Below are 57,671 nucleotides of genomic sequence, written 5' to 3'. Positions count from 1 at the left end.
GGAGCTTGATTTAGTGTCTGAAAAGATGGTGTGGTCTCAGCAGACAGAGAAAATCCACGAAGTAGATGTCGCCCTTCAGCCTTCGCTTTCAACATTTCTATCATTCTATGATCCGCCAAATAGGAAGCGTCTTGAGTCAGCTATTGATGAAGCGAAAGTCTCCAGAAGTAGCTGGGATCTGGAATTGCCGCTGAGGACCGCAAAGGGAAATGATCTGTGGGTGCGGATTACAGGGGCGCCCTTGATCCGTGAGAACAAAGTGGTGAAGCTGAGTGGGGCTATACAGAATATTACTGGGAAGAAGCGAGACGACATCAAGCTAAAGACCGCTCTTGAGCAGGCGCGCTATGCACTTAGAGCGAAGTCGGCGTTCCTGGCCAACATGAGTCACGAGCTAAGAACACCTCTCAACGCAATCATTGGGTTTTCTTCATTGATGCGCCAGGAGAAAATGGGGCCGATTAACAATGACCGATACAAGGGGTACGTTGCCGATATCGAAGATAGTGGCCTCCATCTCTTGTCATTGATCAATGACATTCTCGATTACTCGCGTATTGAAGCCGGAAAGCGTGACCTGACGATAGTGGATCTCGAGTTGATGGAGTCTTTAGCCGCTGCGTTGAAGTTGATGGAAATCCAGGCTGAGCAGCGGGGTGTAAAATTTATAGTTGGTGGCGGTGACCTGTTGGGCCGGATAAGCGCTGATGCGCGAGCTTTGCATCAAGTGCTTTTGAACATTTTGTCGAATGCGGTGAAATTTTCCCACCATGGCGGCATTGTTACGATTGGCGCCAAAAAGGAGGATGCTGGTGGCGTCGTCTCGATATCAATCGCTGATAGCGGGGTGGGGATATCCCAGGAGCACCTTCGTGAGGTAGGCAACCCCTTCTTTCAGGCATCTAGCGCCTATTCTCGCGGTCATGGAGGAACTGGGCTCGGTGTCGCTATTACGAAGGCGCTAGTTGCGAATATGAACGGGAGCTATTCAATCACTAGTGAGTTGGGTGTGGGAACGACGGTAACTGTGTCGTTGCCGGCCGCCAAGGAGAGTGGCATGCCATTGAGGATCGGTGCCGAGTAGTCTGAACTGACAAGAGATGGCGTTGATAGAGATCGAATAGGTCGGCAAAGAACTGGGAGGTGTTGGTAGCAGGTAGCTTCTAGTGATTGCGGCGCGATTGTGGACGATAGACATCGATGGTCTTGTGGTGGTAGCTGCTCGCCCCATTTGAAGTTCTGGCAATGCGTCAGGCATAGAGAGCGGGGCGCGGTGTTTAAGACCAGAAGTGGCGTGTTCTTGGGTTGTGAATCGTAAACGTTAAATTATTTTTCATGCAGCAGTGGAGTTGTTGGGCTGTTGCTGGATGATCTTTGGCAGATGTTGTTGGGAGTGCAATACATGCATAGTAATTCCCGCGAGGGACAGACGCCGTTCTTTCCGAACAGAAGTGACGATGTAGCTAAGGAAGTATGTGTGCCTTACGCTCGCATCACTACGACCGCATTCCTTGATGAATGCTCGGACACGGTGGCGGCATTCTATGCTTATTGGGACTCAAAACGTAACGGAAGATTGATGCCATCTCGTGTTGACATTGATCCGGTAGAAATGAAGAGATGGTTGCCGAGTGTCACCATTGTTGATGTTCAGAGGCACCCTCAACGACTTGTCTATCGCCTGGTTGGGACACGATCAGTTGAACTCCGTGGTCGCGACGTCACTGGGTTAACGGTTGAGCAGGGATACCATGGGACGACGCTTGAGGATGTTTTGGAGAACTACCGATTGATCATAGACGAGAAGAAGGTTGTCTACGATCTGGAATCAAGTATGTCGAGTACAGAGCTCTGCGAAGACGGCGAAACACTAATGTTGCCATTGTCCTCGGACGGCGAAGTTGTTGACAAGGTGTTGATCTATGTTGAGGTGACGTATTTGAAGCGAAGCGGCGTTCATAGATCGACCGCTAATGGTCTTAAAGAGTTCTGACTATTGTGCAGAAATGCCCGCAATGAGTTGCTCAATTGTCATGCGCGTTCGCAACGGCTTATAATGCCAGTCTGGTCTGGAGGCGGGGCGGCGCCGAGCCGCATCCCAAGGTTGGCTTGACTTTTTCCGGTGCCGGCGAGCGGTAGCTAAGCGATCTATACAGTCTGATCTTGTTGTAGTGTGACCTACCCTGTTCAAAGTGGTCCAAGGTTAGAGTGACCTTTGAGCCTGCCCCCAACATTGGACCAGCTCGGCTGGTAAACTCCGGCTTCATCCGGGGCCTAGAATCCGGGAGGCAGGTTGACCTGCCACTGAAGAATTCCTCCAAAACGGATTAGAGTCTGGCCCAGCAATGGAGACAGACGATGAAGAAGAGGCGGTTTACGGAAGAGCAGATTATCGCGGTGCTGCGGGAACATGAGGCCGGGGCGAAGACGGCGGATCTGGCCCGCAAGCACGGGGGTATCGGAGGCGACGCTCTACAACTGGAAGGCCAAGTTTGGCGGGCTGGATGTTTCTGAGGCCAAGCGGCTGCGGGCCCTGGAGGACGAGAACGGCAAGCTGAAGCGACTGCTGGCCGATAGCATGCTGGACGCGTCGGCGCTGCGGGAGCTTCTGGCAAAAAATGGTAAGGCCCGCCGCCAAGCGTGAGGCTGTCGCTTTTCTGAAGGGTCGGTTTCAGATAAGCGAGCGCCGGGCCTGTTCCGTCATAGCCGCCGATCGCAAGATGATCCGCTATTGCTCCAGGCGACCGCCAGAACCAGCCCTTCGGGCCAGGTTGCGGGATTTGGCCAATGAGCGCCGCCGCTTCGGCTATCGGCGCCTGTTCATCCTGCTGCGCCAGGAGGGCGAAGCATCCGGCATCAACCGGATCTACCGCCTCTATCGCGAGGAGGGTCTGACCGTGCGCAAGCGCCGTGCCCGGCGGCGCGCTGTCGGCATTCGGGCGCCGATCCTGGTCGAGGCCAGAGTCAACGCCCGCTGGTCGCTGGATTTCGTTCATGACCAGATGGCGAACGGCCGCCGCTTCCGCATCCTCAACGTGGTTGATGATGTGACCCGGGAGTGCCTGGCTGCCATCCCCGACACGTCGATCTCGGGACAGCGCGTGGCGCGGGAACTGACAGCGCTCATCACCCGACGTGGCAAGCCCGGCATGATCGTATCGGACAATGGCACCGAGCTGACCTCGAATGCCATCTTCGCCTGGGCCAAGGATCACGCTGTCGAATGGCACTACATCACACCAGGAAAGCCGATGCAGAACGGCTTTGTCGAGAGCTTCAACGGCCGGATGCGCGACGAGCTGCTGAACGAGACCCTGTTCCGCGGCCTCGATCACGCCAGGTCGGTCATTGCCAGGTGGGCTGAAGATTACAACACAGCGCGACCACATTCCGCGCTCAACTACCGAACTCCGGTGGCCTACGCCGCCATCCTGAAAGCCGCAAGGGGCCTGACGCTGCGCGCACTGAAAGCTCCGCGCCAGAGCCCCTTGCTACCACCGCGCCACACGGCGTATCAAACAGCGAGACTCTAAAAGCGACTGGATGACGCTTCAGTGGCAGGTCAATGGACAGAACAGGATCGAAGTGGTGGTGACGCATCCACGCGGCGCCAATTGTCACGTCACTGAGTGGACAGCCTGACCCTCATTGGGATGACAGAATCAGATTCGTGATTTGTTCTCTCTTATTGCCGAGCTGTCCGCACGATTTCGCCGTACTTTTATTAGTCAGTCTCATTCGTGTGGCAGAGTCTCATCCCTAATGAAATCTCGCACAGGGCTCATGGGAGACCCAGAGTCTGCCTGTTTGTGGCTTATCCCGTTGTCCCAGATGCACAAAATGTTGAATCGCCCGAAATCTAAGATCGGTTTGGCCCTCTGATCTAGCATTGATTGTATCCCGTCGGAATCCGATGGGGTCAAAACGGCTTGCAATTTCCGTTAGGGTAATCACGATTACCGTAATCACAATTACGCTAATCGTGATTACTCAAGGGTGTGGAAATGACATTTATCGGTCGAGACCGCGAACTGGCCAGTTTGAAAAAGGAACTCGACGGCAATGGCCCATCGCTTCTCATAGTCTATGGCCGACGCCGCGTTGGCAAATCCAGGCTGCTTCAAGAGGCCGGTGCTGGCCGTCGGTTGATCTATTTCCAGGCTTCGAGGGAAACCTCAACACTCAACCTGGAGGCGTTCAAACGCGCCATCGCAACCGTCATCGGGGAAGATCCCTTGTTGAACGGCATCACTGACTGGCTTGCCATCTTGCACTATCTCGCTAAGGCGGCGGAGAGCTATCCAGGACTGTTCGTCATCATTGACGAGTTCTCGTATCTATCGGACGCAGAGCCGGCGCTACCGTCACTTATGCAGAAGTTTTGGGATTCCGGCGCCCAGAAGCGCGGAAGACTAAAGCTCGCCCTCTGTGGATCGATCATTTTCAGCATGGAAGCTCTGCTCGCTGAGCGCAATCCACTATATGGACGGCAGACGGGGATCTTTGACATTCATCCGTTGTCAGTCAGAGAGACGATGACCTTCTTCCCGAAGTATTCAGCAGCCGAGCAGATCATGGTCTATGCGATCTTCGGCGGAATTCCATATTATCTCGAAGCTTGCGATCCATCTGCTTCACTCCAGCAGAACGTCATCGATCTTCTTTTCTCTCGTAACGGCCGCTTGTTCGAAGAACCAAACAACATTCTCCAGTCCGAACTGAGAGAGGTAAAAGTATACGCCAGCATCGTCCATTCCATAGCTGATGGTTGCCGAGAAGTCGGAGAAATCAAGAATCGCGTCTTTGGTGCGCAGGCCGGTGTCTCGATCAGCCCATACATGGACAAGCTTCAATCCATGCGGATCGTTCAGACGACAAGATCATTGGATGCGGCACCGAAGGCCCGCAACAATCGGTTTGTGATCTCCGATCGTCTTACCGCCTTCTGGCATCGATTTGTCCGCCCGAATGCGGAAAGCATCACGTTCGGATTTGGAGAAGATGTCTGGAAGCTACAAGTTGAGCCGTATCTATCGGAGTTTATGGGGCCTGCATTTGAGGATATATGTCGAGAACATGCGCGTCTTTACGCGCAAGAGATGCTCTCCTCTCCCGCGCAAATAGTTGGTCAGATATGGTCGGGTGATTTCGATATCGACATTGTTGGGCTGCTTCTCGATAGAGGGGCATTCTTTGGTGAGTGCAAATGGACCTCCAGCGCCGTCGGTGAAGCCAATTTAAGCGAACTAATCGCGCGTTCTCAACGAACGGCATTCGGCAGAGATGCGAAAAATCGAACCTATCTTCTATATTCAAAATCTGGTTTTACAGAGTCGCTGAAAATTAAAGCCGACGCAGACCCATCACTGGTTTACCTGCTTACCCCAGAGCGCATTTTAGGCGTATCGGAATCGTCTAAGGGCCGGACTAAGCCAAAGGCGAAAGTGAGCCGTGCGAAGAAAGGTTGAGGGCTGCCAAATCCCTAATCTGCTACTCAGGCCAAATCAACTGCTGTATGTCGATCTTGTCGCGGGCCCAATGCGGTTTTCCGGCGCCGCGGCGATCGACGCTTTGTGGGCTCGCCTTTCCGAGAGTTCTCGCGACCAATGATATCCCAGTAGCTCTGCGGCTCTGAGGACGTGACGATCTTGAACAAGGTGTCGAGAGAGACCTTCCGGTGAGCGCGCCGGTTGAAGCGGAAGACGAACTCCTCGAGATAGGTCGAAACATGCTTCCGCCGGAGGCCGTGATAGGTCCCAAGGCTCCAGCGCTTGAGCAGCGAAAAGACCCGGTGAATCCAGGGTAGCGGAATGTGGCCGGCGATGTTGGTGACGACCCGCCGGTCATGGCGATAATCGGTCAGCCCCAGGTAGGATTTGTGGCCATCGGTGATCAGGGTCGCCTTCGGTTCGACGTTGGCGCGGACAAAACCCTGGATCGCTGCGGCCGAGTTGTTGGGGATGATTGCCAGCCTCACCCGACCAGCCCGTGTATTGTGATACATGGACCCCTTGCGCTTGATCCTGGGTGTATTTCCCGTTTCCTTATCAATGACTTCCACGGCGCCGATGATCAGCAGCTTCTGCGGCTCATCGCTATCGTTGAAGAAGGCGGCCTTGGTCCGAAACGGCATTTCGGTCTGGTCGACCTCAACCAGTCCGCTGAGCTTGGTCCGGTCCGGATCCACCATAGAGCGCCGGACCTTCTGGGTTAGCAGCCAGGCGGTCTTGTAGGTGACCCCGAGCTGAGCCTTGAGCTGGAGAGCTGACATGCCGTTGGAGTGGCTCGACATCAGATGTGCCGCCCAGAACCAGGTCGTCAGCGGGAGCTTGCTTCGGTGCATGACGGTGCCGGCAGTGATCGAGGTCTGGTGACGGCAATCCAGGCACTCATAGGTGAACGCCCTGCTCGAGAGCTTCGACGGCCGCATGCAGCCGCAGGCCGGGCAGAACCAGCCCTCCGGCCAGCGCCGCTTGGCCAGGAAATCGGCGCACGACGTTTCGTCCGGAAACAGTGATTTGAATTCTTCGAGAGAGCGGTGTTTGGCCATCTGATACCTCCTGGCGCTTCTCTACTTAAAAGCGCGGCGATCAAAAATGGCTGGGATACTACATCAAGTATGTACCTGGGACAACGGGATAAGCCACGCCTGTTTGGTCATTACTACACCGGCTGGTCGGTACAGAATTCACTTTGGCACGGGATAACACGCATGGACTAGCCGCCTGCAGCGCGCTCTATCAGGCGCAACCTCTGGGAAGCCAAACAGGCGCAGTGTTTATTTGGTTGGGCGCTGTTGCCACTTAATAAGGGCTTTGATCTGCTCAATCGCGACATGTTGGTTCGTTGGGGTTAATTTTGCCAACAGCCTGGTAGCCGATGTCAGGGCCTTACTGTTTTGCCCGCCACCCGTTCCAAATCCCTCTTCAATCAGATAGTCGTGTCGGTAGCCTAGAGCGATGCTTAGCGCCGACAAGGTCGACACTGTCGGTTCGCCTGTTCCGCGCTCAATCTTGGAGATTGCTTGCTTAGAGAGACCGGCTTCAGAGGCCAGCCGCTCTTGGCTCCAGTCGTTCTCCTCTCGGAGTTCTTTGATGAGCTTACCAACACCTGGAGAGTTGAATCTGGGGCCTGACATCGTCCGCTTTGGATCGTCGACCATAGGCGCCCCAAGAAGATGATTCAGTATTTAGTCCAGATAGATTCTCTAATTCGGCAGAACGACACTTATTCCGCCACGTGACAGAGAACCGGCGCTGGCTCGCTTACTGGGCGGTCTGCGCGACGCTTGATTCAGCCTTCAGCACCAGACAATCGGTCTGCTTTGCCTTCAGCTTCTTGCAGGCGGTCTCGGCATCGGATCTGGTGAGGCCGAAGACACGGGCGCGGTAAATGCTGTTGTTGCCCTGATCGATCACGATGCGGGCATCAGACAACAAGGTCGGCAAGGCCTTGGTGGCGCGCTCGGCAGCTTTCTGGGCCGGATTGAACTTCGAATAGGCACCGACCTGGATGCCAAACTGGTTCTTGTCGCTGCTCCAGACCGTGGCGACCGACTGGTTGTCGGGCGAGGAGACCGCCGGGGCCAGAGAAACACTGGCCATGGTGGCGATCGCCGTGCCGATCGAATCGTCAGGACGCGTGGTCGGCTTAGGCGTCGGCACCAGCGCCGTAGCGATGACGTCGTCCATTGTCGGTTCGGCCACTGCGGGTGCCGCATCATTGGCGGCCACGACCGGCACCAATCGGGCGGGTCCGGCGCTGTCGGGAGCCTTGGCCATCAGGACGTCGCCGGTACCCTTGTTCGTCTTGAAGCCGGTGGTCAGCAGCGCCACCATCTGCTTGTCGCGGATGGGCGCACTGGTGCCGCCGAGGACGACACCGACCAGACGGCGGCCATTACGTTCTGCCGAGGAAACGAGGTTGAAGCCCGAGGCGCGGATATAACCGGTCTTGATGCCGTCGGCGCCGGCAAACTTCTTCATGACGCGGTTATGGCCACCATAGGTGTTGCCGCGATAGACAAAGCTGTTGCGGCTGAAATAGCCGTAATACTTCGGATGATCGCGCAGCAGGGCGATGCCCAGCGTCGCCATGTCGCGGGCGGTCGTCACCTGGCTGGGATTGGGCAGGCCGTTGGCATTGCGGAACACGGTCTTGTTCATGCCGAGAGCCCGCGCCTTGGCGGTCATCATCTTGGCAAAGGCGGCTTCCGTGCCGCCCAGGCGTTCGCCGACCGCGGTCGAGACGTCATTGGCCGACCGCACGACCATGGCCAGGATCGCCGTTTCGACGCTGATCTGGTCGCCGGCCTTGACGTTCATGTTGGTGGCCGGCTCGCCGGCGGCATTGGCGGAGAATTTGATCCGGTCGTTGAGTTTGATCGTACCCTGATCGAGGGCATCAAACAGCATATAGAGGGTCATCATCTTGGTGAGCGAGGCGGGATGGGTAATTGTGTCCGCGTTGGAACGGGACAACACTTCGCCTGTTACAGCATCTACCACGATACTGGCCGCGACCGGCTTCGCGCTTGCCGGCTGGGAGGCTATGCCAAGGGCGGCCGCGCCGACCAGAGTCATGAGCGCAAGGGTGGCGCCGGTTCGGCGCACTAAGGACAGAATCGACCCCCGCGCGGGCAGATGCGGCAACAACATCAGGCTTTTCCCCCTAAGTCGGTGAAAAGATTTAGGCAATTTCGTTTCCGATCCTACGTTAACCGTAGAATCCTGTCTATAGCCTACCCTTCGCTAATTTCTGGTAAACTACCGCAAGACTCAACGGAATCAGGTTTCTAACAGATGATCCTCACACCTCTATGCACGCTTGGAGCCCGTTTCCTGCGTGGCTCCGTCCTTTCGCTGGCGGTTTTGGCCTTGGCAGGCTGCGCCTATCAGTCCAGCGGCAATCTGGGCGGCGGCACGTCGATCGATAACCCGGTGGAGCGCAAATTCACCTGGTTCAGCTACCTCGATGCCGCAGATATTCGCAATTCCTGTGCCGCCGGCGGGCCGGACCAGTACCGGCTGGTCTATAATGGGCAATATTATGACCATGTGCGAACCTATGAGGTGGGGGGCGGCCCGCAGCCACAGCTTGTCGCCCGGGCGCGCGGCCGCAGCGGCGACCTGACCGAGGTGAGTTTCAACAGTTTCGACGAGCTACTGGGGCCGTGGAATTTCCAGCGCTCGCAGACGGCATTGAGCGCCGCGGAATGGTCAAAACTCCGTGATTTGCTGCACCAATCGGGCTTCGCGGCCGGCAACCAGGACGGCTTGCGGCTGCATTCCCAGGACTTCTATTGGCTGGTGGCAGGTTGCGAGGACGGTCAGTTCCACCTCAATGCCTGGGCGGTGAAGCCCGGCGCCCTCAGTCTTTCCCGGACGGCGTTTCTAGACTTCCTGCTGAAACATGACAGCACCGGAATCCCCTATCTGCCGCCGCGCCCGGTGACCTATCTCGACAAGAACGACCAGACGACCGGCAAGGGCCGCGATTATGGCGGCGCATTCACCATCACGGTGCATGCCGACGGCATCGGGCGCCAAGGCATTTGATGCCGGGAGCCGACGCCGGCCATTGGGATCGTGGGGGCATTCGAGTCGCTGTGGCGGGCGCGGAAAATCTGCCCCGGCAATTCTGCAGCCCCCCTATATTAACCGCGCCCCTTTTAACCCGGCCTTAGCATCCAATATGATAGAGCCATGATAGCGATGACCAGATCCCCTATGTTGACGAGACCGGATGAGATGGACCTGACGCGGGCATTTCGCTTTCTTGATCCCCGGCTTGCCCCACGGCTCGCCGGCGGCGAGGAGGGCGACGACGACCAGGGCGGCAATGGCGGCCGGCCCGGGGTCGGCACGGTCGTCAAGGCGAAGCCGAAGACCAAGAAGCCGTCGATGTACCGGGTCCTGCTGCTCAACGACGATTACACGCCGATGGAGTTCGTCGTGCACGTCCTGGAGCGCTTCTTCAACAAGAGCCGCGAGGCGGCGACCGAGATCATGCTGCATGTACACCACCGCGGTGTCGGGGTGTGCGGTGTCTACACCTATGAAATCGCCGAGACCAAGGTCTCACAAGTCATCGACTTTGCACGTCGTCACCAACACCCGCTGCAATGCACGATGGAAAAAGAGTAGGCGGCAGGCGGAGTTCGTTCCGCATGACCGCTCATCGTCAGTCAAGGAAGGATGTCTCGGCCCATGCTGTCGCCCAATCTTGAACAGACCCTGCACCGCGCCCTGGCTCTCGCGAGCGAGCGCCGGCACGATTACGCGACGCTAGAGCATCTGCTGCTGGCATTGACCGACGATCAGGATGCGATCGCCGTGATGCGCGCCTGCAATGTCGATATCGAGCGGCTGAAGCGCGATCTGGTCGACTATGTTGACAACCAGCTCGCCAACATCATCAGCAAGCAGCAGACCGAGGCGAAACCTACGGCCGGCTTCCAGCGCGTCGTGCAGCGCGCCGCGATCCATGTGCAATCCTCCGGCCGCGAGGAAGTAACCGGGGCCAATATCCTGGTTGCTTTGTTCTCGGAGCGCGAAAGCCATGCGGTCTATTTCCTGCAGGAGCAGGAAATGACGCGGCTCGATGCGGTCAACTATATCAGCCACGGCATCGCCAAGGTAGCGGGCCGCGCCGAGCCCAAGCGCGTGCGCGGGGCGGCGGAGAAGGAAGAGGGCGAGCCTGCGGCCAAGACCGGCACGGAGGCGCTCGATGCCTATTGCGTCAACCTCAATCAGAAAGCCCAGAACGGCAAGATCGATCCGCTCATCGGCCGCGACAGCGAAGTTTCGCGCACCATCCAGGTGCTGTGCCGTCGCACCAAGAACAACCCGCTTTATGTGGGCGATCCCGGAGTCGGCAAGACGGCGATCGCCGAAGGCCTCGCGCGCCGCATCGTCAAGGGCGACGTGCCGGACGTGCTGAAGAACTGCACCATCTACTCGCTCGACATGGGGTCGCTGCTGGCCGGCACGCGCTATCGCGGCGACTTCGAAGAGCGCTTGAAGGCCGTGGTCTCGGAATTCGAAAATCTGGAAGGGGCCATCCTCTTCATCGACGAGATCCACACGGTAATCGGCGCCGGCGCCACCTCGGGTGGGTCGATGGATGCTTCCAACCTGCTGAAGCCGGCGCTGCAATCGGGTTCGCTGCGCTGCATCGGCTCGACCACATATAAGGAATACCGCCAGCATTTCGAAAAGGACCGCGCGCTGGTGCGCCGATTCCAGAAGATCGACGTCAATGAACCGTCGCAGGAAGATGCGGTAAAGATTCTGCGCGGCCTCAAGCCCTATTACGAGAAGCACCACAATGTGCGCTACACGGCCGAGGCCATCCGTGCCGCGGTGGAGCTGTCGTCGCGCTATATCGGCGACCGCAAGCTGCCGGACAAGGCGATCGACATTATCGATGAAGTGGGTGCGGCACAGATGCTGCTCCCGGAATCGAAGCGCAGGAAGACGATCACGGTGAAGGATGTCGAAGCGGTCGTGGCGATCATCGCCCGCATCCCGGCGAAGTCTGTCTCCAAGGACGACAAGATCGCGCTGAAATCGCTCGAACGCGATCTCAAGACCATGGTGTTCGGCCAGGACCAGGCGATCGATGCGCTTTGCGCATCGATCAAGCTGGCCCGTGCCGGCTTGCGCGAGCCGGACAAGCCGATCGGCTGCTATCTGTTCTCCGGCCCCACCGGCGTCGGCAAGACCGAAGTCGCCAAGCAATTCGCCAGCGTGCTGGGCGTGAAGCTGCTGCGCTTCGACATGAGCGAATACATGGAGCGGCACACGGTTTCTCGCCTGATCGGCGCGCCTCCGGGCTATGTCGGCTTCGATCAGGGCGGGTTGCTGACCGACGCCATCGACCAGCACCCGCATGCGGTGCTGCTCTTGGATGAAATCGAAAAGGCGCATCCGGACCTCTTCAACATCCTGTTGCAGGTCATGGATCACGGCAAGCTCACCGACCATAACGGCAAGTCGGTCGACTTCCGCAACGTCATCCTGATCATGACGACCAATGCCGGCGCCTCGATGATGGCCAAGGCTGCGATCGGCTTCATGCGCGACAAGCGCGAAGGCGAGGACGCCGCTGAAATCGAGCGCCTGTTCGCACCGGAATTCCGCAACCGGTTGGACGCGGTCATTCCGTTCTCGAACCTGCCGGCGGAGATCGTGGCCCAGGTCGTGGATAAGTTCATCATGCAGCTGGAAGCCCAGCTCGCCGACCGTCACGTCAACATCGAGCTGTCGGATGCGGCGCGTAAGCATCTCGCCGAGATCGGTTTCGACCCGCTCTATGGCGCAAGGCCGCTGGCCCGCACCATCCAGGAGCACATCAAGAAGCCGCTCGCGGAGGAACTTCTGTTCGGCAAGCTGGAGAAGGGCGGTACGGTCCGCGTCGACTTCAACACGGCGACCGGCAAGCTCACCTTCGAGATCGTCGAATCCAAATCCACGCCGCGCGAAGAGACGGTCGAGCCCGTCGACGCGTAAGGCGAACATCGCGGCAGGCTAGCCAGATAGCCAATTCCTGCCTTCCACATCAGCGCCCGGTCCCATAGGATCGGGCGCTGTATTTTGCGAAGGAGACAGGGATGAACGACCAGGCCAGGATCAGTGCGCCGGAAGTGCTGCGTGACCTCTATGGCGAGCCGGTGCCGGCCTCGCTGGTTAAGGAAATGACCTTCCTCACCGACGCCTATGCAACCTTCATCAAGGCCTCGCCCTTCGTCGTTATCTCGACCTCGGGCGCCGAAGGCCTAGATGCGTCCCCACGCGGCGGGCCGCCGGGCTTCGTGCGTGTGGCTGACAAGAAGACCCTTATCCTGCCCGATCGCAGCGGCAACAACCGCGTCGACAGTTTGAGCAATGTCGTCAGCGACCCACGCATCGCCATGCTGTTCCTGGTGCCGGGTGTCAGCGAGACCATGCGCGTCAACGGCACCGCCAGGGTCTCGGTCGAGCCGGAGCTGCTGGCAAGCTTCGCCGACCTCAACGGCAAGATCCCGCGCTCAGCCCTCATCATCAGCATCGACCGCGCTTATGTACATTGCTCGCAATCGCTGGCGCGCTCGAAACTGTGGGACCCGGCAGCCCAGGTCGAACGCAAGGCGCTACCCAGCATCGGCCAGATGCTGCAAGCCTGCCGAGCGGAGTTCGATGGCGCCGCTTATGACAAGCGCAACGCGGAAGAGGGCGACACGCCGGAGGATTGAGCCCCTCACCCTAGCCCTCTCCCCGCAAGCGCGGGACGAGGGAATCACAGCGAGCGTTAGGTTGCTTACTTGGCGGCCTTCTTCGTCGTTTTCTTGACAGCCTTCTTCGCCGTCTTGGGCTTTGCCGCTGTCTTGGTGGCTGCCTTCTTCACTGCAGCCTTCGGCTCGGCGGTCTTGGCCACGGCTTTTTTCGCGACGGCTTTCTTGGCGGCCTTGGGTGCCGACTTTTTCTTGCCTTTGCCGTTCCCGGCCATCTCGGCGCGGGCGGCGATGAGGCTGAGCGCATCGGTCAGCGTCACGTCGGCGGGTTCGATCGCCTTGGGCAGCGTCGCATTGATGGCACCCATTTTCACATAGGGACCGTACTTACCGTCGTGGAGCGTGACGGTCTCACCCGTCTCCGGATGCTTGCCGATTTCCTTGCCGGGGGCCGCCTGGCGGCCGCCGCGGCCTTTGCTCTCCTGGGAGAGCAGCTCGACCGCGCGGTTCATGCCGATCGAGAGGACGTCGTCATCCTTGGGGATCGATTTGAACTTGCCGTCATGGTTGAGGTAGGGGCCAAAGCGGCCGATACCGGCCATGATCGGCTTTTGCGTTTCCGGGTGATGGCCGACCACGCGCGGCAGGCTGAGGAGCTTTTCGGCCAGTTCGAGATTGACGGCGTTGGGGTCGATATCCTTGGTCAATGAGACGCGCTTGGGCTTCGAGCCTTCCTCGGCTTCGCCCAGCTGCACATAGAAGCCATAGGGGCCCTTGCGCAGGGTGATGCTGCGGCCCTGCGCATCCTTGCCGAACTCGACCGGACCGGCCGAACCGGCGGCGATCTCTTCTTCCGTCTGCACCGCAAGCGGCTTGGTGTATTTGCACTCAGGGTAATTGTTGCAACCGATGAAGGCGCCGTTCTTGGCGAGCTTGATGCCGAGTTCGCCATTGCCGCAGGCCGGGCAGGCGCGTGGCGCCTTGCCGTTGCCAAGGTCCGGGAAGAAATGCGGCGCCAGAGCGTCATTGAGCACGTCGATGACGACCGTGCGCGTGCCGATGCCCTTGTCGAGGAAGGCCACGGCTTCCTGCATCGAGGGCAGGGTGCCGCCCGTCGTCTCTTCGGCTTGGTGAAGATGCGAGAAGTCGTTCCAGAATTCGGCCAGCACATCCTTCCAACGGGCGCGGCCGCCGGAGATGTCATCGAGCTTGCCTTCAAGATCCGCCGTGAAGCCGTATTGCACATAGCGGTCGAAGAAATTGGTGAGGAAGGCTGTCACCAGGCGGCCACGATCCTCCGGCACCAGGCGTTTCTTGTCGAGCCGCACATAGGCGCGGTCCTCGAGCGTCTGCAGGATCGAGGTATAGGTCGAGGGCCGGCCAATGCCGAGTTCCTCGAGCCGCTTGATCAGCGAGGCTTCGGAGTAACGCGGCGGTGGCTGGGTGAAATGCTGTTCCGGCTTGATCTCTTTCGGATTGACGCCGTCGCCCTGCTTCAAGTTCGGCAGGCGGCGCTCGCTATCGTCATCCTCGACCGGCTCGTCGCGGTCTTCCGAATAGAGCGTCAGGAAACCGTCGAAGGTCACGACAGAACCGGTTGCCCGCAGGACCTGTTTGCCGTCGGCCGAGGCGATATCGATTGCCACATTGTCCAGCTCGGCACTTTCCATCTGGCTGGCGAGGGTCCGCTTCCAGATGAGGTCGTAGAGCTTGGCTTCCTCGTCGCGGAGATATTTCCGCACATGTTCCGGGCGGCGGAAAAGATCGGTCGGACGAATGGCTTCGTGGGCTTCCTGGGCGTTCTTCGCGGCACTCTTGTAGATGCGCGGGGATGCCGGTAGGTATTTCTGGCCGTATTGCTCGCCAATGAGCTTGCGGCCGGCGACAACGGCTTCCTGGCTGAGGTTCACGCCGTCGGTACGCATATAGGTGATGAGGCCGACGGTCTCGCCATCAAGCTCGATGCCTTCATAAAGGCGCTGGGCGATCTTCATGGTCTGTGCGGCGCCGAAGCCCAGTTTGCGCGAGGCCTCCTGCTGCAGGGTGGAGGTGATGAAGGGTGGGAATGGGTTGCGCCGAGACGATTTGCGCTCGACCTGTGCGACCTTGAAGGGGGCGCCGGCCTGGACAGCGGCCAGCGCAGCTTCCGCCGCGGCCTTTTCGCCGATATCGAACTTGTCGAGTTTCTTGCCGTTGAGATGGGTGAGGCGCGCCGAAAAGGCCTGGCCGTCGGGACCCGCCAGGGTCGCCTCGATGGTCCAGTATTCACGAGCCTTGAAGGCCTCGATCTCGGCTTCGCGTTCGCAGATGATGCGGAGCGCCACCGACTGCACGCGGCCAGCCGAGCGGCTGCCCGGCATCTTGCGCCACAGGATGGGCGAGAGGGTGAAGCCCACCAGATAGTCGAGGGCCCGGCGTGCGAGGTACGCATCGACCAGTTCCTGGTCGATCTCGCGCGGGTTGGCGATGGCGTCGAGCACCGCCTTCTTGGTGATTTCGTTGAAGGCCACGCGCGCCATCGGCAGCTTGGCGAGGCTCTTCTTGGCCCTGAGTTCCTCGCGGAGATGCCAGGATATGGCCTCACCCTCGCGATCCGGATCAGTGGCGAGGAGCAGCATGTCGGCGCCGGCGGCAGCCGCGGCGATCTCCTTGATCTGCTTGGCGCCGCGGCCTTCCGAATCCCAGGTCATGGCGAAATCGGCATCCGGGCGGACCGAACCGTCCTTGGCCGGCAGGTCGCGGACATGGCCGAAACTTGCCAGTACCTTGTACTCAGCGCCCAGATATTTGTTGATGGTTTTGGCCTTGGCGGGAGACTCGACGACGACGACCTTCATGGACCCGCTTTCGGGATGATTTAAAAGGACACGAACAAACCGTCGGGTCCGGGTGCCGGGATATATAGGTGGTCAAGCGACCTTGGCGAGCAGCGAAACCCGGTTGCCGGGGTGACGTTCCAAGCGGCCCGCTAAGTCCAATTCCAGCAGCACCATTCCCATGACGGGAGCGGAGCAATGACACTGCCGAAGCAGTTCGTCAACCTCCACCGGGCTGGGTCCCAGCAAAGTCAGGATCTCGGCACGGACATCCTCTGTTCCATTTTCTATTTCAGAATCAATATCGTGTGAATTGGAATTGAAGTTTTGTGGCGGCTGCGTTTTTAGGCTCATAATCCCATCTATTGCTTCCAGAACTTGGGCCGCATCCTCCACCAGGAGGGCCCCCTCGCGGATCAGGCGGTTTGTCCCTCGGCAGCGCGGGTCGAGCGGCGAGCCCGGGACAGCCATGACATCGCGACCTTGCTCATTAGCAAAACGCGCCGTGATGAGAGAGCCGGATTTCAGCGCCGCCTCGATCACCACGGTACCCAAGGAAAGGCCGGAGATGATCCGGTTGCGACGTGGGAAGAGGCGTGCGCCGGGTTCGGTGCCGGGTGGCATCTCGGCCACGATCAGCCCTTCGACGGCCAGCCTCTCGAACAGAACTTCATGCTCCGGCGGATAGAGAACGTCGACCCCGCCAGCCAGCACGGCGACGGTGCTGCCCGGCCCGGTGAGGGCGCCCAGATGCGCCGCCCCGTCGATTCCGCGGGCCATGCCGGAGACCACGGTCATGCCGGCGGTGGACAGTTCGCGGGCCATGTCATTGGCAAAGCGCCGGCCGTTGGCCGAGGCATTGCGGGCGCCCACCAACGCCACCTGGCGCGGCCGGGTCAGGAGGTCGAACCGGCCACGTGCTGTGAGGATCGGCGGCGAATCCTCTACCGCGCGGAGTGCTGCCGGATAATCCGGCTCGCCCCACGCGATCGCCCTTGCCTTGAGGTCGGCAAGGCGCGCCAATTCCTGTTCGGCGGCTTTCAGCGGGAAGGGGCGATAGACCCGCTGCCCACCGCGCTGCGCCAGATCCGGCAGGCGCTCGAGTGCCTGCTTGGCCGTGCCGAAGCGCTGGATGAGTCGGCGGAACGTGGCCGGTCCGACATTCTCGCTGCGGGCAAGACGCAGCCAGTCGAGGCGTTCGGCATCCGAGAGGGCACGTAGTTTTTGCTCCATGGGCGGGAGCCTAAAAGAGGATTAAGGGAGAATCAACCGTGAACAACAACCGATCCGGGATCGGTCACTCCGGCTTCTTCTTGCCGATCCTGGGCTCGGTGCCCTTGAGCATGCGCGTGATGTTCTCGCGGTGGCGGATCCAGACCAGGGCGGCGGCGAAGGCCGCGAACACGACCTGCGGGCCGGTCCCCAGGACATAGGCATAAAGTGGCGCCAGGGCCACGGAGACCAGGGCCGAGAGCGAGGAGATGCGCATCGCAAAGGCGACGGCGAGCCAAGTGAGGCAGGCCGCGATTCCCACCATCCAGTTGATGGCGATGAGGGTGCCGAGCGTGGTCGCGACACCTTTGCCGCCCTTGAAGCCGAGCCAGACCGGGAAGAGATGGCCGAGCAACGCGGCACCACCGGCTATGACGGCCAGCAGCGGCGAAAATTGCGCAGCGATCAGCGCGGCGACGGCGCCCTTGCCGCCATCCAGCAGCAGGGTGGCGAGCGCCAGTGGCTTGTTGCCGGTGCGCAGCACATTGGTTGCGCCGATATTGCCGGAGCCGATCTGACGGATGTCGCCGAGGCCCGCGGCCTTGGTCAGTACCAGGCCGAAGGGAATTGAGCCCAGCAGATAGCCGAGGATTGCTGCGGCGGCATAGGTCCAGGCGGGGAGGTCGCTTGCGGGTTCCATCAGCCTTGTCCTTCGGCGGCGAAGACCAGGCGGCCATCGACGAAGGTCTGCAGCACCGCGCCCTGCACCGGCCGGCCGTCATAAGGCGAGTTCTTGGACTTGCTCTTGAAGCTCGCCACATCGATGCGGCGCGGCTTGTCGAGATCGATCAGCACCATGTCGGCCGGCGCACCCTTGGCGAGGCGGCCCTGCGGCAGCCCCAGGATTTCCGCCGGACGGCTGGTCAGGCATTTGAGGAGATCGAGCAAAGTGAGCGAGCCCTTGTGATAAAGCTCAAGGCTTACCGGCAGCAGGGTCTCCAGACCGACGATGCCCGCAGCCGCCTGCACGAAGGGCACGCGCTTGCTCTCGACATCATGGGGCGCATGGTCGCTGGCGATGCAATCGATGATGCCTTCCGCGACGGCCGCCGCAACAGCGCGGCGATCGCTCTCGCCCCGGAGCGGCGGGGAGAGCTTTGCAAAGGTGCGATAATCGCCGATCTCGTTCTCATTCAGCGAGAAATAGGGCGGGGCGGTGTCGCAGGTGACGCGCAGGCCTTCCTGCTTGGCGCGGCGGATGGCTTCCACAGCAGCCGCGGTCGAGACATGCGCCACGTGGTAGCGCGCGCCAGACATGCGCACAAGATGGAGATCGCGCTCGATCATCATCACTTCGGCGCAAGCGGGAATGCCCGGCAGGCCGATGCGTGTCGCGAGTTCGCCATTGTTCATGGCGCCGCCGGCGGCCAAGGTCGGTTCTTCCGGGTGCTGTACGATGAGAAGATCGAAAGTGCGCGCGTAATAGAGCGCCCGGCGCATGACCTGGGCGTCGGCCACGGCATGGAGCGCATCGGTGAAACCGAGCGCCCCGAATTCCGACAGCATGCCCATCTCGACAAGATCACGACCGTTGAGGCCTTTGGTCAACGCGCCGTAGCAATAGATCTTGGCACCCTTGGTCTCGCGTGCGCGCCGCGCGATATACTCGACCCCAGACACATCGTCGATGATCGGATGGGTATTTGGGAGGCAGACCATGCTGGTGACGCCGCCCGCAGCCGCGGCGAGGCTGCCGGTGGCGATCGTTTCCTGATGTTCCTCGCCGGGCTCGCGCAGTTGCACACGCATGTCGACGAGGCCCGGGATCAGTACATGGCCGCCACAATCGACGATCTCTGCTTCGGCCGGAGCGTTCTGCCTGGTGACTTGCGCACCCACATCAACGATCAAGCCGTTCTCGACCAGGATGCCGCCGCGCTCGTCTCGCTTGGCAGCCGGGTCGACGATGCGTGCATTGACCAGCAGCAGCGGACGACCAGATTTCTTGCGGTCGTTTTTATCGAGGCTGGTGCTCATCGGTTCTGCCCCACAATGCCGCGGGTGAGCGCGTCGAGGCAGGCCATGCGGACAGCGACACCCATTTCCACCTGCTCGCGGATGACCGAGCGGTTGATGTCGTCGGCCACCTCGGAATCGATTTCGACACCGCGGTTCATGGGGCCAGGATGCATGATGAGTGCATTCGGCTTGGCGACCGACAATTTTTCGTAATCGAGGCCAAAGAAATGGAAATACTCGCGCACCGAAGGGACGTAGGCGCCTTGCATGCGCTCGAGTTGCAGGCGCAGCATCATGACAATGTCGACATCCTTCAAGCCCTTGCGCATGTCGGTAAAGACCTCCACCCCCATGCGGTCGATATTGGACGGTAGCAAGGTGGTCGGTGCGATGACGCGGACCCGGGCGCCCATCTTGGTGAGGAGGTGGATGTTGGAACGCGCCACCCGGCTGTGCAAGATGTCGCCGCAGATAGCGACCAGCAATCCCTGCAGTTTGCCCAACCGGCGCCGGATTGTGAGGGCATCCAACAGCGCCTGGGTCGGGTGCTCGTGGCGGCCGTCGCCGGCATTGATGACGGCGCCGTCGACCTTTTGTGACAGGAGATTGATGGCGCCTGAGTCCGGGTGACGCACGACCATTACATCCGGCCGCATGGCGTTCAAGGTCATCGCCGTGTCGAGCAGGGTCTCGCCCTTCTTGATCGACGAGGTGCCGACCGACATGTTGGTGACGTCGGCACCCAGGCGCTTGGCGGCCAGTTCGAAACTGGTCTGGGTACGGGTCGAATTTTCGAAGAAGACGTTCATCACCGTACGGCCGCGCAACAGCGCGCGGGCGGTGGCATCGTCCCGGGTCATGTCGGCATAGCGATTGGAAAGGTCGAGCAGCCGCTCGATCTCGGCGGCGGAAAGCCCTTCAATGCCCAGCAAATGCCTGTGGGGGAAGAAGGGATTGGGCGTGCGGATTTCGGCGCTCATTGACGCGGCATCATAGTGCCGCCGGGGCTCCCGTCAACGATTCTGGTAGGGCTTATTGCGGCTGTCTTTTCATTCTGTCCGGATGGTTAAATCTTGCTCGGAATTTGACAGAAACAAGTGCTCGGCACAGCCTTGACGTGTCCGCCCACGGTCGAGTTCGAAGCCGAACTTTTCGTTCTTCCTCGCGTATCATCATTTCTCTGGCAGCATTGCAGATCTTGAACTCCGCTGTCGCCACCAACCTCAGCGGGCGCGCAAGCGGGCAATATGTCCGCAACATCTACAAACACTACGTCGCTTACAAATTCTTGGGCGAGCGGCTGGAACTGCGGAAGGTGAGCGTGGCGCAGTGGGCTATTCGGCCTGCCAGTTTTCTACAAGGCGCTTTGCCTCTGCGATCTCGGCGCTGCTCATCAACGCTGTCAGCGTATCAAGTTTCTCGCGCGCCTTCTGGCTATTCGTCTGCTTCAGGACCAGGGCAAACCACTTATATGCCTTAACCAGATCCTGCGTGGTCCCTCTGCCTTCCTTCAGCAAACGACCGAGATTGTATTGGGCGTCTGTATTTCCCCGCTTTGCCGCCGCCTCGTAAAGGCGCCTTGCTTCAGAAAGGTCGCGGGTGACGCCCTGGCCATCCTCATACATCAGGCCGAGATTGTTCTGTGCCTGGGGCTCCTGGGAGCGATCAATTGCCTTGCGATACCATTTGAGCGCTTCTGCATAATCCGTGCTGACGCCGTAGCCGCTCGCGTACAGCCAGCCAATCGCCGTCGGCGCGTCAGTCGAACCATTTTGGTCGGCAAGCCTGAATAGGCGCATCGCCTCGGCGTAGTCCTGTTTGACGCCAATGCCATCGGCGTAGAAGTTGCCAAGATTATACGTGCCCTGGTCGTCGCCCCTCTCGACGGCAATCTTGTACCACTTCAATGCTTCGGACACATCTTTCTCGACGCCATCGCCGACCTCATACATGTAGCCAATGGCGGTGGGTGCGTCGGGATTACCACGATCACTCGACAGCTTGTACCACTTCATAGCCTCGCCGAAGTCGCGCTCCACGCCATAGCCGCTGTCGTAGAGCCAGGCAATATTGTAGAGAGCGAAGTCGTCCTCCCGCGCGGCGCCTTTGCGATACCATTTCATGGCCTCGCCATAATCCTGTGCGACGCCGTTGCCCAAGGCATAGAGGTCACCAATCGCTGTCGGTGCGCCGTCATCACCGAGTTCGTCGCCCTTGCGGTACCACTTCATCGCAGCGGCGTAGTCTCGATCGACGCCGGCACCATCCTTGTAGAGATGGCCGATGAAGGTCGGTGCTTCGTAGTCGCCCTGGGCGTCGGCCTTTAAATACCATTCCATCGCCTTGATCGGGTCTTTCTCGACGCCACGGCCTTCCGCATAGATGTAGCCGAGAAAGGTCTGTGAAGCGGCATCGCCCTTATGTGCCAGATCCGAAAAGATCCGCAGCGCGGTCGCATAATCCCGCTCATGGTAGAAGGCGTTAAAGCCCTTGTCGTATTGCGCCGAAACGTCCTTCGACTCCACGGCGCCGCTGCTGGCGGCGGAACCGTCCTGGGTCACCGTGGTCGATTTCTGAGCGGCGCAACCGGTTGTCCCCAGAGCCATGACGGTAACGACAGTCGCTATGATGGATGCGCGAATGGACTTCATGGTCTTGTCTTTGATCCCCAATGACGGAAAGATACCTCATGTCCATTTATAGACGCATGATTGCATCTCAAGCAACCCTGGGTTAGGAAAACTGTATGATCTTCTTCGCCCGCAGCGTCGCGATCTCGTCGTCGCTCATGGAGAGCAGTTCGCGCAGGACCGTGTCGGTATCCTGGCCGCAGCCCGGCCGCGCGAGGCGGTAAAGCGCGACCTCGACCCCAACCTCTGGTTCGACAAGGTTGAACTTGTCGCTGCCGACCGTATTCGCCGTGAAACCGCGTAATATGTCCGCAACATTTACAAATACGACATCGCCTACAAACTCATTCCTGCGCAGGTCGAAGACGCAAAGCCGCGGCCGCGCCGTGAGGCCTGATTGCCCCAACTCTCCCCACGACTTCGTGATACCACCCTCCCTATGCCGGAATCATTGTTTCTGCTAGCCTTCACGACATGGGGATTGCCTGAGACGCTTTGCACGAAGAGCAGCTGCTGAGATATTTACCTCATCGTGTGCAGTAGATAACGCGGGTCGACATGACGGCCGGCGCTTCGATCGCGCCGCGCAATGACGCCGGCACGTGGATGCACAGATGGAGGTCGCCCATGCGGCGCCAGCCTTTCTCCAGCGTCGTCGCCATGGCGGCGATGGCGTTTCTCCTTTTGACCACGCCCGCCTTCGCCAAGAGCCTTGAGCCGGACCCGGTGCCAGACGCCTGGCTGCGCGCCCATGCCGATGCGTCGAATGGCGGCTTTGCCAATGTGATTACTGCGCCAGCGACCCGCATCGCGCAATCCACCGCGTCTCTCGGCACCATCGCTTTTGGGGCTGGGCCGGTTATCGGCCAGGACGGCACCGTCTATATCGGCAATCGGCAAGGCACTTTGTTTGCCTTCCATCCCGACGGCAGCAAGGCCTGGAGCCGGCAACTGCCGCCAGGCCAGGAGATCCTGGCGTCGCCGGCTGTGGGCGCCGACGGGTCGATCTATATCATCGGCGTGTCCATGGTCACCGACGACAGCGTAACCCCACCGTTCGTTCGGCCGGATTCGACCCTGCACAAATTTCTGCCCGGCGGCGGCTATCTCTGGAACGTGCCCTTTCCGGACCCGAGTACGGCATTGCCGATTCCCAACGGGCGCGGCGGCACGACGGCGCCGCCCGCCCTGGGCTATTTCGGCGGCGTCGAGACGGTCATGGTGCCCGTGGTCTATGTCAATCGCCTGGGTGTTTCGCGGGCCGTCAGGCTGCTCGCCTTTTCCACCGAGGGGCCGGCAGTGCTCGGCGATATCCTGGTGACGAACTTTCGTTCCGGAGACGTCACGGGCGGATGCCCTGATGATCTCCTCTGGTGCATCATTCCGCTGCCCGGTTTTGAAGGCCAGGGCGTGCCCGCTCCAGTCAATCCCGACGATGAACTGCCGAGGGGCGCTGCTGCGCCCTTGCCGGGCGCGGCGATCTACCTGACTGAAGGCGGCATGCCCTGGATCGTGGTCTCGGACCAGCGTCATGACATCGCCGCCTTTACCTTCTCGCCGCAGAGCGGCTTCACCGAAGTTGGCCGGGTCCATGATGAGTCATTGCGGCTGACCTCGGCACCTCTGGTCCTGCCCAACACCATGACGGTGGTCGGCGGCTATTCGGGCGCTGCTTCCTTTCGTGGCCGGGACATTCGACACCCCCAGACCATTGAGACAGGCGGGACCTTGCTGACGCGCCTTGCCGATGGCAAGACCATCATAGCCGCTGCATCCAACGGCTTTCAGGTTGTGCGGCTGCGAACGGTCTCGGATGGCGATTCATGGAAGGGCAAGACCATGGTGGCGCCGGCCGCCTCGCGCTCGCATTTCTTCGTCTCGACGGCGAGTGCCTTCTATACCTATGACGCCACCACGCTGACGCGCCTTGCTAAAGTCGATTGGCGCGGTGGCGGCGTCTCGCCGCCGGCAATCGGGCCGCGCGGTGATGTCTATGCGGTGGCCGGAAACAAGCTCTATGTTTTCCCACGACCCTGTATTGCCTGCGGGGTTGAACCCTTGTCGGCGACGATGCCGGCTGAAGACGGGCCATCCGCGCCCGCGGTTCAGGGTGATCCGGACAGTGTCCCGCAGACAGGTGAAGCTTTGCCGCTCTCCAGCGACGCAGCAATTCCGGAACCGGGCGCACCCGTTGCACCGCAGCCTGCACCCACCAGCCAGGGATCGTCCAAGTTCAACAATCCGACCGGACCCGGCGGCTTGCGGCTCTACGCCTGCACCGTGGTCGGCGGCAACGACTGCGGCCGACCGGTGGCCGACGCCTTCTGCCGGGCGCAAGGCTGGGCCGAGGCCGACAAATACGATATCGACAGCAAGAAGGAGCAGGCCGAAACGCTCAGCGGCGAAGTCTGCACCAAGAACAAGTGCAAAATGTTCGACTATATCGAATGTGAAAACTGAGACGGCCGGTCGTGGGCAACGAACTTTGCGGCCTTGTCGATTTGTGCTGGTGTCATTGCGGCAGACCGCAATAGGGATGCGTTGACGCCTCAAGACGCCAGGGGCGGCAAGTTGGCGGCAGGGCCAGGTAATCGTTGACGACCGTCGCGCAGTCCGCTTCGACGATCACGGCCGGCTGCTGAGTTCGCAAGTTATCGATCAGACGCATGTCGCTCATGTGTTTTTGCCAAAGCGGTTCCAACTCCGCCGGGCTGACGGCAATCAGATCGGATTGGCTGAGACCATCGCAGGACAGGTGGGCACCCGCAAGATTGGCCGCGGCAAGCGCCGATGCATCGCCGGCGCCATCCCAGGTGGAATGGATCGAGAGTGTTATGCCGTCAAAACGTGCGCCGGACAGGTCCGCACCCTGGAATTGGGAAGCCATCAGGGGTTCGCGCCAGACTGGTACCGAGTTGAACCGGAAATCGGCCTGTCGGAGCGAAGCGTTGCTGAAGTCGACGGTGTTCACTAAGGCATTGGCAAAGTTTGCGCGGTCGAGCATCGCGCCGCGGAAGGAGACATTTTCGAGCTCGGCATCCGAGAAATCCTTGCCAGCGAGGTTGGCCGCGTCGAGATTCCTGATCGCGAGTTTCATGCCGCGAAAATCAACCAGCGACGGGTCAATGGATTCGCCGGCTTGGAATTGGGCACGGCGATAGAGGATCTCGATCTCCGCATCGCTTGGTGACAGGTCATGCGCCGCATTGGCAAAGGCGACCGCATCGGCAAAGCGTTCAAGCGCATAGGATGCCCGGGCCGCGCCAGCATGTGTTTGTGGATCGTCAGGGAGGAGGGCGATGAGGCGGCGATAGCTGTCGAGGGCGCCGAGGCGATCATTGTTGGTCTCGAGAAACTCAGCGAGCGCCCACAATCGGCTGCTGTCCGCCGGCGCTTCGGCCACAGCATCCAGCAGCGTCTGCCACTCTCCGCGATAGCGCTCCCAGACACCGCGCGTCTTCGCGGCATGGCTGCTAGTGATCCACTCGGAGCTGACGGTATTGCAGGTGCTCAAATGGACCGTTTGCGTGGCGTCGGTTTCCGTTTCGATAAGAAGTATGGAACCGGCGTCGAGGTTGAGGCCGCAATTGCCGCCCGTGTCGCGCGAGAATCTTGCGTTGATCTTGGGCCTGAAACTTCCCTTCCAGATCGTCGTCAGTTCGACCTCGGCGATCATGTCGCCTTGGCACTCATAGAGCTTCGCCTGAAGGGGTTGGCCGCAGCTGGCGTCGGAATCGGGGCCACACAATTTCTGAAGGTCTGACTCGGCGGCCCGGCATTCTTCCAGCGTATGCAAGGACGTGATGGTGGTGATGCGGCCTTCCGCAATGAGATCCTGTTGTCGCAGCTTCTTAAGCTCTGCCTCGTCGCTCGTATAACCAGTACTGAAGCAGGAGCAGGCGAATGCTTGCCCGGCGAAGGCAAGTGACGCGAGCAGCGCCAACAACGGCATGCCTGCGACCGAACAGACCTTCTTCATTTCCGGGGCCTCTTAGCCTGAATGTTCAATCCGGTACGCACAGCAGCGATCCCCACCCAGCATATGCTGCGTGCGGGTGACGTTGAACTTCTTGCCCATGACTTCCTGGAACAGCTTCAACTCGGCGCCGCAGAGGCCGGAGCAGGCTTTCGCTGCCTGGGCGATCGGGCAGTGGTTTTCGGTCATCAGCCAGGCGCCGTCCGTATCCTCGCGGCATTCGGCCATGTAGCCGTCGATACGGCGCAGATCGGTGAGGCGGCGGACGCGTTCCGCGAGGGATCCCGTGGCACCCAGCGCTGCGCGATAGCGCTGCAGCTGCTGCGCCTCGCGCGCGGCCAGGATATCGGCGAGGCCATCATCGCCCTTGGCAATGATGATGGCGGCCAGCAATTCGCTGGCCAGGTCGCGGTGGCGGTCGTCGAAATGAGCGTGGCCCTGCTCGCTCAAACTCCACAAACGCTTCGGTCGGCCGATCGCCTGCCTCTTGTCCTCGAACGTGACCAGTCCCGCCGCGCAGAGCCGATTGAGATGCTGCCTTGCCCCTACTGCGGTCATGTCGAGATGCTGGCCAACGCGCGACGCGGTGAGCGCGCCCTCGGCTTTGAGGACTTCCAGAACTCGGGTGGGACCAAAATCTGCCATGACTCAAAAATACCGCACCGCACCCAATTTAGAAAGCATTTACTTTCCAAGGATCGCCTTCTAAGTTCCGCGCATGTCAGCCACCCAATCATCTTCGGCAGCTGGCGCGGAAGAAGCGCCATCCCGCCTCCTGCAGCGCGCGAACATCGCACCGCTCGCCTTGGTCAATCTCGGCGTCGGCCTGCATGCTGTCATCTGGTACATGGCAGCGACCGCCATGCCGACGGCAATCGGCGACGTGGGCGGTGCGGAGTATCTGAGCTGGGTCGGCAGTCTTTATCTCGTCACCACCATCCTGGGTGGCGCTGTCACGGCGATGCTGAAAGGTCATTTCGGCGCGCGCAATGCCATGCTCGGCGCGGGCTTCGTGGTCATGGTCGGTGGCCTGGTCTCGGCGGTGGCGCCCAGCGTTGGATTCATCCTCGCTGGCCGTTGCATCCAGGGCCTTGGCGAAGGGGTGCTCATCGCTCTTTCCTATGTCATTACGCGTGAGCTGTTCGACAACCGCTTGGTCCCGCGCGTGTTCGGCACGCTGGCGGCGACATGGGGCGGCGCGGTTTTCTTCGGCCCGCTGGTGGGCGGTGTCCTCACCGAGCTCTTTTCCTGGCGGATAGCCTTTCTCGGCGCCGCCCTGCTGCCGCTGCCGATGCAGGCCCTGGCCTGGATGATCCTGCGCGACAAGCATGAACGTGTCTTCGTCGGCAAGCCGCCCTTGCTGCGTGTTTCGCTGCTGGCTATCGGCGTTATCGGGATTGCGGTCGCCGACCGGATCGGCAGTTCGTTCCTGGGCGCCGTCACCATTGTTGCCGGCATTGCCGCCGTGGCCCTGGCGCTGAAGCTCGACCGACATGCGGCGACGCATCTCATCACGACGGTGTTCCCCAGCCTGCGTCACCGCGTGTCGCTGGGCCTCTGGGTGCTCATTCTGATGCCGATGGCCGAGGCCGGGGTGTTCGTCTACACACCCTATCTGCTGCAGCTCGATCGCGGCATGACGCCAACCTGGGCCGGCTATTTCGGGGCCATTCACGCGCTCACGTGGTCCTTGTCGGCGCTGAGTGTCGCCTCGCTTCCGCCGCGTTGGCACAGCACCGTCATTCTTGCGGGGCCGGCCACCTTGGCCCTGGGCCTTGCCATCCAGGCCGTGACCATGACCGGTGGTCCGATCCTCCATGTCGGTTTCGCCCTGGCGCTGGTCGGGATCGGATTCGGCATTTCCCATTCCTTCATCAACCAGCGGATCATGGCGGCGGCACCGGAAGGGCAGGAGGACGCCACCGCCACGGCCATTCCGACATTGGAGTGTCTGGGGGGCGCTATTGGCGCGGCGGCGGTGGGGCTGATCGGCAATGCCGCTGGCTTTGCCGGGCCACTCACCAGCGGGATCGTGGCACGCGGGTCCCTGGGCGTCTTTGGCGGGGGTGCGGTGGTGGCGGCGCTGGCCACATTGGCCGCCCTGGCTTTCCTGCGGTCCGGCGCCCGACATGCTGCGCTCGTGAGGTCGAGTTCCCAGGGGGAATAGAAAAACTTGATGCCGACCCTCGATGAATTCGATTTCCTAAATACCTTCCCCTGCGGCAGACTGTCACCCATGATCGATTTCATGAGATGGAATCACCCCCAGAAGCTGGCGGGGACCGAATTGAGGAAGTGAATTGATGACCAAAGTCCTGGTCGACCGTACCGCCGCGCTGCTTGAGAGCGTCGACGTCGACGTTTTTGTGGGTGCGATGCGCGTGCAGGCGGCAGCGGTCAACCTGGTGACGTCGGATGGCCCGGGTGGCAAAACCGGTGTCACGGTGAGCGCAATGACCGCGGTTTCGGCCGAGCCGCCACTATTGCTCGCTTGTGTCAACCGCCGCAGTCCGTCGGTGGCTGCTATCCGCCAGAATGGCGTCTTCTGCATCAATGCGCTCAGCGCCGAGCAGAGCGAGCTTGCCAATACCTTTGCCGGCCGCCCGAGCAATGGCCAGCCGTTCGACTTCTCGACCGCCGAGTGGATGACACTATCCACCGCCGCGCCGGCCCTGGTCGATGCGGTCGCCAATCTCGATTGCGTTATCCACGACATCGTCGAAGCTGGCTCCCACACCATCTTCATCGGCCGCGTTGTGGGGGCCGCCCATCGCAATGTGAAGCCGCTGGTCTATTGCGACCGTACCTATCTGGCCCCAGGGCCTCTCACCGACTGACCGTCCGTCGGTCCACATCAAGGCGTTTGAAACATGGCGCGCGATCCGCGTTACGATATCCTGTTCGAGCCGGTGAAGATCGGCCCGGTCACTGCGAAGAATCGCTTTTATCAGGTCCCGCATTGCAACGGTCAGGGCTATCGCGATCCCTCGGCCGTGGCCAAGATGCGTGGGAACAAGGCGGCCGGGGGATGGGGTGTCCTCTGCACGGAACAGGCCGAGATCCATCACACCTCGGAGATCACGCCCTTCATCGAGTTGCGGCTGTGGGATGACCGCGACATCCCGGCGCTGGCCAAGATGAGCGACGCGATCCATGCCGAGAATGCCCTGGCCGGAATAGAACTCGCCTATAATGGTCCGAACGGGTCCAACAATTATACCCGCGAAGTGCCGCTCGGCCCCTCGCATCTACCCATCGCCACTTTCTACTATGATCCCGTTCAGGCGCGGGCGATGGATGCGACCGAAATCAAGAACCTGCGCCGCTGGCACAAGAACGCTGCGATCCGCGCCAAGCGTGCCGGTTTCGACATCATCTATGTCTATGCCGCGCACGGTTTCTCCATCATCCAGCATTTCCTGTCGCGCCGCTTCAACCAGCGCTCCGACGAATATGGCGGCAGTCTCGAGAACCGCATGCGACTGCTGCGCGAGATCACCGAGGATACGGTGGACGCGGTGGGGGACAAGGCGGCGGTGGCAGTTCGCATCGCGGTTGATGAGTTGATGGGCGAGAGCGGCCTTCACACCGCGGAAATCGAGGATGTGATCGGCCGCATGGCCGAGACGCCGGATCTCTGGGATGTGACGCTGTCGGATTGGAGCAATGATTCCCGCACGTCGCGCTTCACCGAAGAGGGCGCCGAGGAAGAATTCGTGCGCGGCATCAAGCGCTTGACCACAAAGCCGGTGGTGGGTGTCGGTCGTTTCACCTCGCCCGATCTCATGGTGCGGCAGGTGAAATCGGGCATTCTCGATCTCATCGGGGCGGCGCGGCCATCGATCGCTGATCCATTCCTGCCCCTCAAAATCGACGAGGGCCGCATCGACGATGTCCGCGAATGCATCGGCTGCAATATCTGCGTTTCCGGCGACATGACCATGTCGCCCAGTCGTTGCACCCAGAACCCCGCCATGGGCGAGGAATGGCGCAAGGGCTGGCACCCGGAATTCATCCGCGTGCGCGAGAGTGACTCGCGCGTGCTGGTGGTGGGCGCCGGCCCCGCCGGTCTGGAAGCCGCACGCGCCCTTGGGCAACGTGGGTATGAGGTAGCACTGGCAGAAGCCGGTACCGAACTTGGTGGTCGTGTCGCCCGCGAATGCCGCCTGCCGACCCTGAGCGCCTGGGGACGCGTCCGCGATTGGCGTGTGGGCCAGATCAACAAGATGCCCAATGTCAGCGTCTATCTCGATAGCAAGCTCGATGCGGGGCAGGTCCTGGAGTTCGGCTTCGACCATGTGGTCGTGGCGACGGGCAGCGCCTGGCGGCGTGATGGCGTGGCACACCACCACCTCTCCGCCATGCCGATTGCAGCCGATGTCGCGGTGCTGACACCCGATGATCTCATGGCGGGCCAGCGTCCTTCGGGCCGGCGCATCGTGCTTTACGATGACGATCATTATTACATGGGCGGCATCTGCGCCGAATTGCTGGTGAAGGCCGGCCATCACGTGACATTGGTGACGCCGGCGCCGGAAGTCTCGACCTGGACCCGCAACACGTTGGAACAGGACAAGATCCAGGCGCGGCTCCTCAATATGGGTGTCGAGGTGATCGTCAGCCATGTTGTTGCGGCAGCACGTGCCGATCACATGCAACTGGCCTGCGTGTTCACTGGCAACACCCGGCCCCTTGCTTCGGATGGCTTGGTGCTGGTGACGGCGCGCCTGCCGCTGGACCAACTCTATCTCGACCTCAAAGCGAAAGAGTTTCGATGGCTTGATGCCGGTATCTCAAGCGTCAAAGGAATCGGCGATTGCTGGGCGCCTTCGACCATTGCGGCGGCGACCTATGCCGGGCGGCGCTATGCAGAGGAGTTTGACGCGCCGGATATCGGTGATGCGCTGCCCTTCAAGCGCGAGATGGTCGAGTTGCTGCCGTGATCATCGCCTCGATTCAGGAGGTAACCGAGAAGCTGCCGCGCCATGGTCGGCTGATGGCGTTGGATCTGGGGGAGAAGACCATAGGCGTCGCGGTCAGTGATCCAGGACATATGATTGCGACACCCATCACGACCATCCGGCGGACAAAATTCGCGGAGGATTCGAAGGTGCTGTTGAAGCTGATCGACGAACGGCAGGTGGGGGGGCTGGTAATCGGCCTGCCGCTCAACATGGACGGGTCTGAAGGGCCGCGCTGCCAATCCGTGCGCCAGTTTGCCAGCAACTTCGCCAAGATCCGCGACATGCCGATGACATTCTGGGACGAGCGCCTGTCCACCGTCGCGGTAACCAGGGACATGATTCACGCCGATCTCAGCCGGGCCAAGCGTGCGAAAATGGTTGACCAGTCAGCCGCGGCCTTCATCCTGCAGGGGGCTCTGGACAGCCTCAGGCGACAATCATCGGGGGAATAGGGCGATTTTCACCAGCGACGACCCGGCACTTTCTCTTCCTGGCAAACTGACGCGCGGTATCGGCAGTTCGCTCTTCCACGTGCCGGGCGATCCGGAGAATGTCTTCTATTCGGTGACAGATCGCGGCCCCAATGTCGATCGCGACGAATCGACGGCAAAGACCTTCCCGCAGCCGGATTTTGTGCCATCGATCCAACGCATCGAACTCGGCAGGGACAACACATTCCGCGTTGCCTGGATGATCAATATTCGCGATGCGGAAGGCAGCCCCATCACCGGACTGCCCAATCCGTTGAAAAGTACCAGGACCGAACTCGCCTATGATCAAGCTGGCGCGCGCCTGCCCTTCGATCCAAATGGACTTGATACCGAGGGCCTCGTGCGACTGTCGGATGGCACCTTCTGGTTGGCCGACGAATATGCACCGAGCCTGGTGCACGTGGCGTCGAATGGCAGGATCATTGAGCGGCTTGTGCCATATGGCATCGAAGGTGATCTCGCCAAGGCCGGCTACCGGATCCGTGCTGCTCTTCCGGCTATCCTTGCCAGGCGTCATCTCAACCGCGGTTTTGAAGGTATCGCTGTATCGCCGGATGAGGCGTTCCTCTATGCGATGATGCAGAATCCGCTCGCCAACCCGGATGTGGCCACCTACAAGCACGCCAAAGCCACGCGCCTCTTTAAGATCGAGACGGCGACCGGCAAGCTGGTCGGCGAATATGTCTATGAGTTGGAGCCCTACCAGGCCTTCACCGACGATCATGACGCCAACAAACAGTCCGATGTCCGCATCAGCGAACTCTCCGCCTTCGCGGCCGACAAGCTGGTCGTGCTGGAGCGGGTGACGCATACCACCATACTTTACGCGGTCAACCTGGCCTCCGGCAGCAATATCCTGGGGACGGAATGGGATGATGCCTCGACCGTGCCGACTCTGGAACAGGTGAGCCTCGCCGGCGTCGGCATCAAGCCACTTGCCAAGGTCAAATGGCTCGACAGTACCGAGCGCGATGATATTCCCAGCAAGATCGAAGGCGTGGCGATCATTCCGCCGGATACGCTGGTGATTATCAACGACAACGACTTCGGCATCGAAGGTGCGGAAACAAAGATACTGCGGCTCATGCTTCCCATGCCGTTGGTCTGAATCGTCGAAATCCAGCTTGCTTTTGACCGCATCGCCCCCGACATTGGCTTAAACAGTCAATGTCGGGGAAATGCATGTCTGGACCGCTTGCCGGTATTCGCGTTTTTGATTTGAGCCGCATTCTGGCGGGACCCACGGCGACACAGATCTTGGGCGATCTCGGCGCCGATGTGATCAAGATCGAGCGGCCAGGTGCCGGCGACGACACGCGGAAATGGGGGCCGCCCTTTGTGAAGGACGTCACCGGCAAGGATACCCAGGAGAGCGGCTATTATCTCTCCATCAACCGCAACAAGCGCTCAGTGACCCTGGATGTCTCCAAGCCCGAAGGGCAGGAGATTGCCAAGCGCCTGATCGCACGCTCCGACATCTTCGTCGAGAATTTCAAGGTCGGCGACATGGCGCGCTATGGTCTCGCCTACGATCAGATCAAGTACGACTTCCCACGCCTGATCTATTGCTCGATCACCGGTTTCGGCCAGACTGGTCCCTATGCACCTTTGGCCGGCTATGACTTCCTGGCCCAGGGGATGGGCGGCATCATGAGTGTCACTGGCGATCCCGACGGCCAGCCGACCAAGGTCGGCGTCGCCATCACCGATATCGTCTGCGGCATCTACTCGACCGTGGCGATCCTGGCGGCCCTGCATCATCGGACAATTTCAGGTCGCGGCCAGTTCTGCGACATGAGCCTCCTTGATTCACAGGTCGGCTATCTCGCCAATGTCGGCCTGCACTACCTAACCTCAGGCGAGGTGCCGAAGCGGCTCGGCAATGAGCATCCCAACATCGTGCCCTATTCAGTCGTGCGCTGTTCGGATGGATTCTTCATCCTGGCGGTTGGCAATGATAGCCAGTTCGAAAAATTCTGCGGCTTTGCCGGGGTGCCGGATTGGGCGACCGACGAGCGTTTCGCCACCAATCCGGCGCGGGTGCGCAACCGCGTGCTGATCTATCAGATGATCAACGCGCTCACGGAGCAGAAGCCGCAGCAATATTGGATCGATGGTCTCAATGCGCTGGGCGTGCCGGTGGGGCCGGTCAATAACATCGACCAGGTCTTCAAGGATCCGCAGGTGCTGGCCCGCGAGATGAAGATCTCGATGCCGCATGCAACTGCCGGCTCCGGCCAAGTCGACCTCATCGGCAGCCCGATCAAGCTTTCGGACACACCGGTCGATTACCGCCTGGCGCCACCGGTCTGCGGTCAGGATACCGACAATGTGCTGCGCGAACTGTTGTCGATGGAGGATGCCGAGATTGCCGGTCTACGCGCGCGAAAGATTATCTGAACACCATTCGTTTTTACGTCGCTCGCGGCGAAATCTTCAATTCAAACCGCGGCCGTCCGGGGATGAACCCGGACGGCCGCGGGATCGTTTCGTCAGTTTTCCGGCGCTTACTTCACGCCGACATCCTTTGCCGTGGCATCCAGGGCAATCTTGGCGAGCTTCATGAACTCGTCGACATGTTCCTGCGTCCAGGTGAGCGGCGGCGACATCAGCATGGTGTCGCGGGTCGCCCGCATGACGAGGCCATTCCTGACGCAATGATCACGGCAGATGGTGCCGGTCTGGCCCAAGGGCTCGAAGGTCCGGTGGGTCTTCTTGTCCTTCACCAGTTCGATGGCACCGACGAAGCCCATGGAGCGGACTTCGCCCACCAGCGGATGGTCGCGCAATTCCTCGAGGCGCTTGGCGAGATAGGGGCCGGTCACGTCATGTACGTTCTCGACCAGTTTCTCTTCGCGGATGATGCGGATGTTTTCGATCGCGACCGCACAAGAAACCGGATGGCCGGAATAGGTGAAGCCGTGATTGAAATCGCCGTAGGAGTTGATGACTTCGGCGACACGGTCAGCCACCATGATGGCCGAGAGCGGCATGTAGCCGGAGGTGAGGCCTTTGGCGAGCGTCATGAAGTCGGCTTCGATCTTGAACGGCTCGGACGCGAACATGTAGCCGGTGCGACCAAAACCGCAGATGACTTCATCGGCGATCAGGAGCAGGTCGTATTTCTTGCAGATCTTCTGGATCTCCGGCCAGTAAGTTGCCGGCGGGATGATGACGCCGCCGGCGCCCTGGATCGGTTCGCCGATGAAGGCGGCAATGTTCTCGGCGCCCAGTTCGAGGATCTTGTCTTCAAGCGCTTTCGCCGCGGCAAGGCCGAATTCATCCGGCGTCATGCCGGCGCCTTCGCCATACCAGTAAGGCTGCTTGATGTGGGCATGGCCGGGCAAGGGCAGATCTGCCAGTTCATGCATGTAGCTCATGCCGCCGAGCGACGCCGCCACCATGGTCGAACCATGATAGCCGTTGATGCGGCTGATGATCGTCTTCTTCTTCGGCTGCTTCTTGAGGTTCCAATAGGTACGCACCATGCGCACGATAGTGTCGTTCGCATCCGAGCCAGAGAGGCCATAGAAGACATGGTTGAACTGCTTGGGGGTCATGTCGACCAGTAGCTTGGAAAGCTCGGCCACCGGCGGGTGGGTTGTCTTGAAGAAGGTATTGTAATAGGGCAGTTCGAGGAGCTGCGCATGAGCCACGTCGGCGATCGTCTTGCGGCCATAGCCGATGTTGACGCACCAGAGACCCGCAAAGGCGTCGAGCATTTTGTTGCCGTCAGAATCGAATAGATAGGTGCCCTCGGCCTTGGCGATGACGCGGGCACCGAGTTTGCCAAGTTCATTGTGGTAGGTGAACGGATGCAGATGCTGCCGGTCCTGGGCCTGCCATTCGGCGGTGCTGTTGCGCTTCATTTGTACGGTCATGGTGAAAATCCTTGATGAGATCGACGGGATATTGAGTGGCCTTCCAGCAGCCAGGCCTCACGGGTTGAAGTTCACCCGTGCCGTCAGGATCTGGATTTCACTCCGGCGCGACAGCCGGCTGACCGCCGCCTCAAGCGAGGCGGCGGTGCTGGCCGAGTATTTGCCGGTCGTCTTCCGCATGTTCAGACGTTCAACAACAGATGCTCGCGTTCCCACGAGCTGATGACGTCCTGGTAGGCTTCGAGCTCTGCCATTTTGACGATCCAGAGCGCCTTGATGAACTTGTCGCCCAGGAGCGGTCGGATCGGCTTGCAGGCCATGAAACGCTGCAGCGATTCCTGAGCCGTCTTGGGCAGCGTGTGAGCCATGCGATAGGCACTGCCGGTGATCAGATTGGTCGGCTTCAACCGTTCGACCATGCCGAGATAGCCCGCCACCAGCGAGGCTGCCATGGCGAGATAGGGGTTGGCATCGGCACCGGCCAACCGGTTCTCGATACGCCGGCCTGGCCCGCTGGAAACCGGCACGCGCAGGCCGCACGACCGGTTGTCGACGCCCCATTGCACGTTGATCGGTGCATCGAACTGCGGTCGCAGGCGACGGTATGAGTTCACGTTCGGCACCAGCATCGGGATGAGCTGCGGCAGGTATTTCTGCAAGCCGGCGACATGGGCGCGGAACATCGCTGAATCGCGGCCCTTGGAATCGGCGAACAGGGTCTTGCCGGTGCGCTTCTCCACCACCGATTGGTGGATATGCATCGACGAGCCCGGCTGGTTGGCGAGCGGCTTCGACATGAAGGTGGCATAGATGCCGTGCTTCATCGCCGCCTGGCGCACGGTGCGCTTGAACAGGAACGCCTGGTCGGCGAGTTCGAGCGGATTGCCGTGATTGAAGTTGATCTCCATCTGCGCCGAGCCCGATTCATGGACCAGCGTGTCGACGTCGATCTCAGATCGCTCGCAGTAGTCATAAACGTCTTCGAAGATGTGGTCGAACTCGTTCACCGCATCGATCCCGTAAGCCTGGCTGCCCGTCTCGGCACGGCCCGACTTGCCAATGGGCGGCAGCAAAGGCAGGTCGGGGTCGGTGTTGACCTGCACCAGATAAAATTCAAGCTCCGGTGCCACGACCGGCTTCCAGCCCTTGTCGTCATAGAGTTCGAGCACACGCTTCAGCACATAGCGCGAGGCATGTTCCACGGGCTTGTCGTTGACGTCGTAGCAATCGTGAATGACCTGCGCGGTCGGGTCCTTATACCAGGGCACGATACGGATGGTGTTGGGATCCGGACGCAGATAGACGTCCGGGTCCTGGAAGGAACCCATCGTGTCTTCCTCGATATCGGGATAGTCGCCGGTGACAGTCTGCAGGAACACGGAGCTCGGCAAACGCAGGCCGTCGTCGCGGACACCCTTCATGAACTTGGTCGCGGGCAGGATCTTGCCGCGCGGAATCCCGTTCATGTCGGGGACGAGGCATTCGACCTCATCCACTTTTCGTTCGGCAATCCAATCGTCTATATACTTCATGACAAAGAACCATATATCTCAAATGTGATGGTCGGATATGACCTTGTGCGCCAGCCAAAACGGCCGGCAATGCCCGCAGAAACTAGCCCAGAACGGGCCTTTTGTCCAAGCCGGGCCGATATGCACCGAAAGCGAGGCTGGCCTTCGGGTTAACGATGGGGAATGTCGGATAGCTGTCCATCTGTGAAGGAAGAAAGCGATGTCAATTCGACCGAGAATCAGCCTCGTCACCTTGGGTGTCTGCGATCTCGCGCGTGCGAGACGGTTTTATGAAACGGGCTTGGGGTGGAAGCCATCCAGCGCCAGCAATGACGATGTCGTGTTCTTCCAACTGGCGGGTGGCATGGGCCTCGGCCTTTTCCCCCGGTCATCCCTTGCAAAGGATGCGCATATCTCGGAAGCCGGCACCGGCTTCGGCGGCATCACGCTGGCGCAGAACCTCGCATCAAAGGCCGAGGTCGACCGCGTCATTGCGACGGCGGTAGCAGCTGGCGGCACGTTGCTGAAGGCGGCGGAGGATGTGTTCTGGGGCGGCTATTCCGGCTATTTCGCCGATCCCGATGGCCATGCCTGGGAGATTGCGTGGAACCCGTTCTTCCCGCTTTCCGAGGACGGCGGGATCACGCTGCCCTAGGGTTGGGGACAAACAAAAACGGCGGGACTATCTGGCCCCGCCGTCTTCGCAAAGTCGGATGATCTGCTTAGAGGCCGAGGGCTTCGGCCGCCGGCACGTACTTCTTCTTCAGGTCGTCGGCCACGGCCTTGTAGGTGATCTTTCCTTCATGGACGTTAAGACCGTTCATGAGATGCGGATCCGCCGCCAGCGCCTTCTTGGCACCCTTGTCGGCCAGGGCCAGGGCGAAGGGCAGGGTGGCGTTGTTGAGGGCGAAGGTCGAGGTGCGGCTAAGGCCGCCCGGCATGTTGGCAACACAGTAATGGATCACGCCGTCGACGACATAGACCGGGTCGGCGTGGGTCGTGGCCTTCGAGGTTTCGAAGCAGCCACCCTGATCGATCGCGATGTCGACCAGGACCGAACCCGGGCGCATCTGCTTGATCATCTTGCGGGAGACGAGTTTCGGTGCCGCGGCACCCGGCACCAGCACCGCGCCGATGACGAGGTCGGCGCCGATGACATGCTCTTCAATCGCGTCGAGGGTCGAATAGCAGGTGTAGATCTTGCTGCCGAACATTTCATCGAGCTGGCGCAGGCGGTCGACCGAGCGGTCGATGACGGTGACATTGGCTTCCATCCCCATCGCCATGCGCACCGCGTTGGTGCCGGAGACGCCACCGCCGATGACGACGACCTTGGCCGGCGCCACGCCCGGCACACCGCCCAGCAGGATGCCGGCGCCGCCCTGGGCCTTTTCCAGGTAATGCGCACCGACCTGGACCGACATGCGGCCGGCGACTTCCGACATCGGCGCCAGCAAAGGCAGGCCGCCACGGGAATTGGTGATGGTTTCATAGGCGATCGCGGTGCAGCCCGACTTGATCAAACCTTCGGTCTGCACGGTATCCGGCGCCCGATGCAGATAGGTATACCGGATCTGCCCCTTGCGGAGCATCTTGGTTTCCCTGGGCTGCGGCTCCTTCACCTTGATGATCATCTCGGCCTTGGCAAAGACATCCTCGGCGGTCTTGGCGATGACTGCGCCAGCTGCCTTGTAGGCGCGGTCGTCGAGGCCGATGCCTTCGCCGGCGCCAGTCTCGACCATGACCTTGTGGCCATGATGGACGAGTTCGCGCACACTCGACGGCACCAGGCCGACGCGATACTCGTGGTTCTTGATCTCTTTAGGAACGCCGATAAGCATAGGTCTTCTCCAATAGTAAACGGACCGGCCGACCCCTCGGGGTGCAGCCGGTCCGCATTTGCAGTAGTTAGTCGATCGATTTGAGGACGTCGGCCATGATCGACACAGCCTGGTCGATGTGGCTCTTTTCCACGATGAAGGGCGGCGACATGGCGATGATGTCGCCGGTGACGCGGATCAACATGCCCTTTTCATAGGCCTTCAGGAAAGCATCCATGGCGCGCGCGCCGGGCTTGCCGGGGCGCGATTCCAACTCGATCGCGCCGACCAAGCCGACATTGCGCAGATCGATGACATGCTTGGTGCCCTTGAGGCTGTGGATGGCACTCTCCCAATACGGTGCCAGATCCTTCACGCGGTCGAATAGGCCTTCATTCTTGTAGATGTCGAGAACGGCGAGGCCGGCCGCGCAGGCAACCGGATGGGCCGAGTAGGTGTAGCCGTGGAACAGCTCGATCGCGTTCTCGGCCGAAGTGCCCATGAAGGTGTCGTAGATGTCCTTCGAAACGATGACACCACCCATCGGGATCGAGCCGTTGGTGAGGCCCTTGGCGCAGGTGATGAGGTCGGGCGTCACACCGAAATAGTCGGCGCCGAAATTGGTGCCCAGGCGACCGAAACCGGTGATGACCTCGTCGAAGATAAGGACGATACCGTGCTTCGTGCAGATCTCGCGCAGCTTCTCGAGATAGCCTTTCGGCGGAATGAGGACGCCAGTCGATCCGGCGACCGGCTCGACGATGACGGCTGCAATGGAACTCGCGTCATGGAGGGCCACCAGGCGTTCGAGATCCTCGGCGAGGTGGGCGCCCCAGGCGGGCTGGCCCTTGCTGTAGGCCATTTCCTTGGCGTTGTAGGTGTGCGGCAGATGATCGACGCCGCCCAAGGCGGTGCCGAACCATTTGCGGTTGTTGACCATGCCGCCCACGGAAATACCGCCGAAGCCGACGCCATGATAGCCGCGCTCACGGCCGATGAGGCGTGTACGTGTGCCCTGGCCTTTGGCACGCTGATAGGCGAGGGCGATCTTCAGGGCCGTGTCGACTGATTCCGAACCGGAATTGGTGAAGAAGACATGGTCGAGGCCCGTCGGCGCCAAGGCGGCGACGCGCGAGGCGAGTTCAAAGGCAGCTGGATGCGCCATCTGGAAAGGCGGGCAGTAGTCCATTTCCGCGATCTGCCGAGAAACCGCTTCCGAAATCTCCTTGCGCCCGTGACCGGCATTCACGCACCACAGGCCGGCAGTGGCATCGAGCACTTGCTTGCCGTCGATATTAGTGAAGTGCATCCCTTCAGCTTTGACGAACAAGCGGGGGTTGCTCTTGAAATGCCGGTTCGAAGTGAACGGCATGAAGAAAGCTTCAAGATTGTTGGGCGTCGGCTTGAATTGCGTAGCCTCGAAAGATTTCGTGGTGCGGTTCGACATGGCTGATCCCCTGGTTGTTTTCCGGGAGGTTTTCCGGGCGGGTTGGGTTGCCGCGACATTAGCACGCTAAAGAAAATAAACAAGCGGCAGCCCGATCAATTCAATTGGTGCAAGGATAACGCCCAAAATCGTTGATTATCTGAATTATGTGATTAATATACTTATCAAGCAGCCGAAGCTGTTAAGCATTTGAGTTGGTGTGGTTGGAGGCCGGAATGGACGGAAATGACGGATTCGACCTCGGTGCGCGGCTCAAGGCGCTGCGCGATTCCCATAATTTGTCGCAACGGGAGTTGGCCAAACGGGCCGGGGTCTCCAATGCGATCATTTCGATGATCGAGCAGAACCGCTCCTCACCCTCGGTCGGCATGCTGAAGAAGCTCCTGGACGGCTTCCCCATGAGCCTGGCTGAGTTCTTTGCCGATGATTTGAAGCCCCGGCCGCAGATTTTCTTTGGCGCCTCTGAACTCATCGAGCTGGCCGGTGGCGCGGTTTCCTATCGCCAGGTCGGGCGGGACATGTCCGGCAAGGCCATCCAGGTTATGCATGAACATTACCAGCCGGGCGCAGATACCGGCGCCCAGATGCTCAGTCACGAGGCTGAAGAAGGGGGTGTCATCATCCGGGGCCGCCTTGAGGTCACTGTCGGTGATCAGATCCGCGTCCTCGGCCCGGGCGATGCCTATTATTTCGACAGCCGGACGCCGCACCGCTTCCGCAATGTCGGTACGGAAGAGTGCGAAGTCGTGACGGCCAATTCACCACCCAGCTTCTAGGTTCGCACGCTCCTGACAATGGCGTTCGTCAGGGGGCAGTTCAGCCCGCGCAACGCGCCGGCTGAATCAGGCGTGGTGCCCAAATTCCAGGCATAAGAAAACTTCGTCTCTGGCCCAAGAAGTTCTGTAAATCTGGCCCCGGCTTGCAGGCCATTCGCGTCTGCGGTAAAAGCGTGCTGTCCAAATCTCATAGTCGCTTTGGGGGCAGATCGATGACGAGAGATTTCATGTTACCGTTGCATGACGATGCGGGGGCCAATGCCTGTCGTTGCAATGCCTGTCGTTGCCCCGCTATTCATGGCCCGGCATGATCGCTCACTTTGGACATCGCGTTTGGGTGTTCATCCCTATTCACGCGACTTCAACTAACTATCGGGCTGGTGGTAAAGCCATGTCGCTGCGACCTTATCGGGTTGCAGTGTCTTCCCCGCAACGTGAATTCACTTTTCCAGCCTGAAATGCATAATCGGCGTTCCAAAACAGTAAAACACGAAACGTAAGGGTAACTGAGCAAATCTACAGGGAATGATTGTCGCGGCGGGCATTCCGCCCACCGCCATCAGGGAGGTTCGAATGACAAAGAAGACGTTGACTTCCGCGCAGGCGACAATGCGCGCTGCCATGCTGTCTCGCCGCAAAGTACTTCAGTCCGCAACGGCTATCGGTGCCGTCGGGCTGACCGCCCCGTTCTTTTCCAAGAATGCCTTTTCGTCCTCGGGCGAACTCAACCTGCTGATGTGGTCGGACGAGTTCCCGGATCCGGTGATTCCGAACTTCGAAAAAGCCACCGGCATCAAGGTGAACCAGACCCCGTTCTCGCAGAACGAAGAGCAGATCAACAAGCTGCAGGCGACCGGCGGTGAAGGCTTCGACCTCTGCCAGCCGACCCGCAACCGCGCGCCCCAGTACAAGGATCTTGCCGTTCTGGCGCCGTTCGACACCAACAAGATAAAGAACTCGGGTAACGTGATCCCGTCGTTCCTGGAGAGCGCCGCCAGCCTGTGGACCTGGGAAGATGGCCTCTATTACGTGCCGCATGTCTGGGGCACTGAGGCACTCTCCTATCGCACTGATCTCTATCCGGGCGATGCCACCAAGCTCAGCTACGGCTCGCTGTGGGATGAAGCGGTGAAAGGCCATACCCAGGGCCGCGGCCATTCCTTCCTCCTCGGCATCGGCCTGTGGTGGGATGGGTCGGGCAAGATGCCCTCCAACCGCATGCAGGACGGCTACAAGGACGAAGCATCGTTCAAGAAGCTGTGGGATCCGATCCTTGCTTTCGCGATCGAAAACAAGGCCTTCGTGAAGCAGTTCTGGGATTCGGCCGATAACACCAAGTCGGGCCTGATGGAGAACGACGTCTGGATCGGCCAGACCTGGGACGGCCCGCCGCTGTCGCTGAAGAAGGAAGGCAAGCCCGTCAACTACACCGCCCCCTCCGAAGGCGCCATCGCCTGGCTCGACGGTTTGTCGCTGATGAAGGCGGCGAAGAACACCGACCAAGTCTATGAGTTCATCAACTACCTGCTGACCCCCGAGGTCTCGGGTCAGTTGGCAGAAGGCTCAAGCTACAACCCGGTGGTCACCGGTGCCGACGCCTTCACCTCGGACGTCTATAAGAAGAACTTCCAGGATGCCTTCCCGGGCGATGCGCTGAGCAAAGTCTGGCATTGGCCGGCCGAGCCGACCTGGTACGCGGAAATCCGCAGCCAGTACGTGCAGCAGTTCCAGGCTGCCTAAGCTCGATTGAAATGGATGTGGTCAGCCCCGGTTCGCCGGGGCTGACTCATTTTTGCCGAGGATCGTTCCTGCTTGATCTCGCCTGATCTTGGGGTGAAACTCGGCAAGGTTATAAAAAAAGTAAAATACAGAGACAGGGCAGGCATATGAGTGCGGGCGTCGAGCTTGACCGGGTAACGGTCCGCTTCGGTGAGTTTACGGCTGTCGATAACGCGACACTCGACATCAAGGGCGGCGAATTCTTCTCCTTTCTGGGGCCGTCTGGCTGCGGCAAGACGACAATCCTGCGCACTGTGTCAGGGTTTCTTGAGCCATCTTCCGGGCATGTCAGGATTGGTGGCCAGGACATGTCGGGGATCGGTCCCAACAAGCGGCCGACTGCCCTTATCTTTCAGAACCTGGCGCTGTTTCCATTGATGACGGTTGCCGAGAATATCAGCTACGGGCTGCGTGTCCGGGGCGTCGACAAGGCGTCGCGCAGGAAGAAGGCCGACGAGTTGCTCGACCTTATCGCGCTGGCGGGGCAGGGCGACAAACTGGTCAGCGAGCTATCCGGTGGTCAGAAGCAGCGTGTCGCGATTGCGCGCGCTCTGGCCGTCCAGCCGAAAGTGCTGCTGCTTGATGAGCCGCTGTCGGCGCTCGACCTAAAGCTGCGCCAGCATATGCGCAGTGAATTGCGCAGCATTCAGCAGAAGGTCGGTATCACCTTCATCTACATTACGCATGACCAGGGCGAAGCTCTGACCATGTCCGACCGCATCGCGGTGATGAGTGATGGCGTGATCCAGCAGGTCGGCGACGGCAAGGCCGTCTATGACGCGCCCGCGACGGCCTTTGTCGCTTCGTTCGTCGGTGAGAACAATCCCTTTCCCGGGACGGTGGCGCAGGCCGATGACAGCTATGCCACGGTCGACACACAGTTCGGCAGGCTGAGGGGCCGAAACCCGCGGGGCCTGAAGGCCGGGGACAAGGCCATTCTGTTCGTGCGGCCGGAATCGGCGCGGCTGGGTCAGGGTGCAGCCGACACCACTTTCACGTCAACGGTGAAGAACGTCGCCTTTGAAGGCAACATGACTCACGTCTACCTTGAAGGCGCGGCCAAGAAGGACGTCACGGTTTCCGTCGGCCGCCGCAGCAGCATGCCGATTCCGGCACCGCACGAGGCGACGCCCATCACCTATGACGCCGATCTCGGCATCATCCTGCCCGAAGGGATGCTTGCCCGTGAGTAGTCGCGCTCTCGTCTTCCTTATCCCAATTGTCGTCATCGCCATCTTCTGGGTGATGGCGCGGCGCGAGGCGAAGCGGCGGCCCGATCCAACCCGCAAGGGTTTCTTTGAGCGCAACGGCGTTGTGCTGGGTAGCGTTTTCATCGCTCTGGTGGCTTTCTGGACCTTGTTCCTGGTCGCCTTGCCCTATCTCTACATGGTGGTCGAGAGCTTCCACCCGGCCTTGCCGCCGGTGAAGCGAGGCGGCCCGGACGACATTCTCACCATCGCGCAGTACAGTTCCTTCGTCGTCAATCCGACCATGGGTGCCGTCAACTGGCTCCATATGAGCGCGCTGCTGTTCTCGATCATTGCCTCGATCGCGGTGACGGCACTCAATTTCGCCATCTGCTATCCACTGGCCTATTTCATGGCGCAGGCCGGTACGCCGCAGAAGGTCCGATTGCTGATGCTGGGATTGATCGTGCCCTATTGGGTCAACGAGATCCTGCGCGCTTTTTCGCTGCGATTGCTGCTGGCATCCAAAGGATTGATCAACCAGGCCTTGATGGGCCTCAACATCACCGACGGGCCGATCGATTTCCTGGGCAACAAAACCGGCCTCTATGTCGGCCTCTCATACGCCTATCTGCTCGTCATGATGTTCCCGCTCTATAATGCGATTGAGAGCCTCGACAAGAACCAGATCGAGGCGGCACGCGACCTCGGCGCGCCCTGGTGGCGGATCCATTTCGATGTTGTCATTCCCTATGCCAAGCCCGGCATCGCCTCCGGCTGTACCATGGTGTTCATGCTGTCGGTTGGGTCCCTGGCGGCGCCGCAATTCCTGGGTGGCCCGCGCACACTCTGGTTCACGGCCGTCATCTATGACTTCTTCTTCCAGAGCTTCAACTGGCCGCGCGGCGCCGCCTACGCGTTCATCATGCTGATTGTCTGTATCGCGCTCGTCATGGCCATGCTCCGTCTCTTCAAGGTATCCCTTGGGGAGGCCATAAAATGAGCTCAAAGTTTGTCATGCGCGGGATGATCGGTTTCTACATCCTGCTCTTCTTCGGCTATCTGTTCGGTCCATTGGCGGTGATGGGTATCACCGCGTTCCAATACGCCCAACTACCCCCAGGCTTATCCGTTCGAGGCCTTCACGCTCGATTGGTTCGTTAAGCTCTGGAACCATCGCTCCATGATGGACGGGTTGAAGAACTCGATCATCATCGGCATCGGCGTGGTGGCGATATCGGTGCCGGTCGGCCTCGCGGCGTCGATCATCATGAACCAAATCTACCACCGCGCGCGCGGCCTCTATTACTTGGTGACGATTTCTCCCTTGCTCACGCCCGGGGTCATCATCGGCATTTCCACGGTGATCTTCTGGAAAGACGTGATGAGCATCACCGACGTCACAAAAGGTTTGTTCTACAAGGGCATCATCCTGACGATCCTGGGACAGGCGAGTTTCGTCTCGGCCTATTGCCTGCTGATCTTCATGGCACGCCTCACGCGCTTCGACCGTGCCCAGGAGGAGGCAGCCCTCGATCTCGGCGCCTCATATCCGCAGGTCTTCTGGCATATCCTGCTGCCATATCTCAAACCGGCGGTCGTCTCGGCGGTGGTTATTGGCTTTCTCTCATCGTTCGAGAATTACAACACGACGACCTTTGCGATCCTCGCTGACAAGACGCTGGTGACCGTGCTGGCGGGCGAGGTGCGGCAAGGCACGACGCCGGCTTTGTCGGCACTTGCGGTCATCATTATCGGGTTCTCGTTGCTGGGTGCCATCTGTTATGAGGTGGCCAAGCGTCGGGAGCAGATCCGCGCCGACCGTGCCCAGCGGCAGGCCCAGATCGCCGAGCGCATCGAGGTCGAGGCGATCGCCTAGCCAGCTCCGCAGCCAGGGGCGGGCTTCGGGCTGTTTTCCCGACCCCTGGGCGCAGGCTGAAGAAACCTGTTGATGCCGGGGCCAGTGGCGTTGATGCTGGCTGGCCAGTGCCGACAGACACCCGTTTGGGGGGATACCCGCTTGGGCCACGACAGCCGCGCCATCTTGTTTCACCTGGAAGCCGACAGGACCACGACCCTTCAGGCACAGCTGCGCCGCATGCTGGTCTCGGCGATCTTGGACGGGCAGATTCCGGCCGGCAGCCCCTTGCCGTCCTGTCGTGCCTTGGCCCAGTCGCTGAAGATCGCCCGCAATACAGTCGTCCTTGCCTATCAGGATCTCACTGAGGAGGGTTTCCTGATTGCCAAGGAGCGGAGCGGCTTCTTCGTCAATCCGGACATGGTGGCAGCGAAGCCCCGGGATCTGGCCCTGCCGGCGCAGCAGAAGGCGGAGAAGCCGGAGGCCGGTGATGAGCCTGACTGGCTGACCCGCTTCAAATGCCGCCCGACCCAACAGCGCAATGTGGTCAAGCCGGCAAACTGGCAGGATTACCCCTATCCCTTCATCTATGGCCAGATCGATCAGAGCCTGTTCCCGCTGGCGGCCTGGCGGGAATGCTCGCGCCAGGCGCTGAGCGTCAATTCGGTCCGAGAATGGGCCAATGACCGGTTTGCCGAGGACGACCCGCTGCTGGTCGAGCAGATCCGCACCCGGCTGCTGCCGCGCCGCGGTGTCCGTGTCAGCGCCGACGAGATATTGGTCACGGTCGGTGCCCAGCAGGCGCTCTATCTGCTCTCGGCCCTGCTGTTCGATCAGAAGACGGTCTTTGGCATCGAGGATCCGGGCTACACCGACGCGCGGAACATCGCAGCCTTGCGGACCAGCCGGTTGGTATCTCTTCCGGTCGATGAGCAGGGACTGGTGCTGGGGTCGGAGCTGAGCGGCTGCGACTATGTTTATGTGACGCCGAGCCACCAGTTTCCGACCACGGTCACCATGTCGCTGGAGCGGCGCCATGCCTTGCTGGAGCGCGCGGTCGAAAAGGACTTCCTGCTCATCGAGGATGATTACGAAAGCGAACTCACCCATCACGGATCTCCGCAACCGGCGTTGAAATCCCTTGATCGTCATGGCCGGGTGATCTTCGTCTCCAGTCTCTCAAAGACACTGGCACCCGGCCTGCGCATCGGCTTCCTGGTGGCGCCAAAGCCGCTCATCGCCGAGCTGCGGGCGCTCCGGCGCCTGATGATCCGCCATCCCGCCGCCAACAATCAGCGCACCATCGCCCTATTCCTGGCCGATGGGCATCACGACACGCTGCTGCGGCGCCTGTGCAGCGTCTATCGCGAGCGCCTGGCTGCGGCGGTGACGGCGCTTGCCAAGTACCTCCCGGAGTTTACGGTCAACCTCACGGCGGGTGGGACGGCGCTCTGGATCAAGGGACCGAATGATTGCGACATGGCCGCCATCGCCGCCGCGGCCCAGAAACGCGGGGTCGTGATCGAGCCGGGGGCGGTACACTTCCTCAACCAGCCGGGACCAGCCAATTTCTGCCGCCTGGGCGTCTCCTCGATCCCCACTGAGCGGATCGAGCCAGGGATCAAGCTGCTGGCCGAAGCGGTCCGGGAAGCGGCTGGCTGAACGCTGGCCCAACGCTGTGCCCATGGCTGGACCTATGAAGGTGCCAGAGCTCTCCCTATCGTAGCAGCATCGAGTTTTAAGCCCTTTAGCGGAATGGACGGACGACCATGAAGATGACGACGGAAGAGGCCTTTGTGAAGGTCCTGCAGATGCATGGGATCGAGCATGCATTTGGCATTATCGGGTCGGCTTTCATGCCGATCTCGGATCTTTTTCCCAAGGCGGGGATCAAATTCTGGGACGTCGCCCATGAATGCAATGGCGGCTATATCTGCGACGGCTACACTCGCACGACTGGCAAGATCGCCATGTGCATCGCCCAGAACGGTCCCGGCATCACCAATTTTGTGACCGCGGTGAAGACCGCCTATTGGAACCATTCGCCGATGCTGCTGGTGACCCCCAGGCCGCCAACAAGACCATCGGCCAGGGCGGCTTCCAGGAAGTCGAGCAGATGGCTCTCTTCAAGGACATGGTCTGCTACCAGGAAGAAGTGCGCGACCCCAGCCGCATCGCCGAGGTCCTCAACCGGGTCATCCTGAAGTCGCTGAGGAATTCGGCACCGGCCCAGATCAACGTGCCGCGCGACATGTATACCCAGGTCATCGACATCGAATTGCCGCAGATTGTCGAGATCGAACGTCCGGCCGGCGGCTCCGACGCAATCTCGCGTGCGGCGAAGCTGCTCTCGGGCGCCAAGTTCCCGGTCATTCTCTCGGGTGCTGGCGTTGTCATCGGCGGCGCCATCCCGGAAGCCCAAGCCCTGGCCGAGCGTCTCGATGCACCGGTCTGCAGTTCCTACCAGCACAATGACAGCTTCCCCGGCTCGCACCCGCTGGCGGCCGGTCCCTTGGGCTACAATGGCTCCAAGGCGGCGATGGAACTCATTGCCAAGGCCGACGTGGTGCTGGCCTTGGGTACGCGCCTCAACCCGTTCTCGACTCTGCCGGGCTACGGCATCGACTATTGGCCCAAGAATGCCAGCATCATCCAGGTCGACATCAACCCGGACCGCATCGGCCTCACCAAGAAGGTCACGGTGGGGATTGCCGGCGACGCCAAGCAGGTGGCGCAGTCGATCCTCGCACAGCTTGACGCATCCGCCGGCAACGCCGGACGCGCCGAGCGGAAGGCACTCATTCACCAGACCAAGTCCGCCTGGCTGCAGACGCTTTCCAGCATGGACCACGAGGATGATGATCCCGGCACCAGCTGGAATTCCAACGCGCGTTCGCGCCAACCCGAACGCCTCAGCCCACGCAAGGCATGGCGGGCGGTTCAGGCCGGCTTGCCGAAGGACGCCATCATCTCCAGCGATATCGGCAACAACTGCGCCATCGGCAACGCCTATCCGACCTTTGAGAAGGGCCGGAAGTACCTGGCGCCGGGCCTGTTCGGTCCTTGCGGCTATGGCTTCCCGGCGATCATTGGTGCCAAGATCGGCTGCCCGGACGTGCCGGTGGTGGGCTTCGCCGGTGACGGTGCCTTCGGCATCAGCATGAACGAGATGACCTCGATCGGCCGCAAGGAATGGCCGGGCATCACCATGGTCGTCTTCCGCAACTATCAATGGGGCGCTGAAAAGCGCAACACGACGCTCTGGTACGACAACAACTTCGTCGGCACCGAACTGGATCCGGAACTCTCCTATGCCAAGATCGCCGAGGCCTGCGGGCTGAAGGGCGTCCAGGCGCGCACCCAGGCCGAATTGACCGAAGCCCTGAAGGAATCCTGCGAGGCGCAGAAGAAGGGCGTCACGACCTTCATCGAGGTCATCCTCAACCAGGAACTGGGCGAGCCCTTCCGCCGCGACGCCATGAAGAAGCCGGTCGTCGTAGCCGGCATCGATGGCAAGGACATGCGACCCCAGAAAGGGGCGTGAACGCCTGAGGCGTGGGACTGAAAAAAGGGCGGGTCTTCGAACCCGCCCTTTCTATGTGCCTGACCAGTCGTATAGGGCCTTGACCAGCGTCAGGACGGCAAGCCCCATCAGGATTACGAGCACGATGCGGCGAAACAGCGCCTGGTTCACGCGGCGGAAGAAGTGCGCCCCGACCCAGATGCCAATGAGCAAGGCCGGCAGCCAGGCCAGGAACTGGGCGAAGCTCTGTTCAGTGATGAGCCCCTCATAGTAGTGGCCGCCGAGACCGAGCACATCGGTCGAAAGGAAGAAGGCGATGACCGATGCCCGGCTCACAGCGGCGGCAGCCGGGGTCGAGAAATAGAACAGCACCACCGGTGGGCCGCCGATGCCGAAGGCGCCGTTGAAGATGCCGGAAGCGCCACCGACCATTGTCGTTGCCGTGGCGCTTGGCGTCCGTTCAAGTCGGAAGCCGCGCAGCATCATGATGGCGGTGACAAAGACGAAGATGGACATCGCCAGTTGCATCGGCGGCTCGGGAAAGCGCGACAGGGCGAAGATGCCGAACGGCAGGGCGATGACGTAACCCAGCAGCAGCCAGCGGATCGACCGCCAGTCTATCTCGCGCCAGATGCCGGGGATCATGTTGATCGAGGCCGCGACCTCGAGGAGGAAGATCGTGGGCACGATTTCCTTAGGCGGCAGCAGAAGCGAGATGGCTGTGATGCTGAGCAGCGAGAAGCCGAAGCCGGAAAAGCCGCGCACGATCGCCGCCAGGAAGATGGCGGCGCTGCTGATGGCAAGCATATGCCAATGGGCCAGGGTGTAGGCGAGGAGCGTATCGATCATGCGACGGCCACTCTAGCCGACCGAGCCTGCGGCCGCCTAGGCCAGCATTGTCGAAATGATGGGATCAATATGTCGGCTTTGGTCAGGGCAGCTGGTCGATGGCCGAGGCCGCATCGATGCGACCGGCGCCGAAGATGGGATCGCGGGCCGGGGCGCCCAGATCGACCGCGGTGCCCTCGACGATCTTGCGCAACTGGGTAACGCTGAGCTTGTTGTCGGAGGCCATCAGCAGGGCGGCAAGGCCGGTCACATAGCCGGTCGCCATCGAGGTGCCACTGAAGAAATCATAAGCACCGCCGGGTTTCGCTCCCAATATGTCGACCCCGGGTGCCGCCACAGAGATGTAGGCGCCCTGGTTGGCACGTTTGTAGAGCTGGTCCTTGTGGTCGGTGGCCGTGACGGCGATGACGCCGTCCTGTGCTGCGGGATAGGCTGGCCCGGCCTTGGGGCCCTCATTGCCGGCCGCGGCGATGACGACCACCTTGTGCATCAGCGTGGTGTTGACCATCTGCGAGACCAGGCGGTCCTGTGGTCCAGTCAGGCTTAGATTGACGAGTTGCGCTCCATTCTTGACAGCCGTCTCGATGCCGAGCGAGAGGAGGAATGACGAGCTCTCCGCAGCACCCACCTTCGCGTCGACCTCACGGAAGGCGCGGACCGCGACCAATCTCGCCTTGGGCGCCACGCCCATCAGCGGTCCCTGGCCGACCAGGATGCTGGCAATGACAGTGCCATGGGTTTCGGGATCCACCGTCGCGTCGCCATCTGCCACATCGATCACGGTGATGTGCGCATCGCGCAGAGATTCGTGGGTGACGTCGACGCCGCTGTCAACCAGGCCGATGGTGATTCCGGCACCGCCGGACGCTTTGGCGGTCGCGGTCTCCGCATGAATTTGCGCCAGCGCATATTGCTGGCCGTCGCCGACGCTGGTGCGGTAGATGAAATTCTTCTGCACCCAGAGGGGGCGCTGGTCGGCACTCGCCGCATCATAGACCTTGTCAAGCTCGGCACCCTCAGCGATGCGCATCAGGTATACCCGCAGGCCCAAGCCACTCATCGTGAAATCGCGCGCCACCTCAAGGTCAAGCTCGGCGGCGAAACGCGCGGGCGCACCCGGATCGACCGAGGGCGGGAAGATCACGCACAGTTCGTTGGGCAGGGCGTCTTCCTCTTGGCCCTGCTTTGGGCGATCGCTTTCGGCGCCCGGCGGCGTATCGAAGAGGTCGGGCACGGAGGCATCCGGGCCTTGGCCGGGCAGGTTGATGCCGGGGACATTGCCGCGTGGGCCGGGTGGCGCCAGCACCTGCGCCAGAGGCTGCTCGATGCCGGTGAGCAGCGTCAGAACCACGACAAGGATGCCCCAGCGGAGGTTCATGGCCTAGCGCCGCTGCGCGCTGGCGACCAGGTCGGGCCGCGATTGCAGCTTGGCGATGGCGGTATCTGCGCTGGCAGCGTCCGTCAGGGCCAGGATGAAGGTCTGGCCCGGCTTCGGACCATCCACCACCGTCGCGTTGATTTCGGACAGCATCTGGGTCAACTGTGCCGTGGTGACGTCGGGGCGGAACGACACGATCAGGCTCGCCGTGGGAACCGGCAACTCGGCGCCATCGCTGGCGGTGGCATAGGTATCGCTGCCACCGGGCTGGTTCGTCGATTGGAACGGCAGTGCACCAAGCTGGTAGAGGAAAGCACCCTGCGCCACGATCAGGGCCAAGGCGGCGACGAGGGCAAATTTCAGAGCCGGGCGCGGCGCGAACCAGGGCCCCAGCACGCGCTCGAAGAAGCCGGGTTCGTTGGCCGCCACATAGCGCCGCTGCTTCGTGGTCTCGATCTGCTGCAGCAACTTGGTGAGGTTGCCGGCAGAGGGGCTGCCCACGGCGTCGCCACTGTCGACCACGGCGCGGCGCTGATCCCGGGCGGAATCCAATTGTTCGCGCAGATCGGCCGACCCTTTCAGCATGCCGTCGACCGCGTCATTCTCGCCACGGGACAGTTTGCCGGTCAGGTACCAGGGCAGCAATTCCTGGGCATCCTCCAGATTGAGCGGGCGCTTATCGTCTTTTTGGGCGCTCATGCGATCGCTCCTTTCACTCCGGCTGCTTCCAGCAACACCTTGAGGCGTTGCCGGGCGTAAAACATGCGGGTCTTGACCGTGTTCTCCGGCAGATCCAATACCTCGGCGATCTCCTGGACCGAAAACTCCTGATAGTAGGCCAACTGCAGGATCTCGCGGTGGTCCAGGGACAACCGATCGATCAAGCTGATCAAAAGGCGCGACATGCCGCGGTCCGAGGCCTGGACATCCGGGGTCGGCGCGCCGTCTTCGATATTGGCGGCGACCTCCTCGTCCAGAGCGACTTCCCGCATGCGGCGCAGGCGACTGACGGCCTTGTGGTGACCGATCGAGAACAGCCAGGTTGTGACCGAAGACTTGCCCTCGAACCGCCCGGCCTGACGCCAGACATCCAGCATGGTCTCGCTCAGGACCTCTTCGGCCATTTCCCGGTCCCGCACAAGCTTGACCAGGAACGCAAAAAGAGCGCGGTTGTGCCGCTGATAGAACTCAGTAAAAGCGTCCTTGTCGCCCTTGGCAATACCGTCCAGGAGCTTTCCGTCGGGTATGACGTTGCCCGCATCCAGTCTCATGCTGAGTCAGCCATCTTGTACAATCTGTCGTCCGATCACATCATTGGGTTCAAAGGAATGTCGTCGGAGCGACGGCATTCGAATGGCCCCATTCTGCCATTCCCGACCACGCTCATTCTGGGTCGGGCCCCCGGCCTGGGCCGGCGGCAGGGTAATCTGCTCTAACTGGCTTGTATAGGCTGCTTGCCAGGGCGAGCGGGCTGGGATAAGCGGGTCAACAGACTGAATTTTCCTTAATTGCGACCCTGGGCGGAGCATCCGGTATGGGACATGTGGTCGATTGTGCGGTCTATGAAGCCGGGCGCAGGGTCGGCAGCCTGGATATCAACGATCCCGAGCAGATGCGGATCGAACCGGGCCGCGTGATCTGGATTGGCCTCTATGAGCCCAGCCAGGACGAACTGGCCAAGCTGCAGGGCTATTTTGGGCTTCATGAACTGGCGATCGAGGATGCCTATCGCGCCCACCAGCGGCCGAAGCTCGAGGTCTATGGCGAAACCCTGTTCGTGGTGATGAAGACCGCGCAGCTGGAGGGGACTCATGTCGCCATGGGCGAGACCAGCTTCTTCATCGGGCGCGGTTATGTCATCACCGTGCGGCATGGTCCGTCGACCAGCTATGCCGAAGTGCGCGCCCGCTGCGAGCACACGCCGGAGAGTTTCAAGAAGGGTGAGGATTTCATCCTCTATGCCCTGATGGACTTCATCGTCGACCGCTATTTCCCGATCGTCGACAGCATCGAAGATGATATCGAGAGCTGGAAGAGGCCGTACTCGATGGCAAAAGCACACTCGATGTGCTGGAGGAGATCGTGGTGCTGCGGCGTGACCTCCTGCATCTCCGCCATGCGGTGGCTCCTCTGCCGGAAATCTGCCAGCGCCTGATGCGCTACGACATGGCTCTTATCGACCGCAACACGCATCCCTATTTTCGTGACGTCTTCGACCACAGCACGATCCTGCTCGACCGCATCGAGAATCTGCGTGAATTGATCAAGACCGTTGTCGATACCAAGATGCTGATGAGCGCCATGAAGCAGAACGAGGTCATGCGGCAATTGGCGGCCTGGGCTGCCATGCTGGCGGTGCCCACGGCTGTCGCCGGCATCTATGGCATGAACTTCGAGCACATGCCGGAACTGACCTGGAAATACGGCTATTTCGGCGTGCTTGGCGTGGTATTTGCCATCTGCGGCCTGCTGTTCTGGCGCTTCAAGCGCTCCGGTTGGCTCTAGCTGATCTGGTACTTTTTCAGCAGTCGCCGGAACTGGTGATAGCTGAGGTCCAGCATTTGCGCAGCCTCGGTCTGGCTGCCGTCAGACGCTTGCAACGCGCGGCGCAGAAGCCCGGTTTCAAAGGCGGCCACTGATTTTGCGAACTCTGCCGGTGGTGCGCTCATCGGTTTTTCCGCCATGCGCCGACCCAGCCGCCAGGGACTTTCAAACGGGTCGATATGGACGGCGGCAATCGGCTGCTCGGTCGGCCCGGCCCGATAGACCGAGCGCTCGATCACATTGCGCAACTCGCGCACATTACCCGGCCATGAATGTGCCAGCAGCATGTCGCGGCATTCCGCCGTGAAGCCGGGAAAGAGCGGGTGGCCGAGGGTCTTTGCCATGCGGATACCAAAGGCATCGCTGAGGTCGATGATATCGGAGGGCCGCGCCCGCAAAGGCGGCAGCGTCACGACATCGAAGGCCAGGCGATCAAGCAGGTCGGCGCGAAACTCACCATTTGCGGCACGATCCGGTAGATCGACGTTGGTCGCGGCTACCACCCGGACATCGACCTTCAGGGTCTGTTCGCCGCCGACGCGCTCAAACTCGCCATATTCGATCACCCGCAGGATCTGCTCCTGCAGCCGCGCAGAGGCAGTGGCGATCTCGTCGAGGAACAGGGTGCCTCCGTCGGCACGCTCGAAGCGGCCACGGCGCCGCGTCCGGGCACCGGTAAAGGCACCGGCCTCATGGCCGAACAATTCGCTTTCCAGCAGGGTCTCGCTCAGCGCTGCGCAATTCACCTTGGTGAACGGCCCTTCCCAGCGGGGCGAGAGGAAGTGCAGGCGTTCAGCAAACAGCTCCTTGCCGGTGCCGCGCTCGCCAATGACCAAAGCCGGGCGGTCGAGCTGTGCCAGGCGTGAGACATGCTCCAGCGCCTCCAGGAAAGCCGGATCGGAACCCAGCAAGGCGGTCGGCTCATTCGATTGATTGGTCGATATTGCTTCCATATATCAATATTAGTCATTAGTAGCGAAAATAGATAGTGATTATCGCTAATATGTTAGGCGATATAATGATAACTAATTGAAATATATAGAATCATAACCTGGCACGATGTTTGCCATAAGAAGCGGGTAATTCGATCCTCAGGAGCCACCGATGACTGACGATACCGACCCCCGTTTTCGCCGCAATCTGGCCGCCGACCTCGACCGGGCGCTGGATTGGACCAAGGCCTATCTCAGCTCGCGGAAGGCCTCCGACTGGGCCTTCTTCGCCTGCGGCATCGCCATCGGGCATTTCCTGTTCTAGCCCGCACTTCTCTCCCTCTTTGAATTGATCACTCTGAAAGGACTGCCAAATGGGCATTTTTTCGCGCCTTAGCGACATCGTGAACGCCAATCTCAATTCGCTTCTGGACCGGGCGGAAGACCCGGAAAAGATGGCCAAGCTGATGATCCAGGAGATGGAGGACACGCTGGTCGAGGTGCGCTCGGACGCCGTCAAGAACATCTCGGAAAAGAAGGAAATCCAGCGCCGGCTCGAGCAGCTGGCCGCGGCCGAGACCGATTGGGCCCAGAAGGCGGAGTTCGCCATCGGCAAGGGGCGTGACGACCTCGCCAAGGGCGCCCTGCTGGCCAAGCGGAAGCTGGCGGAGAGCGCCGATGCCCTGCGCGGCGAGCTCAAGGCCGTCGAAGAGGCCCTGGCGCGCCATGACGAGGATCTGGCCCGTTTGCAGTCCAAGCTGCTGGAGGCCAAGGCCAAGCAGAAGGCCTTGCTGATCCGCCTCAACGCCGCCCAGAAGCGGGTGCAGGTGCGCCGGACCCTGGCCGATGGCCGCGTGGATGACGCCCTGGCGCGCTATGAGACGCTCCACAAGAAGATCGACGAGCTTGAAGGTCGGGCCGAGGTTTACGATATGGGTCAAGCAAAGACCTTGGAACAGGAATTTGCCAGCCTTGAAGCGGAGACCGGCCTTGATGCAGAGTTGGATGCGCTGAAGGAAAAGCTCCGCGCCGAGCACAAGGCCTGAACGCATGTTCTGGCTGAGCGCCATCGCTTCAACCGCCCAACCTCCCAAAGGGATCGTCGATGAGTTTGCTCGAGTTCATGTCCGTTCCCATGATCCTGTTCATGGTCATCGTGGCGCCCCTGTGGCTGATCTTCCACTACAAGACGATGTGGAAGAACCAGAAGCAGCAAGGGCCGGCTGACCAGAAGGCTGTCAAGGAGATATGGGATGTGGCGGTGCGGCTGGAAGATCGCGTCGCCAATCTGGAAAAATTGCTCGACGCCGAGGCGCCGGGCTGGCGGGAGACGAAGAAATGAACAGCGACTATTGGCGCGATCCAGCGTGGAATAGCAACGGCGGTGATCGCCCACCCTTCTGGGGCTATCAGGGGTTGCGCCGCTATCCCGAGCGTGGTCGCGTGAGTGGCGTCTGTGCGGGTATCGCGCAGCATTGGGGCATCAAGGTGAAATGGGTTCGCTTTGCGGCAATCCTGGCACTCATCTTCTTCACTATGCCCACGCTTATCTGCTATGGACTTGCGACTCTGTTCTTGAAGTTGGCCGAGCCGGAGCCTGTGCAGCCTGCGGAGAGAGCGTCCGAGAAGGACAATTGGGCGACCGGCGACCTGCCGCCGGACCTCAGCTTTCCCAATCTGCGGCGCAAGTTCCGCGAACTTGAGGAGCGGGCCGGCGCCATGGAGACGCAGGTGACGTCACAGGAATTCCACCTGCGTCGCGATTTCCGCCGCATGGGCGAGGCCTAAAGAATCTTCCCAGGAAACGGATTGCGACCAGCGCGGTCTTCGATCTCGACCACCCAGAGATCGGGATCGCGCTGGACCGACCGCGCGATATAGGCATCGGCCTCCGCCTCGGTGAGCAGCGCGCCGCTTTGCACCGGCAACCAGGCAATCTCGCCATCCTCGTCCCTGGTCTGGGTCAGCAGCTTGCAGCCCGGCCCGAGCAGATTGAGCTTCAACAGGATGGCGCCGCCCCAGGCATCGCCCTTATGGGCAACGACGGCGGTGAGGCCGAGCGAAAAGCACTGCCGTACATGCCCCTGGACGAAGAGTTCGGTTGAGAGCCGATCGCTCACGCCTTCTGTGCCTTGAGCGCCGCCTCGCGCAGATCGCTGAGCGAGGCCTTGGGCGTGATCGCTTCCGGATCGAGGCGCAGCTCCAGCAATGCAGGCTTGCCGGCGGCAAGTGCCCGTTCAAAGGCGGGTGCGAATTGCTCGGTCGTCTCGACCAGTTCGGCATAGGCGCCATAGGCCTTGCCGAGTGCCACGAAATCCGGATTGTGCAGCTCAGTGCCGCTGACGCGACCGGGATAGGTCTTTTCCTGATGCATGCGGATGGTGCCGTACATGCCGTTGTTGACGACCAGGAACACGGCATTGGCACCGTATTGCACGGCGGTCGCCAGCTCCTGGCCGTTCATCATGAAGCAGCCATCGCCATTGAAGGACAGGACGATGCGGTCTGGTGCCGCGAGCTTTGCCGCAACCGCCGCCGGCACGCCATAGCCCATCGAACCGTTGGTGGGACCAAGCTGCGTGCGGTACTTGCGGTACTGATAGAAGCGATGGCTCCAGGTCGCATAATTGCCGGCGCCGTTGGTCAGGATAGCATCGGCCGGCAGGCGCTGGCGCAGCCAGGCCATGATGTCGCCCATCTGGAGGCTGCCGGGAATGGTGCCGTGCTTGATGTTGTCGAGATAGTCGGTGCGGGCAGCAGCGGTCCAACCGTCCCAGGCCTTGTGATCGACCGGGTTCATCTTGTGGGCAGCGCGCGCGAAGGCCGCCATGCCGCTGTTGATCGGCAAGGCCGCCTGATAGACGC

46 protein-coding genes and 5 pseudogenes (2 of these 51 cut by a window edge) are annotated in these 57,671 nt (G+C 60.7%); 28 read left to right on the top strand and 23 right to left on the bottom strand.

What is annotated here, in order from left to right:
• The 4 genes and pseudogenes from IPK59_06080 to IPK59_06065 form a co-directional block, all read left to right on the top strand.
• Positions 1–1,084, top strand: partial view of a PAS domain S-box protein gene (locus IPK59_06080; protein ID MBK8158352.1) — the final stretch only. Its footprint begins 2,822 nt before the window's first position; 1,084 of the gene's 3,906 nt are visible here — the last part of the coding sequence; the start codon falls outside the window, past its left edge; its stop codon occupies positions 1,082–1,084.
• Positions 1,085–1,360: 276 nt separating this feature from the next.
• Positions 1,361–1,993 carry a PAS domain-containing protein gene (locus tag IPK59_06075; protein MBK8158351.1) on the top strand — a complete coding sequence of 211 codons (633 nt, stop codon included), beginning with the start codon at positions 1,361–1,363 and terminating at the stop codon, positions 1,991–1,993.
• A gap of 365 nt (positions 1,994–2,358) precedes the next feature.
• Positions 2,359–3,547: pseudogene (locus tag IPK59_06070) on the top strand (IS3 family transposase).
• A gap of 457 nt (positions 3,548–4,004) precedes the next feature.
• Positions 4,005–5,468: an ATP-binding protein gene (locus IPK59_06065; GenBank protein ID MBK8158350.1), complete on the top strand. Its 1,464-nt coding sequence runs from the start codon at positions 4,005–4,007 to the stop codon at positions 5,466–5,468.
• 149 nt (positions 5,469–5,617) lie between these two features.
• On the opposite strand, the pseudogene IPK59_06060 reads toward IPK59_06065, so the two are convergent.
• From IPK59_06060 to IPK59_06050, 3 genes and pseudogenes are all read right to left on the bottom strand, one after another.
• Positions 5,618–6,550, bottom strand: a pseudogene (locus IPK59_06060) (IS1595 family transposase).
• A 228-nt stretch (positions 6,551–6,778) separates the two neighbouring features.
• Entirely contained in the window at positions 6,779–7,162 is a 384-nt protein-coding gene (locus IPK59_06055) for a helix-turn-helix transcriptional regulator (GenBank protein MBK8158349.1), read from the bottom strand.
• 103 nt (positions 7,163–7,265) lie between these two features.
• Positions 7,266–8,657, bottom strand: coding sequence for a D-alanyl-D-alanine carboxypeptidase (locus tag IPK59_06050; protein ID MBK8158348.1), 1,392 nt, complete (start codon positions 8,655–8,657; stop codon positions 7,266–7,268).
• A 144-nt stretch (positions 8,658–8,801) separates the two neighbouring features.
• On the opposite strand from IPK59_06050, the gene IPK59_06045 reads away from it, so the two are divergent.
• The 4 genes from IPK59_06045 (at position 8,802) to IPK59_06030 (ending at position 13,234) form a co-directional block, all read left to right on the top strand.
• Positions 8,802–9,557: a hypothetical protein gene (locus IPK59_06045; GenBank protein MBK8158347.1), complete on the top strand. Its 756-nt coding sequence runs from the start codon at positions 8,802–8,804 to the stop codon at positions 9,555–9,557.
• Positions 9,558–9,749: 192 nt separating this feature from the next.
• On the top strand, positions 9,750–10,145 hold the full coding sequence (clpS, locus tag IPK59_06040) for an ATP-dependent Clp protease adapter ClpS (GenBank protein MBK8158346.1): 396 nt from the start codon (positions 9,750–9,752) through the stop codon (positions 10,143–10,145).
• Between the two features lie 63 nt (positions 10,146–10,208).
• Positions 10,209–12,512 (top strand): ATP-dependent Clp protease ATP-binding subunit ClpA, encoded by a 2,304-nt coding sequence (gene clpA, locus IPK59_06035; protein MBK8158345.1) that lies wholly within the window; start codon positions 10,209–10,211, stop codon positions 12,510–12,512.
• 101 nt (positions 12,513–12,613) lie between these two features.
• A complete protein-coding gene (locus tag IPK59_06030; GenBank protein MBK8158344.1) occupies positions 12,614–13,234 on the top strand; it encodes a pyridoxamine 5'-phosphate oxidase family protein in 621 nt (206 codons plus the stop codon).
• Positions 13,235–13,299: 65 nt separating this feature from the next.
• Here the strand turns inward: IPK59_06030 and topA are convergent, their stop codons facing one another.
• From topA to IPK59_05995, 7 genes are all read right to left on the bottom strand, one after another.
• The gene (gene topA / locus IPK59_06025) at positions 13,300–16,050 is read right to left on the bottom strand and encodes a type I DNA topoisomerase (GenBank protein ID MBK8158343.1); all 2,751 of its coding nucleotides are present in this window, start codon (positions 16,048–16,050) and stop codon (positions 13,300–13,302) included.
• Between the two features lie 72 nt (positions 16,051–16,122).
• Positions 16,123–17,262, bottom strand: a complete 1,140-nt coding sequence (dprA, locus tag IPK59_06020; GenBank protein ID MBK8158342.1) for a DNA-protecting protein DprA — start codon at positions 17,260–17,262, stop codon at positions 16,123–16,125.
• A 64-nt stretch (positions 17,263–17,326) separates the two neighbouring features.
• Positions 17,327–17,941, bottom strand: coding sequence for a glycerol-3-phosphate 1-O-acyltransferase PlsY (gene plsY, locus IPK59_06015; protein ID MBK8158341.1), 615 nt, complete (start codon positions 17,939–17,941; stop codon positions 17,327–17,329).
• A complete protein-coding gene (gene pyrC / locus IPK59_06010) occupies positions 17,941–19,278 on the bottom strand; it encodes a dihydroorotase (GenBank protein MBK8158340.1) in 1,338 nt (445 codons plus the stop codon). The genes plsY and pyrC overlap by 1 nt, the downstream gene beginning before the upstream one ends.
• Positions 19,275–20,240 carry an aspartate carbamoyltransferase catalytic subunit gene (locus IPK59_06005; protein ID MBK8158339.1) on the bottom strand — a complete coding sequence of 322 codons (966 nt, stop codon included), beginning with the start codon at positions 20,238–20,240 and terminating at the stop codon, positions 19,275–19,277. The genes pyrC and IPK59_06005 overlap by 4 nt, the downstream gene beginning before the upstream one ends.
• Positions 20,241–20,594: 354 nt before the next feature.
• The gene (locus IPK59_06000; protein MBK8158338.1) at positions 20,595–21,911 is read right to left on the bottom strand and encodes an SEL1-like repeat protein; all 1,317 of its coding nucleotides are present in this window, start codon (positions 21,909–21,911) and stop codon (positions 20,595–20,597) included.
• 82 nt (positions 21,912–21,993) lie between these two features.
• Positions 21,994–22,296: a hypothetical protein gene (locus tag IPK59_05995; GenBank protein MBK8158337.1), complete on the bottom strand. Its 303-nt coding sequence runs from the start codon at positions 22,294–22,296 to the stop codon at positions 21,994–21,996.
• Between the two features lie 221 nt (positions 22,297–22,517).
• Here IPK59_05995 and IPK59_05990 point away from each other — a divergent pair, with 221 nt between their 5' ends.
• A complete protein-coding gene (locus tag IPK59_05990) occupies positions 22,518–24,350 on the top strand; it encodes a hypothetical protein (protein ID MBK8158336.1) in 1,833 nt (610 codons plus the stop codon).
• A gap of 52 nt (positions 24,351–24,402) precedes the next feature.
• Here the strand turns inward: IPK59_05990 and IPK59_05985 are convergent, their stop codons facing one another.
• Both IPK59_05985 and IPK59_05980 read right to left on the bottom strand, forming a co-directional pair.
• A complete protein-coding gene (locus IPK59_05985; GenBank protein ID MBK8158335.1) occupies positions 24,403–25,869 on the bottom strand; it encodes a pentapeptide repeat-containing protein in 1,467 nt (488 codons plus the stop codon).
• Between the two features lie 12 nt (positions 25,870–25,881).
• Positions 25,882–26,511, bottom strand: coding sequence for a transcriptional regulator (locus IPK59_05980; protein MBK8158334.1), 630 nt, complete (start codon positions 26,509–26,511; stop codon positions 25,882–25,884).
• Between the two features lie 73 nt (positions 26,512–26,584).
• Between IPK59_05980 and IPK59_05975 the strand changes: the two genes are divergently transcribed.
• The 6 genes from IPK59_05975 to IPK59_05950 all read left to right on the top strand — a co-directional run bounded on the left by IPK59_05975 (position 26,585) and on the right by IPK59_05950 (position 33,721).
• The gene (locus tag IPK59_05975; GenBank protein ID MBK8158333.1) at positions 26,585–28,033 is read left to right on the top strand and encodes an MFS transporter; all 1,449 of its coding nucleotides are present in this window, start codon (positions 26,585–26,587) and stop codon (positions 28,031–28,033) included.
• Between the two features lie 136 nt (positions 28,034–28,169).
• On the top strand, positions 28,170–28,703 hold the full coding sequence (locus IPK59_05970) for a flavin reductase family protein (protein MBK8158332.1): 534 nt from the start codon (positions 28,170–28,172) through the stop codon (positions 28,701–28,703).
• A gap of 33 nt (positions 28,704–28,736) precedes the next feature.
• Positions 28,737–30,809, top strand: coding sequence for an FAD-dependent oxidoreductase (locus IPK59_05965; GenBank protein MBK8158331.1), 2,073 nt, complete (start codon positions 28,737–28,739; stop codon positions 30,807–30,809).
• Positions 30,806–31,282 (top strand): Holliday junction resolvase RuvX, encoded by a 477-nt coding sequence (ruvX, locus tag IPK59_05960; protein ID MBK8158330.1) that lies wholly within the window; start codon positions 30,806–30,808, stop codon positions 31,280–31,282. Before IPK59_05965 ends, ruvX begins: the two co-directional genes overlap by 4 nt.
• Positions 31,283–31,361: 79 nt before the next feature.
• Positions 31,362–32,429, top strand: a complete 1,068-nt coding sequence (locus IPK59_05955; protein ID MBK8158329.1) for an esterase-like activity of phytase family protein — start codon at positions 31,362–31,364, stop codon at positions 32,427–32,429.
• A gap of 74 nt (positions 32,430–32,503) precedes the next feature.
• The gene (locus IPK59_05950; protein ID MBK8158328.1) at positions 32,504–33,721 is read left to right on the top strand and encodes a CoA transferase; all 1,218 of its coding nucleotides are present in this window, start codon (positions 32,504–32,506) and stop codon (positions 33,719–33,721) included.
• 107 nt (positions 33,722–33,828) lie between these two features.
• On the opposite strand, the gene IPK59_05945 is transcribed toward IPK59_05950, so the two are convergent.
• Together IPK59_05945 and IPK59_05940 are read right to left on the bottom strand one after the other, a co-directional pair.
• A complete protein-coding gene (locus IPK59_05945) occupies positions 33,829–35,190 on the bottom strand; it encodes an aspartate aminotransferase family protein (GenBank protein ID MBK8158327.1) in 1,362 nt (453 codons plus the stop codon).
• Between the two features lie 194 nt (positions 35,191–35,384).
• Entirely contained in the window at positions 35,385–36,734 is a 1,350-nt protein-coding gene (locus tag IPK59_05940; GenBank protein ID MBK8158326.1) for a glutamine synthetase, read from the bottom strand.
• 205 nt (positions 36,735–36,939) lie between these two features.
• On the opposite strand from IPK59_05940, the gene IPK59_05935 reads away from it, so the two are divergent.
• Positions 36,940–37,368: a VOC family protein gene (locus IPK59_05935; GenBank protein ID MBK8158325.1), complete on the top strand. Its 429-nt coding sequence runs from the start codon at positions 36,940–36,942 to the stop codon at positions 37,366–37,368.
• A 67-nt stretch (positions 37,369–37,435) separates the two neighbouring features.
• Here IPK59_05935 and ald read toward each other — a convergent pair whose 3' ends face one another.
• Positions 37,436–38,554, bottom strand: a complete 1,119-nt coding sequence (gene ald / locus IPK59_05930) for an alanine dehydrogenase (protein ID MBK8158324.1) — start codon at positions 38,552–38,554, stop codon at positions 37,436–37,438.
• Positions 38,555–38,621: 67 nt separating this feature from the next.
• On the bottom strand, positions 38,622–39,980 hold the full coding sequence (locus IPK59_05925; protein ID MBK8158323.1) for an aspartate aminotransferase family protein: 1,359 nt from the start codon (positions 39,978–39,980) through the stop codon (positions 38,622–38,624).
• 215 nt (positions 39,981–40,195) lie between these two features.
• Between IPK59_05925 and IPK59_05920 the strand changes: the two genes are divergently transcribed.
• The 7 genes and pseudogenes from IPK59_05920 to xsc all read left to right on the top strand — a co-directional run bounded on the left by IPK59_05920 (position 40,196) and on the right by xsc (position 49,124).
• On the top strand, positions 40,196–40,756 hold the full coding sequence (locus tag IPK59_05920; protein ID MBK8158322.1) for a cupin domain-containing protein: 561 nt from the start codon (positions 40,196–40,198) through the stop codon (positions 40,754–40,756).
• Positions 40,757–41,281: 525 nt separating this feature from the next.
• Positions 41,282–42,496 (top strand): extracellular solute-binding protein, encoded by a 1,215-nt coding sequence (locus tag IPK59_05915; GenBank protein ID MBK8158321.1) that lies wholly within the window; start codon positions 41,282–41,284, stop codon positions 42,494–42,496.
• Positions 42,497–42,642: 146 nt separating this feature from the next.
• Positions 42,643–43,728, top strand: coding sequence for an ABC transporter ATP-binding protein (locus IPK59_05910; protein MBK8158320.1), 1,086 nt, complete (start codon positions 42,643–42,645; stop codon positions 43,726–43,728).
• Between the two features lie 52 nt (positions 43,729–43,780).
• Positions 43,781–44,725 (top strand): ABC transporter permease, encoded by a 945-nt coding sequence (locus IPK59_05905; protein ID MBK8158319.1) that lies wholly within the window; start codon positions 43,781–43,783, stop codon positions 44,723–44,725.
• Positions 44,722–45,601 (top strand): annotated as a pseudogene (locus IPK59_05900) (ABC transporter permease subunit). The gene IPK59_05905 and the pseudogene IPK59_05900 overlap by 4 nt, the downstream one beginning before the upstream one ends.
• Positions 45,602–45,694: 93 nt before the next feature.
• On the top strand, positions 45,695–47,242 hold the full coding sequence (locus IPK59_05895) for a PLP-dependent aminotransferase family protein (GenBank protein ID MBK8158318.1): 1,548 nt from the start codon (positions 45,695–45,697) through the stop codon (positions 47,240–47,242).
• 107 nt (positions 47,243–47,349) lie between these two features.
• Positions 47,350–49,124: pseudogene (xsc, locus tag IPK59_05890) on the top strand (sulfoacetaldehyde acetyltransferase).
• 51 nt (positions 49,125–49,175) lie between these two features.
• Here the strand turns inward: xsc and IPK59_05885 are convergent.
• From IPK59_05885 to IPK59_05870, 4 genes are all read right to left on the bottom strand, one after another.
• Positions 49,176–49,952 (bottom strand): sulfite exporter TauE/SafE family protein, encoded by a 777-nt coding sequence (locus IPK59_05885; protein MBK8158317.1) that lies wholly within the window; start codon positions 49,950–49,952, stop codon positions 49,176–49,178.
• An 82-nt stretch (positions 49,953–50,034) separates the two neighbouring features.
• Entirely contained in the window at positions 50,035–51,330 is a 1,296-nt protein-coding gene (locus IPK59_05880; protein MBK8158316.1) for a S8 family serine peptidase, read from the bottom strand.
• A 3-nt stretch (positions 51,331–51,333) separates the two neighbouring features.
• A complete protein-coding gene (locus IPK59_05875; protein MBK8158315.1) occupies positions 51,334–52,029 on the bottom strand; it encodes a hypothetical protein in 696 nt (231 codons plus the stop codon).
• The gene (locus tag IPK59_05870; protein MBK8158314.1) at positions 52,026–52,601 is read right to left on the bottom strand and encodes a sigma-70 family RNA polymerase sigma factor; all 576 of its coding nucleotides are present in this window, start codon (positions 52,599–52,601) and stop codon (positions 52,026–52,028) included. The genes IPK59_05875 and IPK59_05870 overlap by 4 nt, the downstream gene beginning before the upstream one ends.
• Positions 52,602–52,864: 263 nt before the next feature.
• Here IPK59_05870 and corA point away from each other — a divergent pair.
• A pseudogene (corA, locus tag IPK59_05865) lies at positions 52,865–53,835 on the top strand (magnesium/cobalt transporter CorA).
• Here corA and pspF read toward each other — a convergent pair.
• A complete protein-coding gene (gene pspF, locus IPK59_05860; GenBank protein MBK8158313.1) occupies positions 53,832–54,827 on the bottom strand; it encodes a phage shock protein operon transcriptional activator in 996 nt (331 codons plus the stop codon). The pseudogene corA and the gene pspF sit on opposite strands and share 4 nt — an antisense overlap.
• 151 nt (positions 54,828–54,978) lie before the next feature.
• Here pspF and IPK59_05855 point away from each other — a divergent pair, with 151 nt between their 5' ends.
• The 4 genes from IPK59_05855 to IPK59_05840 are packed head-to-tail and all read left to right on the top strand — an operon-like array spanning position 54,979 to position 56,594.
• Positions 54,979–55,131, top strand: coding sequence for a hypothetical protein (locus IPK59_05855; GenBank protein MBK8158312.1), 153 nt, complete (start codon positions 54,979–54,981; stop codon positions 55,129–55,131).
• Between the two features lie 49 nt (positions 55,132–55,180).
• On the top strand, positions 55,181–55,852 hold the full coding sequence (gene pspA, locus IPK59_05850; GenBank protein MBK8158311.1) for a phage shock protein PspA: 672 nt from the start codon (positions 55,181–55,183) through the stop codon (positions 55,850–55,852).
• A gap of 59 nt (positions 55,853–55,911) precedes the next feature.
• Positions 55,912–56,148: an envelope stress response membrane protein PspB gene (pspB, locus tag IPK59_05845; protein MBK8158310.1), complete on the top strand. Its 237-nt coding sequence runs from the start codon at positions 55,912–55,914 to the stop codon at positions 56,146–56,148.
• Entirely contained in the window at positions 56,145–56,594 is a 450-nt protein-coding gene (locus IPK59_05840; GenBank protein MBK8158309.1) for a PspC domain-containing protein, read from the top strand. Before pspB ends, IPK59_05840 begins: the two co-directional genes overlap by 4 nt.
• On the opposite strand, the gene IPK59_05835 is transcribed toward IPK59_05840, so the two are convergent.
• Together IPK59_05835 and IPK59_05830 are read right to left on the bottom strand one after the other, a co-directional pair.
• On the bottom strand, positions 56,591–56,926 hold the full coding sequence (locus IPK59_05835) for a DUF1491 family protein (protein ID MBK8158308.1): 336 nt from the start codon (positions 56,924–56,926) through the stop codon (positions 56,591–56,593). The genes IPK59_05840 and IPK59_05835 overlap by 4 nt on opposite strands.
• On the bottom strand, positions 56,923–57,671 hold the end of the coding sequence (locus IPK59_05830; GenBank protein MBK8158307.1) for a thiamine pyrophosphate-binding protein. The gene runs 940 nt beyond the window's last position; the window shows 749 of its 1,689 coding nt (coding positions 941–1,689); the start codon falls outside the window, past its right edge; its stop codon occupies positions 56,923–56,925. The genes IPK59_05835 and IPK59_05830 overlap by 4 nt, the downstream gene beginning before the upstream one ends.

This window comes from Rhodospirillaceae bacterium, from assembly GCA_016712715.1.
Lineage (GTDB): Bacteria > Pseudomonadota > Alphaproteobacteria > Dongiales > Dongiaceae > Dongia.
Note: the sequence above shows the minus strand (reverse complement) of the source record. Positions and strands in the feature narration are given on the sequence as shown.

Bases quoted from the DNA above. Each gene is read 5' to 3' on its own strand.
- IPK59_06065 (MBK8158350.1), top strand. From the start codon at position 4,005: ATGACATTTATCGGTCGAGACCGCGAACTGGCCAGTTTGAAAAAGGAA.
- IPK59_06055 (MBK8158349.1), bottom strand. From the start codon at position 7,162: ATGGTCGACGATCCAAAGCGGACGATGTCAGGCCCCAGATTCAACTCT.
- IPK59_06050 (MBK8158348.1), bottom strand. From the start codon at position 8,657: ATGTTGTTGCCGCATCTGCCCGCGCGGGGGTCGATTCTGTCCTTAGTG.
- IPK59_06045 (MBK8158347.1), top strand. From the start codon at position 8,802: ATGATCCTCACACCTCTATGCACGCTTGGAGCCCGTTTCCTGCGTGGC.
- clpS (MBK8158346.1), top strand. From the start codon at position 9,750: ATGGACCTGACGCGGGCATTTCGCTTTCTTGATCCCCGGCTTGCCCCA.
- clpA (MBK8158345.1), top strand. From the start codon at position 10,209: ATGCTGTCGCCCAATCTTGAACAGACCCTGCACCGCGCCCTGGCTCTC.
- IPK59_06030 (MBK8158344.1), top strand. From the start codon at position 12,614: ATGAACGACCAGGCCAGGATCAGTGCGCCGGAAGTGCTGCGTGACCTC.
- topA (MBK8158343.1), bottom strand. From the start codon at position 16,050: ATGAAGGTCGTCGTCGTCGAGTCTCCCGCCAAGGCCAAAACCATCAAC.
- dprA (MBK8158342.1), bottom strand. From the start codon at position 17,262: ATGGAGCAAAAACTACGTGCCCTCTCGGATGCCGAACGCCTCGACTGG.
- plsY (MBK8158341.1), bottom strand. From the start codon at position 17,941: ATGGAACCCGCAAGCGACCTCCCCGCCTGGACCTATGCCGCCGCAGCA.
- pyrC (MBK8158340.1), bottom strand. From the start codon at position 19,278: ATGAGCACCAGCCTCGATAAAAACGACCGCAAGAAATCTGGTCGTCCG.
- IPK59_06005 (MBK8158339.1), bottom strand. From the start codon at position 20,240: ATGAGCGCCGAAATCCGCACGCCCAATCCCTTCTTCCCCCACAGGCAT.
- IPK59_06000 (MBK8158338.1), bottom strand. From the start codon at position 21,911: ATGAAGTCCATTCGCGCATCCATCATAGCGACTGTCGTTACCGTCATG.
- IPK59_05990 (MBK8158336.1), top strand. From the start codon at position 22,518: ATGCGGCGCCAGCCTTTCTCCAGCGTCGTCGCCATGGCGGCGATGGCG.
- IPK59_05985 (MBK8158335.1), bottom strand. From the start codon at position 25,869: ATGAAGAAGGTCTGTTCGGTCGCAGGCATGCCGTTGTTGGCGCTGCTC.
- IPK59_05980 (MBK8158334.1), bottom strand. From the start codon at position 26,511: ATGGCAGATTTTGGTCCCACCCGAGTTCTGGAAGTCCTCAAAGCCGAG.
- IPK59_05975 (MBK8158333.1), top strand. From the start codon at position 26,585: ATGTCAGCCACCCAATCATCTTCGGCAGCTGGCGCGGAAGAAGCGCCA.
- IPK59_05970 (MBK8158332.1), top strand. From the start codon at position 28,170: ATGACCAAAGTCCTGGTCGACCGTACCGCCGCGCTGCTTGAGAGCGTC.
- IPK59_05965 (MBK8158331.1), top strand. From the start codon at position 28,737: ATGGCGCGCGATCCGCGTTACGATATCCTGTTCGAGCCGGTGAAGATC.
- IPK59_05950 (MBK8158328.1), top strand. From the start codon at position 32,504: ATGTCTGGACCGCTTGCCGGTATTCGCGTTTTTGATTTGAGCCGCATT.
- IPK59_05945 (MBK8158327.1), bottom strand. From the start codon at position 35,190: ATGAAGCGCAACAGCACCGCCGAATGGCAGGCCCAGGACCGGCAGCAT.
- IPK59_05940 (MBK8158326.1), bottom strand. From the start codon at position 36,734: ATGAAGTATATAGACGATTGGATTGCCGAACGAAAAGTGGATGAGGTC.
- ald (MBK8158324.1), bottom strand. From the start codon at position 38,554: ATGCTTATCGGCGTTCCTAAAGAGATCAAGAACCACGAGTATCGCGTC.
- IPK59_05925 (MBK8158323.1), bottom strand. From the start codon at position 39,980: ATGTCGAACCGCACCACGAAATCTTTCGAGGCTACGCAATTCAAGCCG.
- IPK59_05920 (MBK8158322.1), top strand. From the start codon at position 40,196: ATGGACGGAAATGACGGATTCGACCTCGGTGCGCGGCTCAAGGCGCTG.
- IPK59_05915 (MBK8158321.1), top strand. From the start codon at position 41,282: ATGATTGTCGCGGCGGGCATTCCGCCCACCGCCATCAGGGAGGTTCGA.
- IPK59_05910 (MBK8158320.1), top strand. From the start codon at position 42,643: ATGAGTGCGGGCGTCGAGCTTGACCGGGTAACGGTCCGCTTCGGTGAG.
- IPK59_05905 (MBK8158319.1), top strand. From the start codon at position 43,781: ATGGCGCGGCGCGAGGCGAAGCGGCGGCCCGATCCAACCCGCAAGGGT.
- IPK59_05895 (MBK8158318.1), top strand. From the start codon at position 45,695: ATGCTGGCTGGCCAGTGCCGACAGACACCCGTTTGGGGGGATACCCGC.
- IPK59_05885 (MBK8158317.1), bottom strand. From the start codon at position 49,952: ATGATCGATACGCTCCTCGCCTACACCCTGGCCCATTGGCATATGCTT.
- IPK59_05880 (MBK8158316.1), bottom strand. From the start codon at position 51,330: ATGAACCTCCGCTGGGGCATCCTTGTCGTGGTTCTGACGCTGCTCACC.
- IPK59_05875 (MBK8158315.1), bottom strand. From the start codon at position 52,029: ATGAGCGCCCAAAAAGACGATAAGCGCCCGCTCAATCTGGAGGATGCC.
- IPK59_05870 (MBK8158314.1), bottom strand. From the start codon at position 52,601: ATGAGACTGGATGCGGGCAACGTCATACCCGACGGAAAGCTCCTGGAC.
- pspF (MBK8158313.1), bottom strand. From the start codon at position 54,827: ATGGAAGCAATATCGACCAATCAATCGAATGAGCCGACCGCCTTGCTG.
- IPK59_05855 (MBK8158312.1), top strand. From the start codon at position 54,979: ATGACTGACGATACCGACCCCCGTTTTCGCCGCAATCTGGCCGCCGAC.
- pspA (MBK8158311.1), top strand. From the start codon at position 55,181: ATGGGCATTTTTTCGCGCCTTAGCGACATCGTGAACGCCAATCTCAAT.
- pspB (MBK8158310.1), top strand. From the start codon at position 55,912: ATGAGTTTGCTCGAGTTCATGTCCGTTCCCATGATCCTGTTCATGGTC.
- IPK59_05840 (MBK8158309.1), top strand. From the start codon at position 56,145: ATGAACAGCGACTATTGGCGCGATCCAGCGTGGAATAGCAACGGCGGT.